Annotated in this window: 70 protein-coding genes and 1 pseudogene (2 of these 71 running past the window's edge); 50 read left to right on the top strand and 21 right to left on the bottom strand. The window is 43.6% G+C overall.

Translation table 11 applies throughout. The annotated features are described in order from the left end of the window. The 5 genes from glpQ to AB6E54_RS09845 form a co-directional block, all read left to right on the top strand. Positions 1-801, top strand: partial view of a glycerophosphodiester phosphodiesterase gene (gene glpQ, locus AB6E54_RS09865; protein ID WP_065583632.1) — the 3' portion only. It extends 255 nt beyond the left edge of the window; 801 of the gene's 1,056 nt are visible here — the last part of the coding sequence; the start codon falls outside the window, past its left edge; it ends in the stop codon at positions 799-801. Positions 802-1,063: 262 nt separating this feature from the next. Continuing rightward, positions 1,064-1,528, top strand: a complete 465-nt coding sequence (locus AB6E54_RS09860; RefSeq protein ID WP_017059207.1) for an ASCH domain-containing protein — start codon at positions 1,064-1,066, stop codon at positions 1,526-1,528. A 130-nt stretch (positions 1,529-1,658) separates the two neighbouring features. Continuing rightward, positions 1,659-2,162: an HAD family hydrolase gene (locus AB6E54_RS09855; protein WP_372106273.1), complete on the top strand. Its 504-nt coding sequence runs from the start codon at positions 1,659-1,661 to the stop codon at positions 2,160-2,162. 112 nt (positions 2,163-2,274) lie between these two features. Then, complete coding sequence (locus AB6E54_RS09850) at positions 2,275-2,655, top strand: STAS/SEC14 domain-containing protein (RefSeq protein WP_017070707.1); 381 nt, start codon at positions 2,275-2,277, stop codon at positions 2,653-2,655. A gap of 228 nt (positions 2,656-2,883) precedes the next feature. Continuing rightward, positions 2,884-3,285, top strand: coding sequence for an NUDIX domain-containing protein (locus AB6E54_RS09845; RefSeq protein WP_372102171.1), 402 nt, complete (start codon positions 2,884-2,886; stop codon positions 3,283-3,285). Positions 3,286-3,338: 53 nt separating this feature from the next. Here the strand turns inward: AB6E54_RS09845 and AB6E54_RS09840 are convergent, their stop codons facing one another. Next, a complete protein-coding gene (locus AB6E54_RS09840) occupies positions 3,339-3,740 on the bottom strand; it encodes a YkgJ family cysteine cluster protein (protein WP_171733309.1) in 402 nt (133 codons plus the stop codon). Between the two features lie 208 nt (positions 3,741-3,948). Between AB6E54_RS09840 and AB6E54_RS09835 the strand changes: the two genes are divergently transcribed. The 24 genes and pseudogenes from AB6E54_RS09835 (at position 3,949) to AB6E54_RS09720 (ending at position 16,158) form a co-directional block, all read left to right on the top strand. Beyond that, positions 3,949-4,110, top strand: coding sequence for a hypothetical protein (locus AB6E54_RS09835; RefSeq protein WP_012604036.1), 162 nt, complete (start codon positions 3,949-3,951; stop codon positions 4,108-4,110). After that, the gene (locus AB6E54_RS09830; protein ID WP_372102170.1) at positions 4,110-4,808 is read left to right on the top strand and encodes a pseudouridine synthase; all 699 of its coding nucleotides are present in this window, start codon (positions 4,110-4,112) and stop codon (positions 4,806-4,808) included. The genes AB6E54_RS09835 and AB6E54_RS09830 overlap by 1 nt, the downstream gene beginning before the upstream one ends. Positions 4,809-4,873: 65 nt before the next feature. Then, positions 4,874-5,248, top strand: a complete 375-nt coding sequence (locus AB6E54_RS09825) for a VOC family protein (RefSeq protein ID WP_372102169.1) — start codon at positions 4,874-4,876, stop codon at positions 5,246-5,248. A gap of 96 nt (positions 5,249-5,344) precedes the next feature. Beyond that, positions 5,345-5,953, top strand: a complete 609-nt coding sequence (locus AB6E54_RS09820) for a sugar O-acetyltransferase (protein ID WP_102566241.1) — start codon at positions 5,345-5,347, stop codon at positions 5,951-5,953. A gap of 160 nt (positions 5,954-6,113) precedes the next feature. After that, on the top strand, positions 6,114-6,452 hold the full coding sequence (locus AB6E54_RS09815; RefSeq protein ID WP_017090233.1) for a hypothetical protein: 339 nt from the start codon (positions 6,114-6,116) through the stop codon (positions 6,450-6,452). A gap of 210 nt (positions 6,453-6,662) precedes the next feature. Next, positions 6,663-6,797 (top strand): hypothetical protein, encoded by a 135-nt coding sequence (locus AB6E54_RS09810; protein ID WP_017091388.1) that lies wholly within the window; start codon positions 6,663-6,665, stop codon positions 6,795-6,797. A gap of 76 nt (positions 6,798-6,873) precedes the next feature. Next, positions 6,874-7,287, top strand: a complete 414-nt coding sequence (locus tag AB6E54_RS09805) for a GFA family protein (protein ID WP_017068325.1) — start codon at positions 6,874-6,876, stop codon at positions 7,285-7,287. 2 nt (positions 7,288-7,289) lie between these two features. Further along, complete coding sequence (locus AB6E54_RS09800; protein WP_372106274.1) at positions 7,290-7,907, top strand: RraA family protein; 618 nt, start codon at positions 7,290-7,292, stop codon at positions 7,905-7,907. 46 nt (positions 7,908-7,953) lie between these two features. Next, positions 7,954-8,103, top strand: a pseudogene (locus tag AB6E54_RS09795) (GNAT family N-acetyltransferase); the annotation flags it as partial. 18 nt (positions 8,104-8,121) lie between these two features. Next, positions 8,122-8,679, top strand: coding sequence for a nucleotidyltransferase family protein (locus tag AB6E54_RS09790; RefSeq protein WP_102333296.1), 558 nt, complete (start codon positions 8,122-8,124; stop codon positions 8,677-8,679). 139 nt (positions 8,680-8,818) lie between these two features. Beyond that, positions 8,819-9,235 carry an NUDIX hydrolase gene (locus tag AB6E54_RS09785; protein ID WP_102333297.1) on the top strand — a complete coding sequence of 139 codons (417 nt, stop codon included), beginning with the start codon at positions 8,819-8,821 and terminating at the stop codon, positions 9,233-9,235. A gap of 25 nt (positions 9,236-9,260) precedes the next feature. Continuing rightward, positions 9,261-9,698, top strand: coding sequence for an NUDIX pyrophosphatase (locus AB6E54_RS09780; protein WP_102333298.1), 438 nt, complete (start codon positions 9,261-9,263; stop codon positions 9,696-9,698). Between the two features lie 87 nt (positions 9,699-9,785). Next, positions 9,786-10,193, top strand: coding sequence for a VOC family protein (locus tag AB6E54_RS09775; protein ID WP_102333299.1), 408 nt, complete (start codon positions 9,786-9,788; stop codon positions 10,191-10,193). Positions 10,194-10,361: 168 nt separating this feature from the next. After that, entirely contained in the window at positions 10,362-10,832 is a 471-nt protein-coding gene (locus tag AB6E54_RS09770) for a GNAT family N-acetyltransferase (RefSeq protein WP_017070703.1), read from the top strand. Positions 10,833-10,909: 77 nt separating this feature from the next. Continuing rightward, positions 10,910-11,254: a VOC family protein gene (locus tag AB6E54_RS09765; RefSeq protein WP_017061800.1), complete on the top strand. Its 345-nt coding sequence runs from the start codon at positions 10,910-10,912 to the stop codon at positions 11,252-11,254. Between the two features lie 119 nt (positions 11,255-11,373). Further along, a complete protein-coding gene (locus AB6E54_RS09760; RefSeq protein ID WP_017061801.1) occupies positions 11,374-11,790 on the top strand; it encodes a VOC family protein in 417 nt (138 codons plus the stop codon). 52 nt (positions 11,791-11,842) lie between these two features. Continuing rightward, positions 11,843-12,259, top strand: a complete 417-nt coding sequence (locus AB6E54_RS09755; RefSeq protein ID WP_102333300.1) for a GNAT family N-acetyltransferase — start codon at positions 11,843-11,845, stop codon at positions 12,257-12,259. Between the two features lie 150 nt (positions 12,260-12,409). Then, entirely contained in the window at positions 12,410-12,769 is a 360-nt protein-coding gene (locus AB6E54_RS09750; protein ID WP_102333301.1) for a histidine kinase, read from the top strand. 75 nt (positions 12,770-12,844) lie between these two features. Next, positions 12,845-13,252 carry a GNAT family N-acetyltransferase gene (locus tag AB6E54_RS09745; RefSeq protein WP_102333302.1) on the top strand — a complete coding sequence of 136 codons (408 nt, stop codon included), beginning with the start codon at positions 12,845-12,847 and terminating at the stop codon, positions 13,250-13,252. A 67-nt stretch (positions 13,253-13,319) separates the two neighbouring features. Further along, positions 13,320-13,901 carry an HD domain-containing protein gene (locus tag AB6E54_RS09740; protein ID WP_102333303.1) on the top strand — a complete coding sequence of 194 codons (582 nt, stop codon included), beginning with the start codon at positions 13,320-13,322 and terminating at the stop codon, positions 13,899-13,901. Positions 13,902-14,104: 203 nt separating this feature from the next. Further along, on the top strand, positions 14,105-14,362 hold the full coding sequence (locus AB6E54_RS09735; protein ID WP_065583644.1) for a hypothetical protein: 258 nt from the start codon (positions 14,105-14,107) through the stop codon (positions 14,360-14,362). Between the two features lie 181 nt (positions 14,363-14,543). Continuing rightward, on the top strand, positions 14,544-15,008 hold the full coding sequence (locus AB6E54_RS09730) for a DUF302 domain-containing protein (RefSeq protein WP_102333304.1): 465 nt from the start codon (positions 14,544-14,546) through the stop codon (positions 15,006-15,008). A gap of 259 nt (positions 15,009-15,267) precedes the next feature. Then, entirely contained in the window at positions 15,268-15,783 is a 516-nt protein-coding gene (locus AB6E54_RS09725; protein WP_065583646.1) for an adenylate kinase, read from the top strand. Between the two features lie 132 nt (positions 15,784-15,915). Further along, positions 15,916-16,158 (top strand): hypothetical protein, encoded by a 243-nt coding sequence (locus AB6E54_RS09720; protein WP_029235167.1) that lies wholly within the window; start codon positions 15,916-15,918, stop codon positions 16,156-16,158. A 112-nt stretch (positions 16,159-16,270) separates the two neighbouring features. Here AB6E54_RS09720 and AB6E54_RS09715 read toward each other — a convergent pair whose 3' ends face one another. After that, complete coding sequence (locus AB6E54_RS09715) at positions 16,271-16,603, bottom strand: PBPRA1643 family SWIM/SEC-C metal-binding motif protein (protein ID WP_017068336.1); 333 nt, start codon at positions 16,601-16,603, stop codon at positions 16,271-16,273. A gap of 255 nt (positions 16,604-16,858) precedes the next feature. On the opposite strand from AB6E54_RS09715, the gene AB6E54_RS09710 reads away from it, so the two are divergent. The 7 genes from AB6E54_RS09710 (at position 16,859) to AB6E54_RS09680 (ending at position 20,720) form a co-directional block, all read left to right on the top strand. Next, positions 16,859-17,575, top strand: a complete 717-nt coding sequence (locus AB6E54_RS09710) for an HAD family hydrolase (RefSeq protein WP_017061811.1) — start codon at positions 16,859-16,861, stop codon at positions 17,573-17,575. Positions 17,576-17,626: 51 nt separating this feature from the next. Further along, positions 17,627-18,010, top strand: coding sequence for a nuclear transport factor 2 family protein (locus AB6E54_RS09705; RefSeq protein WP_102333305.1), 384 nt, complete (start codon positions 17,627-17,629; stop codon positions 18,008-18,010). Between the two features lie 71 nt (positions 18,011-18,081). Next, positions 18,082-18,813, top strand: a complete 732-nt coding sequence (locus AB6E54_RS09700; protein WP_102333306.1) for a glucose 1-dehydrogenase — start codon at positions 18,082-18,084, stop codon at positions 18,811-18,813. 93 nt (positions 18,814-18,906) lie between these two features. After that, on the top strand, positions 18,907-19,539 hold the full coding sequence (gene catB / locus AB6E54_RS09695; protein ID WP_017063920.1) for a type B chloramphenicol O-acetyltransferase: 633 nt from the start codon (positions 18,907-18,909) through the stop codon (positions 19,537-19,539). Between the two features lie 170 nt (positions 19,540-19,709). Continuing rightward, complete coding sequence (locus AB6E54_RS09690) at positions 19,710-19,961, top strand: Rho-binding antiterminator (RefSeq protein WP_017068339.1); 252 nt, start codon at positions 19,710-19,712, stop codon at positions 19,959-19,961. Positions 19,962-19,969: 8 nt separating this feature from the next. Continuing rightward, on the top strand, positions 19,970-20,203 hold the full coding sequence (locus AB6E54_RS09685) for a hypothetical protein (RefSeq protein WP_017068340.1): 234 nt from the start codon (positions 19,970-19,972) through the stop codon (positions 20,201-20,203). A 67-nt stretch (positions 20,204-20,270) separates the two neighbouring features. Further along, positions 20,271-20,720, top strand: a complete 450-nt coding sequence (locus tag AB6E54_RS09680; protein ID WP_102319784.1) for a GyrI-like domain-containing protein — start codon at positions 20,271-20,273, stop codon at positions 20,718-20,720. 223 nt (positions 20,721-20,943) lie between these two features. On the opposite strand, the gene AB6E54_RS09675 is transcribed toward AB6E54_RS09680, so the two are convergent. Beyond that, positions 20,944-21,534 carry a glutathione S-transferase gene (locus tag AB6E54_RS09675; protein WP_240799499.1) on the bottom strand — a complete coding sequence of 197 codons (591 nt, stop codon included), beginning with the start codon at positions 21,532-21,534 and terminating at the stop codon, positions 20,944-20,946. Between the two features lie 173 nt (positions 21,535-21,707). Here AB6E54_RS09675 and AB6E54_RS09670 point away from each other — a divergent pair, with 173 nt between their 5' ends. Further along, positions 21,708-23,963: a peptidase U32 family protein gene (locus AB6E54_RS09670; protein ID WP_102333308.1), complete on the top strand. Its 2,256-nt coding sequence runs from the start codon at positions 21,708-21,710 to the stop codon at positions 23,961-23,963. Positions 23,964-24,150: 187 nt separating this feature from the next. Here the strand turns inward: AB6E54_RS09670 and AB6E54_RS09665 are convergent, their stop codons facing one another. Both AB6E54_RS09665 and AB6E54_RS09660 read right to left on the bottom strand, forming a co-directional pair. Next, a complete protein-coding gene (locus AB6E54_RS09665; RefSeq protein WP_017061819.1) occupies positions 24,151-24,615 on the bottom strand; it encodes a thioesterase family protein in 465 nt (154 codons plus the stop codon). Between the two features lie 149 nt (positions 24,616-24,764). After that, positions 24,765-26,588, bottom strand: coding sequence for an ABC transporter ATP-binding protein/permease (locus AB6E54_RS09660; protein WP_372106275.1), 1,824 nt, complete (start codon positions 26,586-26,588; stop codon positions 24,765-24,767). A gap of 548 nt (positions 26,589-27,136) precedes the next feature. Between AB6E54_RS09660 and artP the strand changes: the two genes are divergently transcribed. The 13 genes from artP to AB6E54_RS09595 all read left to right on the top strand — a co-directional run bounded on the left by artP (position 27,137) and on the right by AB6E54_RS09595 (position 36,002). Next, positions 27,137-27,865, top strand: a complete 729-nt coding sequence (gene artP / locus AB6E54_RS09655) for an arginine ABC transporter ATP-binding protein ArtP (RefSeq protein WP_032545343.1) — start codon at positions 27,137-27,139, stop codon at positions 27,863-27,865. A 120-nt stretch (positions 27,866-27,985) separates the two neighbouring features. Then, positions 27,986-28,717, top strand: a complete 732-nt coding sequence (locus AB6E54_RS09650; protein WP_017070691.1) for a lysine/arginine/ornithine ABC transporter substrate-binding protein — start codon at positions 27,986-27,988, stop codon at positions 28,715-28,717. 3 nt (positions 28,718-28,720) lie between these two features. Then, the gene (gene artQ, locus AB6E54_RS09645; RefSeq protein ID WP_017078229.1) at positions 28,721-29,407 is read left to right on the top strand and encodes an arginine ABC transporter permease ArtQ; all 687 of its coding nucleotides are present in this window, start codon (positions 28,721-28,723) and stop codon (positions 29,405-29,407) included. Then, the gene (artM, locus tag AB6E54_RS09640; protein WP_017068344.1) at positions 29,404-30,072 is read left to right on the top strand and encodes an arginine ABC transporter permease ArtM; all 669 of its coding nucleotides are present in this window, start codon (positions 29,404-29,406) and stop codon (positions 30,070-30,072) included. Before artQ ends, artM begins: the two co-directional genes overlap by 4 nt. A 311-nt stretch (positions 30,073-30,383) precedes the next feature. Next, complete coding sequence (locus tag AB6E54_RS09635; protein WP_372106276.1) at positions 30,384-31,415, top strand: DUF5677 domain-containing protein; 1,032 nt, start codon at positions 30,384-30,386, stop codon at positions 31,413-31,415. A gap of 144 nt (positions 31,416-31,559) precedes the next feature. After that, positions 31,560-31,985 (top strand): hypothetical protein, encoded by a 426-nt coding sequence (locus AB6E54_RS09630; RefSeq protein WP_372058637.1) that lies wholly within the window; start codon positions 31,560-31,562, stop codon positions 31,983-31,985. 643 nt (positions 31,986-32,628) lie between these two features. Beyond that, on the top strand, positions 32,629-32,835 hold the full coding sequence (locus AB6E54_RS09625; RefSeq protein WP_102333313.1) for a hypothetical protein: 207 nt from the start codon (positions 32,629-32,631) through the stop codon (positions 32,833-32,835). Next, positions 32,832-33,323 (top strand): ATP-binding protein, encoded by a 492-nt coding sequence (locus tag AB6E54_RS09620; RefSeq protein ID WP_102333314.1) that lies wholly within the window; start codon positions 32,832-32,834, stop codon positions 33,321-33,323. Before AB6E54_RS09625 ends, AB6E54_RS09620 begins: the two co-directional genes overlap by 4 nt. 198 nt (positions 33,324-33,521) lie before the next feature. Continuing rightward, positions 33,522-33,944, top strand: a complete 423-nt coding sequence (locus AB6E54_RS09615; RefSeq protein ID WP_102333315.1) for a hypothetical protein — start codon at positions 33,522-33,524, stop codon at positions 33,942-33,944. 47 nt (positions 33,945-33,991) lie between these two features. Then, the gene (locus AB6E54_RS09610; protein WP_372106277.1) at positions 33,992-34,423 is read left to right on the top strand and encodes a hypothetical protein; all 432 of its coding nucleotides are present in this window, start codon (positions 33,992-33,994) and stop codon (positions 34,421-34,423) included. A gap of 104 nt (positions 34,424-34,527) precedes the next feature. Beyond that, positions 34,528-34,932 carry a DUF1801 domain-containing protein gene (locus tag AB6E54_RS09605; protein WP_102320222.1) on the top strand — a complete coding sequence of 135 codons (405 nt, stop codon included), beginning with the start codon at positions 34,528-34,530 and terminating at the stop codon, positions 34,930-34,932. Between the two features lie 194 nt (positions 34,933-35,126). Continuing rightward, entirely contained in the window at positions 35,127-35,408 is a 282-nt protein-coding gene (locus AB6E54_RS09600; protein ID WP_017059577.1) for a hypothetical protein, read from the top strand. Between the two features lie 78 nt (positions 35,409-35,486). Then, entirely contained in the window at positions 35,487-36,002 is a 516-nt protein-coding gene (locus AB6E54_RS09595; protein WP_102333317.1) for a GNAT family N-acetyltransferase, read from the top strand. A 260-nt stretch (positions 36,003-36,262) separates the two neighbouring features. On the opposite strand, the gene AB6E54_RS09590 is transcribed toward AB6E54_RS09595, so the two are convergent. The 16 genes from AB6E54_RS09590 to AB6E54_RS09515 all read right to left on the bottom strand — a co-directional run. After that, a complete protein-coding gene (locus AB6E54_RS09590; RefSeq protein ID WP_017059580.1) occupies positions 36,263-36,922 on the bottom strand; it encodes a sugar transferase in 660 nt (219 codons plus the stop codon). 9 nt (positions 36,923-36,931) lie between these two features. Further along, a complete protein-coding gene (locus tag AB6E54_RS09585; protein ID WP_102333318.1) occupies positions 36,932-38,119 on the bottom strand; it encodes a glycosyltransferase family 2 protein in 1,188 nt (395 codons plus the stop codon). Then, positions 38,116-39,216 carry a glycosyltransferase gene (locus tag AB6E54_RS09580; RefSeq protein ID WP_102333319.1) on the bottom strand — a complete coding sequence of 367 codons (1,101 nt, stop codon included), beginning with the start codon at positions 39,214-39,216 and terminating at the stop codon, positions 38,116-38,118. The genes AB6E54_RS09585 and AB6E54_RS09580 overlap by 4 nt, the downstream gene beginning before the upstream one ends. A gap of 405 nt (positions 39,217-39,621) precedes the next feature. After that, on the bottom strand, positions 39,622-41,046 hold the full coding sequence (locus tag AB6E54_RS09575) for a Wzz/FepE/Etk N-terminal domain-containing protein (protein WP_017063900.1): 1,425 nt from the start codon (positions 41,044-41,046) through the stop codon (positions 39,622-39,624). Then, the gene (locus AB6E54_RS09570) at positions 41,043-42,161 is read right to left on the bottom strand and encodes a glycosyltransferase (RefSeq protein ID WP_372106278.1); all 1,119 of its coding nucleotides are present in this window, start codon (positions 42,159-42,161) and stop codon (positions 41,043-41,045) included. The genes AB6E54_RS09575 and AB6E54_RS09570 overlap by 4 nt, the downstream gene beginning before the upstream one ends. Continuing rightward, the gene (locus AB6E54_RS09565; protein ID WP_017063898.1) at positions 42,154-42,939 is read right to left on the bottom strand and encodes a DapH/DapD/GlmU-related protein; all 786 of its coding nucleotides are present in this window, start codon (positions 42,937-42,939) and stop codon (positions 42,154-42,156) included. The genes AB6E54_RS09570 and AB6E54_RS09565 overlap by 8 nt, the downstream gene beginning before the upstream one ends. Before the next feature lie 92 nt (positions 42,940-43,031). Beyond that, entirely contained in the window at positions 43,032-44,408 is a 1,377-nt protein-coding gene (locus AB6E54_RS09560) for an O-antigen ligase family protein (protein ID WP_102333320.1), read from the bottom strand. 252 nt (positions 44,409-44,660) lie between these two features. Further along, positions 44,661-45,767 carry a glycosyltransferase family 4 protein gene (locus tag AB6E54_RS09555; protein ID WP_102333321.1) on the bottom strand — a complete coding sequence of 369 codons (1,107 nt, stop codon included), beginning with the start codon at positions 45,765-45,767 and terminating at the stop codon, positions 44,661-44,663. After that, on the bottom strand, positions 45,748-47,259 hold the full coding sequence (locus AB6E54_RS09550; RefSeq protein WP_372058643.1) for a sigma-54-dependent transcriptional regulator: 1,512 nt from the start codon (positions 47,257-47,259) through the stop codon (positions 45,748-45,750). Before AB6E54_RS09550 ends, AB6E54_RS09555 begins: the two co-directional genes overlap by 20 nt. 223 nt (positions 47,260-47,482) lie before the next feature. Then, positions 47,483-47,887, bottom strand: a complete 405-nt coding sequence (locus AB6E54_RS09545) for an Hpt domain-containing protein (protein WP_017066737.1) — start codon at positions 47,885-47,887, stop codon at positions 47,483-47,485. Between the two features lie 395 nt (positions 47,888-48,282). Then, complete coding sequence (locus tag AB6E54_RS09540; protein WP_017059590.1) at positions 48,283-49,515, bottom strand: glycine betaine/L-proline ABC transporter ATP-binding protein; 1,233 nt, start codon at positions 49,513-49,515, stop codon at positions 48,283-48,285. Then, entirely contained in the window at positions 49,508-50,407 is a 900-nt protein-coding gene (locus tag AB6E54_RS09535) for a proline/glycine betaine ABC transporter permease (protein ID WP_017059591.1), read from the bottom strand. Before AB6E54_RS09535 ends, AB6E54_RS09540 begins: the two co-directional genes overlap by 8 nt. 147 nt (positions 50,408-50,554) lie before the next feature. After that, positions 50,555-51,547, bottom strand: coding sequence for an ABC transporter substrate-binding protein (locus AB6E54_RS09530; protein ID WP_017063893.1), 993 nt, complete (start codon positions 51,545-51,547; stop codon positions 50,555-50,557). Between the two features lie 554 nt (positions 51,548-52,101). Beyond that, complete coding sequence (locus AB6E54_RS09525) at positions 52,102-52,791, bottom strand: tyrosine-protein kinase family protein (protein WP_017059593.1); 690 nt, start codon at positions 52,789-52,791, stop codon at positions 52,102-52,104. Continuing rightward, on the bottom strand, positions 52,791-54,890 hold the full coding sequence (locus AB6E54_RS09520) for an SLBB domain-containing protein (protein WP_017067079.1): 2,100 nt from the start codon (positions 54,888-54,890) through the stop codon (positions 52,791-52,793). Before AB6E54_RS09520 ends, AB6E54_RS09525 begins: the two co-directional genes overlap by 1 nt. Continuing rightward, positions 54,887-55,448 carry the 3' portion of an OmpA family protein gene (locus AB6E54_RS09515; protein ID WP_102428867.1) on the bottom strand. Its footprint extends 275 nt past the window's final position, so 562 of the gene's 837 nt are visible here — the last part of the coding sequence; its start codon lies off the right edge, out of view; the stop codon is at positions 54,887-54,889. The genes AB6E54_RS09520 and AB6E54_RS09515 overlap by 4 nt, the downstream gene beginning before the upstream one ends.

Here is a 55,448-nt window from a genome sequence, read left to right as displayed (position 1 = left end):
ACACGTGCTCGTTCAGATGGCCGTTACTACGCGATTGATTTTACGCTCGCTGAGATCAAATCATTAAAGGTGACCGAAGGCTTTAAGTTAGATGAACAAGGCAACAGAGTGGCAGGGTACCCAACGCGCTTCCCAATGTGGCAGTCTGATTTCCGTGTCGCTACCTTTGCAGAAGAAATCGAGCTGATCCAAGGCCTAAATAAGACCTTAGGTTATGACGTGGGCATCTATCCTGAAATTAAAGCACCTTGGTTCCATCGTCACGAAGGCAAAGACATCTCCAAAGCGGTACTTGCGACCTTGCATCAATATGGTTACCTATCGAAAGACGACAAAGTGTATTTGCAGTGTTTTGACGCCAATGAACTTCAACGCATTAACGATGAGCTCATGCCAGTGATGGAAATGGATCTTAAGCTCGTTCAGTTGATGGCCTATACAGATTGGAATGAAACCATGACCTACCAAGGTGACAAAGCAACGCCGTACAGTTACGACTGGATGTTTGAAGCTGGTGGCATGGAAAAAGTGGCGTCTTATGCGGAAGGAATAGGCCCTTGGAAGCCAATGTTGGTGGACGATGCATCGACCAAAGATAACATCATTATTAAACCGTTAATGAAGTCAGCAAAAGACGCGGGCTTAGATGTTCACCCGTACACGTTCCGTGCTGACCCAGGAAGAATCCCAGCTTATGCTGATAACTTTGATGGCATGTTGGATGTCTTCTACAACCAAGTCAAAGTTGATGGTGTGTTTACCGACTTCCCAGACAAAGCGGTCGACTTCTTGAACCGTTAATACCCCGTCAGTTACGAGCTATTAGTAACGAGATACTAAGAGCCAAAAGCACCGACTAAAGGTGCTTTTGGTTCTTCTTTCACTTTTTGGCTCTCCTTGTACTGGCCTCGAAATCCTACCTATATTCTTCTTTCTCCGCCCACATTTTGATATTCACTCGGTTTACAGCTATAACCTGACTTGATAGGTTACTCCCAATGCAGCCAGATGCTTAATCTATAAGTGTTTATCGGCTCAACCTGATATTGAATTTGGAAAGATCATGGAAGAAAGAAGCAAAGCTTATCTTGATAGCTACCTCAACACATTACCAGCAGACGTTGCTTCGCAATACACCTCTTTTAGTGCCGACTATTACTGTGCTGATGAATACAACGCCAACCTCTGCGCCCAGTTAATTCTCAAGGGTGAAAAACAAGCGTCTTGCAGCCTTGAATATTGGTACAGCCATGAAGGCGAGACGAGACCAGTAGTTGGTCACTTGCAAGTCGTCACTGACTGGGATGGCAAGCCAGTTTGCATTGTAGAGATCACTTCAGTCTCACAGTGCAAATATAACGAAGTGACGGCGGAGTTTGCTGCTGCCGAAGGCGAGGGTGACAAAACACTCGAATGGTGGAAAGAAGCTCACTGGAACTTCTTCTCTCGTGAATGTGAAGAGCTCAAGATCTCACCAAGTGAAGACATGTTACTTATGTTGGAGCGTTTCAAAGTGGTTTATCAATAAAGGGTATTTTGTGTTTAGAAGATCGTGCTCCATAAACAGTAACAAGGTTGTCCATAATGAGCCTAACCGTCCGAGAAGTTTTTATAGGCTCGCTTAAACATTAGATAATTCATCGTATGCAGGAGGCAAGATGACAAAGCTAATCGAATTAACAGAAATAGTCTTATTCGACTGGGGCAATACGCTGATGGTCGATTTCTCAGACGCACAAGGGAAGATGTGTGACTGGGAAACCGTACAAGAAGTGAGTGGTGCTCGTGCATTACTGGCGGAGTTGTCGAAAACTCATCAAGTTTATGTTGCCACCAATGCTGGTGATTCCAGTAAAGACGACATCATTCGAGCCTTTGAGCGCGTTGGCCTATCTCAATATATCTTGGGTTACTTTTGTAAGGCGAGCATTGGCTTTTCTAAGTTCGAGCCGGGGTTCTATCCTGCCATTATTTCTAAGCTCGGTGTTGCACCACAAGACATCACCATGGTTGGCGACACCTTAGAAAAAGACATTTACCCAGCACTTGAAGCGGGTTTGCAAGCGGTGTGGTTGAACACGGAAGGAGTTGAGCTTAAGTCACAGCATCCGAATGTCATGCAAGTTCAATCCCTAAGCGAACTGTTGGAAAAGCGCGATTAACTCTCTGATATTAAGTTCAGATAAAGCGCTTGTCTGTTTTGACGCAAGCCTCTCATCTCTTTGCTGTTTAATCTTCTAAGCTAACTTTAGTTTCCACTATGAGGGCTAGGTTATGAGTATCGAACGTCATGGAATATCGGTTGGAATTGAACGTGTTAGCGGTGAAACCATCGTTGTGTTCAAAGCGAAAGGCAAACTCACACACGATGACTATCAAGCAATGATGCCAATTCTAAATACCACGCTAGAAGAACTCGATTCATCTGAACTCAAGATGCTGGTCGACATCTCCACCTTAACGGGTTGGGAGTTACGTGCTGCTTGGGACGATTTTAAACTTGGATTAGAGCTCAATTCGAAGATAGACAAAATCGCGATATATGGTGATAAAAGCTGGCAAGAAATGGCATCAAAAGTCGGCAGTTGGTTTGTGTCCGGTGAGATTAAGTCATTCGAAGACCATGACTCTGCGCTTAAGTGGCTAGTCGATTGATACTATTCGCGGGCAGCTAGAGAGCAGTTCGTAAACATCGCCGATGACAGTTGACGAGAATTGTCTCGAACGCTGTCATTTTTCGTTTTGGCGATGATATTTCCTATTCGATTCAATAGAGTATATTCCTTCCAGCGTGTAACATACCCAGGCTTTGTTTGGTCGCGACTAATGGTGTGGCTTGATTCAGTAAGAACGAGAACTAAAACAGAAATAAGGTCTAACGACATGCATAAGGTAATTGATAAGCTGGCTTGGATATTCATCAAAGACGGCGAGTTGTTGATGGTCAGATCAAAAGGCAAAGAACTGTTCTATCTACCGGGTGGTAAGCGTGAAGCTGGCGAAAGTGATGAGCAAGCACTGGTTCGCGAAATCAAAGAAGAGATCTCAGTTGATTTAGTGCCTGACTCCATCAAATACGTCGAGACGTTTACAGGCCAAGCTGATGGCAAAGCGGAAGGCGTATCGGTGCAATTGACTTGCTATCTTGCTGATTATACTGGCGAACTGTCTCCGGATGCCGAAATTGAAGAGCTTAAGTTTGTGGATGGCAACGACAGAGCGGTATGCTCATTGGCGGCACTGGTTGCGCTTGATTGGTTAGAAGCGAACCAGTATTTGGCTTAAGGTTTTAGCGGCTACTAGCTAATACTGAAGATTGATCTTCAAAAGATCATCGCTTACGAATAGCTTGAAGGGCGGCTGTCTTTCATCAACAGGTCGAGTTTCCTTTGAGCTTTCTTCGTGTCTTGTAAATCCACCACCTCAATCATTTCACACTCATCTCGTACCATCTCATTAATTAGGCTTGGGTAGTGTCGGCAATCTTCTGGTCGGTCTAAGTAAATGCTACATGTGTACTTGGCTTGAGCCTTGGTGTCTTTCGTCGGAACCAGCTCCAGAAAAGGGCAGCGAGTTAAACGTTCGCCAGATACAGGGTCGAACCAGATCTCGCTTCCTCGAACATATTCAAAGATGTCTGGGTTGAACAACTCCCACAAATCGATCTCTTCTTGAGTCGCGGCAAGGTCGCCATCTCCGTATTTGATACAGCATTTTCCGCATTGATTACAATCTTTCATTATCGACTTCATAAGTTGGTGAGCTTTTATCATTTTACCACTGATAGCCGTGGCACGTTGACTTTGTTGTTCATGGTTAAGCCGTTACGGGGAGGGATCTTGGAATGGCGGTGCTTAAAATCAATTTATCTATGCACCACCACTCCAAACAAGGCTGTAAACAGTGATACAATTTGCGCCTAGCAAGTTATTAAAACAAGGCATAAAAATGAGAACCGTATACACCACCGAAGGCGACATCAACGCAAAGAAACAGAAAGACGCTTACCCAAAATTGGCGCTATGTGATAACTGCGTTCGAGACTATGTGGTGATTGCTCAAGGCGAACGTACTTATAAGCCATGCGCAAAATGTGGTGCTGACGATTAATGCGCCTTGATAAATACCTATGTAAAAGCACTGAACTAACCAAGCCTGAAGCAATTGAACGCATCCATAATGGCGAGGTGAACGTAAACAGTGAGACGGTCACCGATGAATCGACTCAGGTTCATGAAAGCAACACCATCTTGTTAAATGGCACTCCGCTTAAGTTGCGAGAATTTCGATACCTCCTAATGCACAAGCCTGCGGATACTATCTGCTCTAATATCGATGAAGTTTATCCTTCACTGTTCAACTACATCGAGATAGACAAAGCATCAGAACTGCACATCGCAGGACGCTTAGATGTAGACACCACAGGCTTAGTCTTGATTACCGATGATGGGCGATGGTCATTCAACATCACTCTGCCAACCAAGTCATGTAAGAAGGTGTATCGCGTGACATTGTCACGAGATATCAAAGATGATGTCGCTGACAAGTTCAAAGCGGGCGTTAAATTGCAGGGCGAACAAAATCTGACGCGTCCGGCAGAACTCGAAGTGATTACCAGTAAAGAAGTGCTGTTGACCATTACAGAAGGTAAGTTTCATCAAGTAAAACGAATGTTTGCTGCGGTAGGAAACCGAGTTGTTGGCCTTCACCGTGAACAGATTGGTGATGTTCGTTTAGATGTTGAAGCAGGCCAGTGGCGTTATCTAACTAAAGCCGAAGTCGACTCATTTCAGCAAGACTCTGAATAAACGCTGTAACCACTTAAAGCGTTAAGCGTGTCAGGACCAGAATATCAGCACTATAAGGATGTAGGATGGAAAACCTCAAAGTCTCAGAAATTAAGTCTTTCGTGCCCGCGAAAGACTTCGATTTATCTAAGCGTTTTTACCAGTCAATCGGCTTCGAAGTGATGTCTGAATTTCACGATATCGCCTACCTACGACACGGCAGTTGTGCGTTCCTTCTGCAAAACTTTTATGAACCTGCGCACTGTCAAAATTACATGATGCACTTGCTGGTTGAAGACGTAAAAAGTTGGTATCAAAACATCCAAAACTCTAATGTAGTGTCGGATTTTGAAGTTACCGTTTCCGAGGTTGTTGAACAGCCTTGGGGAATGCTTGAGTTTTGTATCACTGACCCAAGTGGTGTGCTGTGGCGTGTGGCTGAAAACATCAGGCCGCGTTAATGCATCCAACTTGCATTGAGGCCAGTGAAAACTTCAAATTATCCGTCTGTTTCTTTATTTCTGCCGACATAAGGCAATGATCAAATAGGTTCAAACATGGATATAAAGGCTAAAATGCACAGCCAAGACGTTTACTACTGTGACGACGTTGATTTGGTTGCTGAGCAAACTCAATGCTTAGAAGTGCTATACGATTTCAACCACACTCGCCCGAGCGAAGGTAATAAACGACAACAGATCATGAAGCAGTTGTTCGCCGAAGTCGGTGAGGGCTGCTACATTGAACCACCACTACATGCGAACTGGGGGCGTCACACGCACCTAGGCAACAACGTATACGTGAACTTCAATTTAACTCTGGTCGACGACACAGACGTATTCATCGGCGACAACGTGATGATTGCGCCTAACGTGACCATCGCCACTGGCACACATCCCATCAGCCCAGAACTCAGGCTAAAAGCAGCGCAGTTCAATATCCCCGTTCGTATTGGCAACAACGTATGGCTTGGCGCACACACCGTCGTACTTCCCGGTGTCACTATTGGTGAAAACTCAGTAATAGGGGCAGGGAGCATCGTCACCAAAGACATCCCAGCCAATGTCGTCGCAGTCGGCAACCCATGCAAAGTGGTACGCGAAATCAACGAACGCGACCGAGAGTATTACCACAAAGATCGTCGCATTCCCGATGAATTAAAGTAAGCGACTTTTCACACGCCTGAAATTAGCTGTGACATAAGTCATTGTTATGCAATGGCTTAGTTGTATATTACTTATCTATCTTAGAAACTAGACAAAATTATTCTGGAGTTAAGTGCAGAATTTTTCTGTTTGATAGCTGTTATATGTACAGGGAGTTTCAATGAAGGGTTTTCTCAAAGGGATTTTAGCTTATCTTGTTGTGATCTCGGTAGCTCTGCTAATTTCTCGCAATTTTTTTGATTACCTATCCACAATAGACTTGGTTGACTACATTGCATATGCCGGGGTTTTACTTGTTGTATTGGCTGGCATTACATTTGATGGTAACAATCCAGCTAATCAAGACTTTTTATCGTTAATGATTCATCGTGAACTTGTGTCCCGAACCAATGACTTTCAAGACGAAACGAATAAAGTAAGTTTTGCAGTTAATGTCGGATTGATTGGTATATTTTTACTTATTGCTAGTGGTGTAATGGCTTGGCATATTAGTAAGTAAAACATATAACAAGGCGCCTAAATCTGATTCGTAAACGCGTGCCGAACTCGCTTCGCTCAGACATGGCATACATCCACTTACAGCGTAGCTAAGCGTTATGCCTCGTCATTCTTCCTGAGTTAAAGTAACTATCCATATCTAGTTTAGGTTCACGGTGCCTTTCTTAACTATTTGGTAGAGTGGCATTTCAATGAGCATGGGGGTTTTGTAATGGGAACTGTAATCGGTTTGGTGATTCTAGTTGCGATAGATTGGTATCTTGTTCGTAAAACAGGGCTTCATATTCATAAATGGATCTCTAAAAAGTATGCCGCGTATCTGTCGGAGAAGGGGAACACAAAATAGCCTTTCTAATTAAGTCATCGGTATAAAAAGCGTGATCTGCTATTCATTTACACACATTGCAAAGATTGGAGGATTCATGAAAGGTAAAGGAAAGTGCCTATGTGGCTCGGTTGAGTTGGAAGTAGAGTACGCCAGTAATGAATTGGGGGCTTGTCATTGTAGTATGTGTAGAAATTGGTCTGGCGGTCCGATGTTAGTCATTGATTGCTCTGATTCCGTCAAAATATCAGGTGAATCAAATGTAGTGAGATATAAGTCATCCGATTGGGCTGAGAGAGGGTTCTGCGGTAAATGTGGTACTCATTTGTTTTACTTTTTAGTGCCAAATAATCAGTATCACCTTCCTGTCGGTTTATTGATGTCTGGGGATGACTACAAGTTAACTCATCAGATATTCATCGATGAAAAGCCCGAATACTACGAATTTAAAAATGAAACACATAATATGACTGGTGCAGAGGTATTTGCCCACTTTGAAAGTGGAGAGTAAATATGAAGCGAGATTTTTCTAAATTAGCGACAACCGATTACGGAAACATACTAAGTAACGAGCACTTTATTGACTTTAGTATTGGTCCTCTTTGGCAGGGAATGCCGCCAATTTTTGGAGAAGCGTTTACTGTCCAGTTAACGTCTGGTGATAATTTAATGCTTCATTCAGCCATATACGAAGCACCAAAAGGTTCCATCATTGTAGTGGATGGAGTTGATAGCGAATATGCAGTAGCCGGCGGTAATGTATGCGCAGTCGCTAAGAGTCGAGGTATCAAAGGTTTTATTATTGATGGTGTCATTCGAGATTTGAATGAAATTTCAGATATGAATTTTCCAGTTTTTGCGAAAGGTGTTCATCCAGTACCGAGAAAGAAAGAGGTCTATTCTGAATTGGGTGCTCCAATCACTTGCGGGGGAGCAAAGGTGTATACGGGAGATATCATTGTTGCTGATGTAGAGGGTATTGTCGTTATTCCTAAATCAAGAAAAGATGAAGTGTTTCTAATGGCTTCAAAGAAAGCAAGTGACGAAGCTTCATTAACACTCGCTGAGTGGGAAACGAGTCATAGGGCTAAAATAGCCCAAGCAATAACGTCTGCGAAACAAAAAACTTAATTGGTGCAGCAAGTTGATTTGTAATGGTGGCATTCTTGTCTGTTAACAAGCGAAGTCATCATCCGCCTCTCACATCTCATGGACGGCAAGTCCGCACAATAAGAAAGCGCATGATTTCTACAAAAGGTTGGGTGCAAAGGTTGAGCGAATGGATGGTCAAAGACCTTATTTCCGTTGGGCAATGTACGATTCGTGATTAGATAAAAAGGGAATGATGAATAAACAAAAACTAAAGAACCTCATTCAACAAGTTCCTGAGCTAATCGAAACAGCCAACGTATGTCGTGAGGTGGGTTTGCCAAACTTCTATATTGCAGGCGGCGCCATCACTCAAATAATCTGGAATGATATCGAAAACAAACCGCTTCTAGACCAAGTTAAAGACTTAGATATTGTCTATTTCAATAATGCATCAGCCCTCACTGAGGACGAATTCAAAAACCGCATTCGTTCGCGGTTAAGTCATCGTGTCGACGTGGATGTAAAGAACCAAGCGACCATCCATGAGCGTTACGCTAAGAAGTTCGGTTGCTTGATTCAACCATACGATCGTGTTGAACAAGGTATCAAGTCTTGGCTTTCTGCGCTTGCTATCGGGTTTACTCTGGATGATTCAGGCGATATCAAGTTGTTTGCACCATACGGTGTAGAGGACGCGTTTGATATGCTGATTAAACCGAATAAGCGAGCAATGACAGAAGCGAACTACAACAAAATGACCGCTGGTTATAAGGCTAGATGGCAGCAAGTAAAAGTGTTTCCTTGGGTGTGATCGACAGAGCTTTACGAGATCATTCTCAACATTTGGTATTTAACTCGGCTTAGCGCTAGTGGTAAGTTTGAGCGTAATCTCGGCATTGTTAGTCACTTAGCTGTTCGTTTGTCTTTTGGTAAGAATTAAGGAGTTTTAAGTGAGTCAGGAAGTAAGAGTAGGTATCGCTGCGGTTATTCTACGTGAAGGGCGAGTGTTACTTGGAGAGCGAATTGGTTCTCACGGAGCTCATACGTGGGCAACGCCGGGCGGACACCTTGAATGGGGTGAGAGCATTGAAGAGTGTGCCAAACGCGAAACACTCGAAGAGACTGGCCTCGTTGTTAGTGGATTTGAAAAGCTCTCTTTTACCAATGATATTTTTGAGAAAGAGAACAAGCACTATATAACGCTGTTTGTTGTGGCTTCTGATGCTAGCGGCAAACCACAGGTGACAGAGCCTGATAAATGTAAGCAATGGAAATGGTTTAAGCTAGATGAGTTACCTGAGCCATTGTTTCTTCCTCTGACGAATCTGTTGAGCGACCCGGTCATCCTTGGGAAGTTAGCGCCGTAAACGTGAACGATTGGAGGGCATATCAATGAGAGCACCTTTTCAAGTTTTAGTCTTTCCCTATCAAATAGTCGACACCAAACCTCGGTTTTTAATCGTACGCAGAAGTGACAATAGTGTATGGCAGGCAATATCCGGTGGTGGCGAAAATGATGAATCAATTCTTGAAGCAGCAAAACGAGAGCTTTCTGAAGAAACTCAGTTAGTCGGTGATAACTGGCAGCAGCTTGATTCAATGTGCATGCTTCCAAAAGTCTTTTATGCAGGGAATTACAATTGGACTGAGCATCCATTCGTCATTCCTGAGCATTCCTTCTCAGTTAAAGTCACAGAAGATCCTGAACTATCAAGTGAACACACAGATTACCGTTGGTGCGACTACCAAGAAGCTATTGAACTTCTAACATATGACTCAAACAGAAACGCGCTTTGGGAGATTAACGAAAGGCTTTATAAAGCTAGCTAAAGTACACAGATTAATTAACTCTATATTAGAGTGGAAATCCTGATTAGATTCTTACTAATCTCTCGCTATTTAGTGAATAGGTAAATCATGACATTACGAGTAGTTCCAGAGCTTTATTGTTTCGATATTAATGTGAGCAAATCCTTTTTTGTCGATGTGTTGGGGTTTGAAGTGAAATACGAGCGCTCAGATGAAGAGTTTGTTTATCTAACGCTTGACGGTGTTGATGTGATGCTTGAAGGGATTGCGGGCAAAAGTCGAAAATGGCTTTCAGGTGATCTGGAGTTTCCGTTAGGGCGTGGTGTTAACTTCCAATGGGATGTTATCGATATCGAACCACTTTATCAGAGAGTTAACGAAAGCGCCGCTGATTCTATTTACTTAGCGTTAGAGTCAAAGTCTTATCAATGTGGGGATTCGATCGCGACTCAGAAGCAGTTCATCGTTCAAACTCCTGACGGTTATCTCTTTAGGCTCTGCCAAGATATTCATTAAGTCATGACCTTTTGGTTGGATACCAAATGCTGGTCTTTGCTCTAAATTATTGGATGGACTAAACGTATTAACTGAGTACTAAGGTTGCATTTCCCAAACTACGGTTCTCGAGACACTAGCGATGAGCTCTAGTCGGTTTTTCGTGCGTGTTATACAGAAGGAACAACAATGATAACTATCGAAAGGCTTGAAGATTCACATGTGGCGTTAGTTCAGGCCATCCAACTCGCCGATGAACAGGTTAAGTTCGCTGGTACAGCTGCAGAGTTTTTATTAGACGGCAGTGAAACGACGCACTTGCACGTGATTAAGTCTGATAACGAAGTTGTGGGTTTCTTTAAGCTGGATATCGCTTACGCAGAGCACTACGAATTCTGCCCTGAAGGAAGCATTGGCTTGAGAGCTTTTGTGCTTGATAAAAACCAGCAAGGTAAAGGTTTAGGAACAGGCACGGTGAAGGCTTTGTTTCCGTATTTAAAAGCGAATTACTCAGCGTATGAGTCGATTTACTTAACTGTGAATTGCAAAAATCCGGCAGCATTCAACTGTTATAAGAAAGGCGGCTTCGAAGATATCAATCAACAGTATTTAGGTGGCGCAGCAGGCCCGCAATTTATCATGCGCGGTCGAATTGCTTAGTAATAAATTATTGATGAGAAACACCTGCACAGCTGTATGCAGGTTGAGAGTCTTAAAGAACACGAGAAGGAAATTTGATGAAGGTTCAATATCTTGAAGTGGTTACCCCAGAGGTCGATGTCGTTTGTGCAACATACGCTCAGCTCTACAACGTGAAATTCAGTGGTGCAGATGTGAACCTTGGTGGGGCGCGCACTGCAAAGCTATCTAATGGCGGGGTAATTGGCATTCGAGCACCGCTTCGTGAAACTGAAGAACCAACTGTTCGTCATTACACGTTGGTTGAGGATATTCAGTCTGCAGTAACTGCAGCCGAGAAACTAGGCGCCGAAGTTGCGGTGCCGCCAATGGAGTTACCACGTCACGGGATGTGTGCCATTGTCATTCAAGGTGGCGTCGAGCTCGGATTCTGGCAGTTATAAATGATGTATACCTTTTAGATTGTGACGGACGAGATACTACGATTTATGATGCGACACCTAGTGTCTTTACCTGCTTCATGGCATCATTCCCTGCAGCTAAAACCCCAACAAGGTATGTTATGAAACAGAATATTGTTCACATTGCACTCGTGGTAAAAGACTACGATGAAGCGCTTGATTTCTATGTAAACAAGCTTAAGTTTGATCTCATCGAAGACACGTATCTGCCAGAAGAAGATAAGCGCTGGGTTGTTGTTGCTCCACCAAATTCAACCGGTGTGAGCCTGTTACTTGCTAGAGCTTCCAAGCCAGAGCAACTCGATTTCATCGGCAACCAAGCTGGTGGACGCGTATTCCTATTCTTAAACACCGATGATTTCTGGCGTGATTACGAACGCATGACGTCTTTGGGCATTAACTTTGTCCGAGAGCCTAAAGAGCAAGGCTACGGCACCGTTGCTGTGTTTGAAGATCTTTACGGTAACTTGTGGGATCTGCTTCAGTTAAACCCTGAACACCCTATGGCTAACAGGTAGAAAAGCTTAGTCAACAACCTTAATTCTGGTCATACGGATAGGCAGGAGCGACATGGAAGTCACAAGGTATCAACCCAAGTATTTAACCGCTTTACAGGCGCTCTATCTAGAATCAAGACAGGACACCTTTCATTGGGCTGATGCCGACGCTTTTGAGTTATCCGATTTCGAATTAGATACAGAAGGTGAGCAGATATGGGTGGCTGTTTCTGGCGACAAGGTTTTAGGTTTTGCCTCTGTTTGGGAACCTGAGAGTTTCATCCATCACCTCTATGTGTGCCCGCGAACGCTACGTTCTGGAGTAGGCTCTGCTTTACTCAATACCTGCAAACAACATTACACTGATCTGACTTTGAAGTGTTTGACTGCCAATGAACATGCTATTGGCTTTTACCAGTCGCAAGGTTTTGTTATCTCATTCACAAAAGGAGAGGGATTAGAGCGTTATCATTTAATGGAATACAGATAGCTGATATCTAAAGTTAGGATGTGAGCTACAACTTAGCTCTAAGTATTGAAAAATCAAATTTGAGTTCTTTGTTTACGGTGCAATAGATAATTTCAAATGGTAGCGTCATCCAATTCTGTTTCAATGTTTAGTCGTTACTAGAGGTCCCGAATGAATCAAGTTGAAGTTCTTTATGCCCTAATGAATAGAATAGTGTCTGATTTAAATAAACGTTTGCCAGTTTCTTTGGTTCTACATCAGCAACAAATAACAACAAAGAATATTAGTTTGAGTGGGGCTAATGGGAGGGTATGGGTATCTCCATGTCAGGGCGGTTACGATATTTCGATTAGCGGAATTTCGCTCGAAAATGATATGACGGCAAGGTTAACATCTTATTTTGGTCGCAATCCGGATGGCTACAAACAAAGAAATGCAACTCGAGGTTTTGAACGCCAGCCTTTTTGGCGCACAAGTAATTTTCTAAACGTCGAAGTCGTTTGTGAAATGTATGCCAAGACTACTCAATAGTAAATTAATGTTGAAAAGGATTTGCTTCATTTCAAGCTTGCATACTTACGTAGGCTTCTGAACATTGGAGATAATATGGAAATAAAACAGCTTTCAGCGACGGAGGTACTTCCGGTTAGGCATCAAGTGCTTTGGCCTGATAAACCGATGTCATTTTGTATGGTGCCAGATGACGAACAAGCAACGCATTACGGCGCGTTTGTTGGTGAGCAGTTGGTTTGTGTCGCGTCTATCTATATCCAAGGCAATGAAGCGAGGCTGAGAAAGTTTGCCACGCTGCCTGAATTCCAAGGGCAGGGAATCGGTTCAAACGTGATTGATCATGCCATCTCTAACCTCAAAGAATCAAACATCCAATATTTTTGGTGCGATGCGCGCACAACGGCTTTAGGTTTTTATCAAAAGTTTGGGATGGCTGTAGAAGGCTCTGAATTTGAAAAATCGGGTGTTGCGTATTACAAAATGTCGGTTCATTGGGAGTAACGCTTCTTTGTCGCTAAGTTAACTCTCAGCTCCGATAAATCATCAACTTAAGTTAAGGAAGCTCATCGTGGAAGAAATCAAAGGCATTCTGCAATTCATGGTCGAGATTGAACAATTAAAGGATGTTCATCGACAGACAAAACCGGTTGGATTGGATCGATATGAAAACTCCGCTGAGCACAGTTGGCACGTCTGTTTGAGCGCACTCATGTTGAAAGACTATGCCAATGAAGAAATCGATATTACGCGAGTAATGAAGATGCTGCTGATTCATGATCTTGGGGAAATCGATGCCGGAGACACCATCATTTATGCCAGTGAAACCGCAGAAAACAAGCTCAAAGAGAGAAACTGCGTTGAGCGCTTGCTGAAATCATTACCGAGCCATTCAAGAATCGAGTATTTGGATTTATGGCTTGAGTTCGAAGCAGGTGAGTCACCAGAAGCCAGATTTGGTAAGGCGATCGATAGAGTGCCGCCTTTGCTTCATAACATCCATGGTGGTGGTCACAGCTGGAAGAAGCACAACGTATCTAAAGACAAAGTACTGACCTTCAATGGCGAGCGTATTTCTAAAGGCAGTCGTGCTCTATGGAAAGAACTAGAAGTACAACTTGAAGGCGCTGCAGACAAAGGGTTATTAAAGTAAAAGCTAATTTCATACCTTAGCGTAAGTATAGCTTTAGCGGCTCAATGAGGGAGATCTCGATGGTAACTGATTCAAGATGCATGGCACTTACCTTGTGTCTCATTTCTTTCTAATAAAACTCTAGTGGACAACAATAAGTTCGAGAACCGAGTGATAAGTTGTTAGTATGTATCAAATTTATAAATATCAGTTGGCTTATATAAATGCTTGATAATAAGTATATTAAACACCCTTATCACTGTGAGCAGTGCGACGCACTTACCCCGCACCTTGCTGTTAGCGCTTCCGATGCTGAATCTAAAGCGGACGCTGAATCTGAAAAGAAACAATGGAAGTTAGGCGTGTTGATGGAATACCTGATGACGTTATTGTTTAAAGGTGACCATAATGTTCCCGGTTTTTATGTAGACAGTGATTACGAATACCAATGTGAGAAATGTGGGACTAAGTCGTGGCACTGATCGTGTGTTTAACTTTTGAAAAAATCTCCACCTAAACTGATGATAATAAGACGCATTAGAAAAGTGATCCTCTCTGCAAACTGAGAATGGAATCGCGTCTATACTGACATGGGTTACGTCGCTGAATTTGGAAGTGGCGCTATGAATGTAAGTTTGATTAGGTTAAATCTCAGAGGTGACGATGAAAAAATTACTACCACTATGCGCCATTTTACTCTCGGCATCATTTTCAGCTGCGGCTTCTGATGGTTTGATTAAATACCAAAGTAATTATTCAGTGAAAGAGACCGCTGACCGCTTTGAAGAAATCGCCAAGAGCAAAGGTTTGACCTTGTTTGCGAGAATCGACCATCAGAAAAACGCGAGTAAGGTCGATCTTGAATTGAGACCAACGGAAGTCATCATCTTTGGTAACCCGAAAGTAGGGACACCATTAATGCAATGTGCTCAAGAAGTCGCGATAGATTTACCGCAGAAGGTGTTAGTCACTGAGGATTCTAATAAGAAAGTATGGTTGTCTTACAACGATCCTAATTACTTGGTAGAGCGTCACGCGATCAATGGCTGTGACGAGGTCGTTAAGAAAGTATCGGGTGTACTAAGCAAGCTATCAGAAGCGACAGTGACGAAAAAGAAAGCAAAATAACCAAGACGAATAAGCACTCATTAAGACTATTAATGGGTGCGATATGACGATGATATCGCCCATTAGTCATTGTGTTGACAACTAAGCAACAGTATATAAAAGTAGTTTTATGAAACTGAATTTAGCGCCATCTAACCAACGAATTATCATCATTCCATAGGAATGGTGGGATTGTTGATGCGCTTTGTTTATCGAACCCACCCGTAAGGTGGGTTTTTTGTCGCTGTCTTATGGGTTTTATCTGAATAGAGGAAGTCATATGAAAAAGATCGCGGTTTTTGGCAAGCCTGGGAGTGGAAAATCCACAATCAGCAAGGCGTTAGCACTAGCTACAGGGATAGAGCTTCACCAGTTAGATTCTATTGTTTATAAGGCCAACGGAGAGTTTGTTGAACGTGAAGTATTCGAGCAGGCTCATGAGAGCATACTTAAGTCAGAAAGCTGGATCATCGATGGTTTTGGCCCTCTAGGATCGTTCAACACACGTTTAGATGCAGCTGATACCTTGGTTTATATCGACCTTCCTTATTCAATTAGCTACTGGTTTGTAACCAAGCGAATGCTCAAAGGTCTATTCGTTAAACCTGAAGGCTGGCCTGATGGAAGTTCAGTTATAAAAGGCACGATACAAAGTTATAAGACACTAAAACTGTGTCCTAAATTTTGGAATGACGACTTTAAAGCGCAGTTAGAATTGCGTGCTAAAGAGAAAGAGGTTTACATCATCAGAAGCGTGACTGAATTGAATAACTTTGTTCATCAACACGTCACTTAACAGTCGAGAGCTTACCTTTCTTTGAAACGCTTTAATTTGCTCATAACTTCATGAAAATATATAGATTTAACTCAACATGTGGCATATTTGCCATGTGTTGAATTTGTGCTTTGAGTTAAGGCGATAGATATTATGTATGGAAGTGAGAAGACGAGAGCGTTCTGCTGTAACTGTAAGGAACTTACACTGCATAGGTACACGATGTTCAGTAGCCAAGTGCAAAAGGCACCACAAGCTGAAGATAAAGAACCGAGCTTACTCCAACGAATTTTATCGGAGTTTCTATCTTTTGGTGTTACAGGTTCGGGCGCGACAGGTGATTACAAATGTACCCAATGTGGAACATATCTGAATACACCAGACAACCTCGACTGAGTTTGTGAGTTTGTGAGTTTGGCTTAGGCAAATAAAAACGGGAAGACCTCAATGATCTTCCCGTTAGATATTACTTAACTCATCGTGCTATTGGCAGTTTGAGTGAGAAGCCTTATGCACAACACTTCTTGTATTTTTTACCGCTGCCGCAAGAACACGGATCGTTACGGTTAGGGGTCTTTTCAAACGTCATCGTTTTTGGCTTGTTCAGTAGAGTATCAAGCTCGATGGTGTTCTCTTCTTTGTCTGCGTCGACTGTAACAGTAACGAAGATAGTATTTTCAGCGGCTAGTGCTTCAACTTCTGCTTTGCGCGCTTCAGTTTGAACCATTACTGCGATTGGAGATTCTTCAGTACCCGCTTTCACATCGCGGTTTACGTTGTAGCCAGCAAGAACGTGGTTCTGTCTTGTTTCGATACGGCCTTTGAAAAATAGTTTCGACATTGGGTACTCATTAAAAATGTTGAATGGCGCTATTTTTAACGGCGATAGCGCAATGGAGCGGGGATTATACGCATATATTGCAATTGATAAAGCAGTGATGTGAGCAAACACTGTTTGGTTTTTGTTTGCTAGTAACGGTTTGTTCTCTAGCTTTGCTTCTATTCGACAAATTTCGAAATTCAAGACAATAAAATTGCCCTAAATAGGCTTATGAATGATAAATTCAAATTACTAATCGAAACAAAGAGATAGTGTATGAAGTTAGATGCCATCCTGTGGGATTACGATGGAACCATAGTCAATTCCGTTCCAAAGAATATCGCAATCACAAAAGATATTATCTCTTTAGTCGCGCCACACTTGTCAGGTGATAACTTACCTAAATATTTGCTCAGCGAAGCGCTTTATCATGAAGCCAACCACGGGGCTAAAAACTGGCAAGCCTTATATGTCGATTATTACGGTTTATCACACGATGAAATGTTGATCGCTGGTGGAATGTGGGCAGAGCATCAAGAGAAAAACCAAACAGCCGTTGCCTTGTTTGAAGGAATGGAAACCGTGGTTAATCAGTTTGCTCATCTTCCACATGGGATCTGCTCTCAAAACTCTCAATTGAATATTCGTGGTGTGCTCGACAGTTATGGCATTGGTGATTTGTTTAAATCGGTCGTGGGCTATGACGATGTCTCGAACGGTAACCAAAAACCCCATCCATTTGGTGGTGTGAAATGTGTCGAGAACATATTTGGCGCCGATCCGACTAACGAGCTTTGTTTGATGTACATCGGTGACCATGAAGCGGACACACAGTTTGCTCGCAATATTGAAGCCGCGCTGGGTAAAAACGCAAAAGTGATTGCCGTTGCAGCAGGTTATAGCCGATCGAAACCTGAAAATTGGCAAACCAAGCCCGATTACATTGCTAACAGTGTCGATGATCTTTTAACGATCATTAGCAAGTACGCATAACGAAGCCGACATTTAAAAATCACCACACGTAAATAACTTTAAGGAAGAATAATGACACCAAAACAAGTGGTATTGGGATTTTGGGATTCAATGCGCAGTAATGATTTTGCAAAGGCAGGTGAATGGCTAACCGCAGATTTTGAAGGCTATTGGCCGCAGTCGTCTGAATTGACGTTAGGGCGCGACAACTTCACTGCAATCAATACTGAATACCCAGCCAATGGTGTTTGGGAATTCACGCTCAATTCGATTGTCTGTGAAGGTGATACGGTAGTCACGGACGTTTCGGTCACTGACAGTGTGTTGAAAGACCGAGTGATCACCTTTCACACGGTGGTTGACGGTTTAATTCAAAAGCAAACTGAGTTTTGGCCAGACCCATTCGAAGCGCCGGCGTGGCGATCGCAGTGGGTTCAGATCGTATCGAACAATTAGTTTGTATCGATACGATCAGTTTGTCACGAACAATCAGGTTGCACAGAATAAGTAAACATTAGGAGGTTTCATTGAGCAAGGTAGTGGTTGTAACCGGCGGAAGCCGAGGCATTGGCGCAGCAACGTCTAAATTGTTGGCCAGTAAAGGCTATGCTGTATGCGTTAACTTCATACACAATGAGTCGCGAGCTGAAGATCTAGTAGACGAGATTCGTGAACAAGGCGGAACCGCGATAAGCGTGCGTGCGGATGTGTCTGTTGAATCGGATGTGAAATCTTTATTTGAGATTGCTCGTAATAAGCTAGGTCCAGTGACGCACTTGGTCAATAATGCCGGGATCTTGTTTACCCAGTCACCATTGGTTGATATTGAATTGGATCGCTTTGAAAAGGTGATGAAATCCAACGTATCAAGCTGCTTTCTGTGCAGTAAAGCCTTTATCAAACAAGCCGATGGCGCGGGTTCGATTGTGAATGTATCGTCTGCCGCTTCTCGTACTGGCGCACCGTTTGAGTATGTGGATTACGCAGCATCGAAAGGTGCGATGGATTCACTCACCAAAGGCTTATCGCTTGAATTAGCTTCACGCAATATCCGAGTGAATGGCGTAAGGCCAGGTTGTATTTATACTGAGATGCATGCAGACGGCGGAGAGCCAGATCGCGTAGACAGACTAGCTTCGCAGTTACCGTTACAACGAGGTGGCACACCAGAAGAAGTCGCGAACTCTATCGCGTGGTTATTATCAGACGAAGCTTCGTATGTCACCGGCTCGTTTATTGATATTGCAGGCGGTCAATAGGGCACGTTTGCCTTTACACTAATATAAACAAGTTAAAACCATCAACACGCAACAAAAGTACCTAACTAAAAGAACGAAACTAAGAGTACAACCATGAAAAACTATTTTGAAAGCCCGTTTGTTGGAAAGTCACTCAAAGAACAAGTGACCAACCCAAACATCATCGTGGGCGAGCACAGCTATTACTCGGGTTACTACCATAACCACAGCTTTGATGACTGTGCGCGTTACCTATTACCGGATAGAACCGACATCGATAAGCTGATCATTGGCAGCTACTGCTCGATTGGTTCTGGCGCCGTGTTTATGATGGCGGGCAACCAAGGCCACCAAAACCAGTGGGTGAGTACCTTCCCGTTTTTCTATCAAGACGATGAGAAGTTTGAAGGTGCGATAGACGGCTTTGAACGCTCTGGTGATACCGTGATTGGTAACGATGTGTGGATTGGTACAGAAGCCATGATCATGAGTGGTGTTAAGGTTGGTGACGGAGCCATCATCGCAAGTCGAGCGGTTGTGACTAAAGATGTCGCGCCATACTCGATTGTCGGTTCAAACCCAGCACGCCATATCCGTTATCGTTTCAATGAGACTGAAATCGCTCAGTTGCTAGAAATGAAATGGTGGGAATGGAGCGAAGAACAAATCAAAGGCGCAATGTCGCTAATGTGTTCTTCAGACATTGGTGGTTTGTACCATTATTGGAAAGGATTCTTGAAGCCTTAAATTGTCGTTCACAGATGAAATGTGAATGGTGAGAACGAGATTAAATTTAACAAATTACTCAATAATCTGATTATGGCAATGCGATTGTGATACGAGTAACTTATTGATTGTAAAGATATTGAATAGTATGGCATGTCGCATTAGCGTGGTGGATGAATTGGAAGGGTATTATGATTAGTTGCAACGATTACGATTATATTGAGATTGTGTGTATGCACCGATACCCAATCAAATTAACGCTGAAATCTGGCGAGCAGATTGAATGTGTCGGATTAGATACTCAACGCAATGATAGCCGTGAAGAGTGCATTAAAGTCAGTACTCAAGGCGAGCAACAACTTGTCGTATTAACTCAAATAGCGACATTGGATGTCTGTGTCGACAACCCTCACTTTCAGCATGTTTCATTCAAAACGTCATAGGCTTTCAAATGAATAGAACCATAGAACAATGCTATTGCACCGCGTGCAGAGAAGAGACACAACATGTTGTTGTGTTGGTCAGAAAGACGAGTGCGTTTGCAGACAAACCTAACCAAAAGCGAAGTGAGTTTTGGGCAGGCATGATAAAAGGTTGGTTCCTTGGCCCGTTTGTCGCGTCAATGGATGAGTTTTCTCGTCACCTTGTCTGTGAAAAATGTGGCCATAAAGAGATACAAGATTAGCATCGTTATCTTATAAAACATTGGATTCAATACAGTTAGATCGTCAATTGGCTTAGGAATAGAACGAATGAAAGTTGAAACGATAGAAGCCGTAAAGGCGTATGGTTTTTCAGTAAGAACCACCAATACCGATGAGATGGACCCAGCAAGAGCCAAGATAGGGCAATTGTGGCAGGGCTTTTTTGACCAAGCATTTCCGAAATTAACACCGGATTCAAAAGTGTATGGCGTTTACACTAACTACGAGTCTGACTTTACGGGCGAATTTGATGTTATCGCGTGTACTAATGCACTTACGGATCAGAATGTTGATACGCTTGTAGAAACCGAAATACAAGCAGGTAAATACTTAACGTTTTCTGCTGAAGGTGAATTACCACAAGCTGTGATCGACCTATGGGGTGAAGTGTGGGCGTATTTCAGCGCTGCTGACTGCCCACATGTGAGAACTTACACGACAGATTTTGAACTATACAAAGGTGAAACTGAAGTCGAGATTTCGATAGCGATTCAGTGATCAGGTTAAAATGAACAAAAGGCTTAGCTTAGACTGTGTTTGCCAGTTAAGAGACAGTCGTTACCGGTAAAGAGACAACGGAATCCCAGTTAAGCCTTTGAATATCTGTTCTTTACAAAGAAGATAAAGTGTCACGTAACTACTTTAATACCTAGGAATTATCTATTCCAGAATTCCCCTAGATCACCCTAGATACCCTTAAGTCACCCAAAATTTTCTTAAGTTATCCAAAAAGACAATCTTGCTTGGTTTCATTCCACAAAGGGTATTGCTTCATGACTTGGGTGTAGAGCTTACTTTCCAAGTGCGCTCTTAACCAACGTCCTACGTTTTGGTATTCAGATTGCACAAACCACTTCTTTTCGACCCGCACAAACTGGCTGACAAAAGGCATCACCGCAAAATCGGCCAAGCTTGGGCTTTCTCCAAAAAAGTAGGGCTGATCGGTAAGTCGCACTTCTAACTGCTTAATGAAGGTTTCGCAGGCTTGTCGGCGTTGTTCAACATCGATGTTTCGGTAACGAACCGATGCACGATACCTTTCTAAGTGACCAATAAATTCTTCATCGTTGGTTTTAATGAGCTGCTGAACTTGTTCGCTAAGCGTTGGATTGCTTGAACGCAGAAGATCTTGAGGATCGTTTTGTTGAAGTGACCAGTTCATCACATCCAAGCTCTGTTCAATGACTTGTCCATTGGGTAACACCAATACAGGCACTGTTCCTTTTGGCGAACTGGCCAATAGTTCGCTAGGCTTGTCTTTGGTAACAATTTCTCGAAGTAACACTTTTTGCTGTGATAGTGCGATGCCCATTCGTCCGCGCATTGCATAAGGGCAACGGCGTAAAGAATAAAGGATAGGTAGATCGGATTCGTTCGGCATTATTGAGGTCATTTAGTTTGAAAAGTGTTGTACGGTGGTAAAGAGATCGTGATGTGGGTAGAATACGCGGCTTAAAAATTATAAGTAAGTGAGCGACTTCAAAAATGAGCAGAAAAATTGAGTTATTAGCCCCAGGTGGCGATGTAGAAGCGATAAAAGCCGCCATCGTAGCGGGTGCTAATGCAGTTTATTGTGGTTTAGACACATTCAACGCTCGTAACAGAGCCTCTAACCTGTCGTTAGACGAATTGAATGGTGTGATTCGCCTTGCTCATGAATACGGCTGTGAAGTGTTCCTGACTCTTAACGTTGTGCTACTGGAGCACGAGACTAAGAGCATCACCAAACTGCTGAACCAGCTTGTGAACACCAAAGTGGACGGCATCATTGTTCAAGACTTGGGTTTATTCAACCTGGTTAAGAAGCATTTCCCATCGTTAGACGTTCACGCGTCGACTCAGTTAACTACGCACAACGAAGGTCAGATTAAGTTCTTGTCTAAGATTGGCGCGACGCGCGTTAACTTGTCTCGTGAGTTGAACCTGCCTGAAATCAAGATGCTGACGGAAGTGGCACACGATCACGACGTATTAACCGAAGTGTTCGTACACGGCGCTCTGTGTATCGCATTCTCTGGTCAATGTTACTCAAGCTCAGTAAGTGTGGGTAACTCAGGTAACCGTGGTCGTTGTAGCCAAGCGTGTCGTGATGAGTACGAAATCACCAACGCGGGCAACAAGTTCCCACTTAACCTGAAAGATAACTCAGCTTACTACGACCTACCTGAATTGGTTGATGCGAAAGTCGACTCATTGAAAGTAGAAGGCCGTATTAAAGGCGCACACTACGTTTACACTGTGGTAGACACATGGCGTAAACAGATTGATAGCTTTGTAGAAAGTGGTTTGTTGATCGAAGACGATTCGAACCTACACAAAGTATTCAACCGTGATTTCACCAACTCTTTCCTAAAGGGCAACCTAACGAAAGACATGTTCATCGATAACCCGCGCGACAACAGCATGAACTACGCTGTTGAAAAAGCGACGGAGCAGAACAACGAAATCTCAGTTGTACAGATTCAAGAAGTGACCAACGAACTTCACCAAGCGAAAGACGTTCTTGGTAACGAAATGCGTGACAAGATCGAGTTCCTTGATATTCGCAAGACACCAGTAGCACTGTCGTTCAGCGCAAAAGTGGGTCAACCATTTACGGTGACTGTGAACACGCCAAAAGAGAACTTTACTCTTCAATCTAAATCGCTATTGAAAGCGGTTGAAGAGAAGGCGATTACTCAAGAGCTACTTGAGAAGCGCTTCAAAAACGTGAAGAGTGCAGTTCACACGCTAGAAAGCCACGACTTCAGTGAAGTGGATGCAGGCTTGTTGATTCCTCTAAAAGAAGTTTCAGACCTAAAAGACGAGATCGACTTCATTCTGAACGGCTCTGTGGAAGTGATTAAGCACGTTGAAGTGCCAGCACTGCCTCAGCACCCTAAAGTGAACGAGAAGCCGACTATGTCGATGCTTATCGCCGATGTAGAAGACTTACACCTGTATGACGTGACTGACGCGGATGTTTACTTCAAACTTCCAGAAAGCTTCAAGAAGCGTTGTAACAAGTACATCGACATCTTGGCAGCAAACCCACGTTTGATTCCTTGGTTCCCAGCGGTATTGATCGGTAAAGATTACGACGAAGCGGTTCGTATTCTTGAAGAGATCAAGCCAGCTCGCATCGTAACCAACAACACGGGTATTGCTTACAAAGCTTACGAGATGGGTATTGAGTGGGTTGCAGGCCCGTTCATGAACACGACCAACTCTCACGCACTGGTTACTCTGAAAGAAGAGCTGAACTGTGCAGGCGCATTCATTTCGAACGAGATCAACAAAGGTCAGATTCGTCATATTCGTCGCCCAGAGAACTTCAAACTGTTCTACAGCATTTACCACCCAATCTTGATGATGACCAGCCGTCAGTGTTTCTTCCAAAGAACCGTGGGTTGTAACAAGCCAAGCATCGAAGCAGGTTGTATGTTGAAGTGTGAGAAAGCGACCACGATTACCAACGTGAAAGGCATCTCTTTTGCGGTTGATAAACAGAAGGGTGGCTACCCAAGCATTTACAACCACGAGCAGTTCTTGAACCACGACGCAGTAACTGACTTCTCTGGTCTGTTCGACGAGTTCTTCATTGACCTAACCAACATCGGTGCAGGTTCTAAAGAAGTGAAAGACAAAGTTGAGCTTATCAAGCATTTCGAAGCGCTACTGAACGGCGTTGAAGGTTCACAACAGAACCTAGAGCAGATGGTTGAAGTTCGAACTAATGCTCAGTACGTGCAAGGTCTATAGCGTACAAGGTTTATAGGGTTCAATGTCTATGGGCTGTAAGGCTTATAGCTTCTAACGCAAAGAGCGTTCAAGGTTTATAACGCTCAACCGCTTATAAGCACTCTGAACCAATAAACAAAAGGCCACTCAATCGAGTGGCCTTTTTAATGTCTGAAACTTTCTGAATCTTTCTCAACCAACGAATACGTTATTCTGTCACGGCTTCTTGTTTGAAGCATGGGCTTTTCAACGTGTTCATCTTTTCGATTTCATTGGTTAAGCGCAGCGAGAGCAGGGCTTTCTGGTTCGAAGCAAAATCAAACATCACGATAGTCGCAGTGCCAACGGTCGTCAGTTTCTGTTGAGCCTTACTGACAATCGCGTATTCCATTGTGAACCGATCATCTTGAATATCGGTAACACGTGAGCCAACCATCAAGGTATCTGGATACGTGACTGGGCGGAAATACTTACAGTAAGTGTCACCAAGAACAGGGCCAACTTTGGTAATCGCCATCTCTTCCATCAACTCAACGTGCTTGAAAAAATCTAAGCGAGCGGTTTCGAAATAGCGAAAATATACAGCGTTGTTAACGTGATTGAGTGCGTCCATTTCTCCCCAAGCGACAGGGATTTCTGTTACTACCGGGTAGTCAGATAATAGTGCTTCCATGCGAACTCTCTTATTGTTATGTAGGGATAAGTTGTTATTGGAATAAAAACCCTACCGCTAAATTAACAAAACTGCAACACGCGTGATTTAAGTTTTTGAAGCTTGAAACCACACAATGTCAGTGACTTAGTTGCACATCCACTCAATAGTTAGGCACTAAGGTGTTTGAATTGCAGCTCAACTAAGCGTTGGTACAATTCGCAGCTATTGATGAGAGACTGGTGGTCGCCGATGTCTACTAGCTGTCCTTTATCGAGCACTGCAATCTGGTCGGCGTGTTTAATTGTTGATAATCGATGGGCGATAATAATCGTTGTTCTGCCACGCATTAACTCTTCTAACGCTTGTTGTACGTGGTGCTCACTTTCGCTGTCTAGTGCGCTGGTTGCTTCGTCCAACAATAGAATATTCGGATCTTTTAGGATGGCACGAGCAATCGCAATACGTTGTCTCTGCCCACCAGAAAGCCTTACACCACGCTCACCAAGAAAGCTGTTGTAGCCATCAGGTAGGTTTTGAATAAACTCGTGTGCGTGCGCTTTCTTGGCTGCTTCGATCACTTGCTCGTCTGTTGCCTGCGGGTTGCCGTAGCGAATGTTATGGAACACATCGTTACTGAACAGAGCAGGTTGCTGCGGCACCAATGCCATCTGCTTTCTCAGCTCGTTCGGATCAAACTGATTGAGTTCAACGCCGCCTAACGTCACTTTACCCACTTGTGGGTCGTAGAAACGTTGCAGCAGTTCGAACAGGGTGGTTTTACCTGCGCCAGACGGGCCAACCAATGCTAACACTTTGCCTTCATGGGCAGTGAGCGTGAGGTTGCTTGTTGCGGGTTGGTCCGGTCTTGATGGGTAACAGAAGGTCACATCATCAAATGCTACTTCTGGCGTTACGTTAGCAAGCGAGGTTGGGTTCGCAACTGGCGCAACAATATGGCTTTCAACTTGTAGGATCTCGATTAAGCGCTCGGTCGCACCTGCCGCGCGTTGCAGTTCGCCCATAACTTCTGAAATCGTACCTAATGACGAAGCAACCATGATTGCGTAGAACACAAACGCGGCTAAGTCACCTGCCGACATAGTGCCGTTGATAACATCACTGCCGCCAACCCAAAGCATGCCTGCAATAGCACTAAATACAATCACGATAACGCCAGAGATAAGAATCGCGCGCTGTTTTACACGTTGGCGACCAATCTCATATGCCTTTTCAACTTCAACCGCGAATGACGCTTTCTCTTGCTCTTCTCGGCTGTAGCTTTGCACCGTTTTAATGTGTTCAATCGCTTCACCTGCGTAAGAACCCACATCAGACATCGAATCCTGACTTTGACGAGATAGGGCTCTGACACGACGCCCGTAGACAAGGATCGGGATCAAGATAAATGGCACCGAGGCCAATACAATCAACGTCAGCTTAATGTTGGTGGCAAACAGCATGATGATTGCACCAATACACATCAACGCGCTGCGCATCGCCATAGAGAACGATGAACCTATGATGCTTTGAAGCAGAGTAGTATCCGTTGTAATGCGCGACATGATGTCGCCACTGCCATTGGTTTCGAAGTAACTCGGATGCAGCGTCACGACATGATTGAAAACCGATAAGCGAATGTCTGCACTCACGCGTTCCCCAACAGAAGAAACCAAGTAGAAGCGGAAGAAAGTACCAATCGAAATCAACACGACCACGACCATGATGAACTGAATCGCGCTGCCTAAATCTGAAAGTGATTGTTGGCTAAAACCTTGGTCGATGAGAAGACGAATACCATGTCCGACTGAGAGGGTTAAGCTCGCTGTGAAGATCAACGCGATCAACGCAGCAATAACACGACCTTGATAAGGCTGAATGAATTTACTCAGCTCAAACAAAATACTGAGGCTTTTTTTCTCAGGTTTGGCATCGGGATTCTTTTGAGTCTGTCGCTGGTTTGAGTCGAGCGTAGAAGAGACATCGTTTTGCATATGACTGCCTTAATGTGTTGTCGCTTTAAAAATAGATGGCTTGTTGCTAATTGCTTATGACTTATTGCCGGTACTGCGCGTTGTTCGCTGGGAAGTAATTGTTGTTGAGAATAGAACCCATTAAAGCATTTATTGCGCTGTGACGCTCCCCAGGAAACTCAATTTCCAATATTTCATCAACACTAAGTGAATAATTCGAAGCGACCTTAAAGGAAAACTAAGCATTTTGATCCAGTCAGTTGGATAGGGAACCAAGCTATTTAACCTTAATTTTTATGCAAGTAAATTAGCGTTGATAGGAGAGTGCACATATAAACAAGCAACCATGCGATGATTTATAAATTGATAGCAAAACGTTTGCTTTTTATCTCGATATTAGCTTTATCAATGGCTTGCGAGTTTTGGTTGTAAGACCAGTTATAGCGACTGTTTTTTGTGCAATATTTGTTACAAAAATTCAACAAAGTAGTTTTTTATACATTTTTCTTGCATAAAACCTCGGATTGAATAGAATAACCAATAAATGACAATTAATGCAGTATTGTGGCATGAGTATTCAAGTAAAGAGCATCAACAAATCATACGGTGATACCCAAGTTCTTCACGACATCAGTTTCGACTGTGAGAGCGGCGAAACCTTGGTATTGCTTGGCCCAAGCGGCGCGGGCAAGAGTTCATTACTGCGTGTATTGAACCTGCTTGAAATCGCGGACAACGGCGAATTAGACATTGCGAATGAGCAATTCGATTTTTCAAGCCAAATCCAAGAGAAGCAGGGGCTTAAACTTCGTCGTAAAGTCGGCATGGTGTTCCAGCAATACAACTTATGGCCACACATGACGGTGATGGAAAACTTGATTGAAGCACCAACCAAAGTGGCGGGTTTGGATAAGCAAGAAGCGATTAAGCAAGCGCAAGAAGTCCTAAAGACACTTCAACTTGCCGACAAAGCAGACGCTTGGCCACTTCAACTGTCTGGCGGTCAACAACAGCGTGTTGCGATTGCACGTGCGCTGATGATGAAACCGGATGTGTTGTTGTTTGATGAACCAACAGCGGCGCTTGATCCTGAGATCACCAACCAAGTCGTGAGCATTATTAAAGAATTGAGCGGAACGGGCATTACCCAAGTGGTCGTGACGCATGAAGTCGATTTCGCGAAGAAGATTGCTAGCCACGTTCTGTACCTAGAGAAAGGGTACATCGTTGAACACGGCACCAGCGATTCATTCGTTAATCCGCAGACACCTGAGTTTGCCGAGTATCTGACTCATTAAGTAAGTCACTTATTAAAAGAAAGTTGACTCACTAGATCTAGCTAAACACAACATCAATTAAAACAATCAAATTATAAGAATGGCCACAGGCCGCTATTACACAGTATTCGGAGTAACAAAATGAAAAAGATTCTACTAGCTTCACTTATCGGCCTTGCTTCTTTTAACGCAGCGGCTAAAGAAGAAATCAAATTCGCGATGGAAGCAACGTACGCACCATTCGAATACATGGATGAGAACAACCAAATTCAGGGTTTTGACGTAGACTTAGCAAACGCACTTTGTGAAGAGCTGAAAGCAACGTGTACTTTCCACAACCAAGCATTCGATAGCTTGATCCCTGCACTTAAATTCAAACGTTACGATGCGGCTATCTCGGCAATGGACATCACAGAAGCGCGTCTTAAACAAGTGAACTTCTCTAACGCATACTACGATAACTCTGCAGCATTCATTTCTTTCGAAGGCAAAGTCGCAGACCAAGCAGCACTAGAAGGTAAGCGTGTTGGCGTTCAAAACGGTTCTACTCACCAGAGCTTCCTACTTGAGCAAATGACTGGCGTAACAGCGGTACCTTACTCAAGCTACCAAGATGCATTCATCGACATGAAAAACGGTCGTATCGATTCTGTATTCGGTGACACAGCCGTTGTAGCAGAATGGTTCAAGAAAGAAGACAACCTAACGTACGTTGGCGATCAAGTAACAAACCAAGAGTACTTCGGTAACGGCTTTGGTATCGCAGTAAACAAGAGCAACCAAGAACTTGTAGACCAGCTTAACGTTGCACTTGCAGCAGTGAAAGCGAACGGCGAATACGACAAGATCTTCAACAAGTACTTCGGTAAGTAATTTATGGAATTAACGGGTTACTCTTTAGGGCTCGTCGAAGCAAGCTGGATGACTGTTCAGCTTGCGTTCGTAAGCCTATTGGTTGGATTGGTTCTAGCAGTTTTGTTTGCAAGTGGTGAGATGTCTCGTCGTATTGCAATCAAATGGCCAACGACTGCATTTGTGACGATTGTTCGTGGTTTACCAGAAATTCTGGTCGTACTGTTTATCTACTTTGGTTCGACACAAGTTCTGTTCATGATCACTGGCGACTTCATAGAAGTGAGCCCGTTCTTATCTGGTGTTGTTGCACTGTCACTTATCTTTGCTTCTTACGCTTCGCAAACCTTGCGTGGTGCATTAAAAGCAGTAAGCAAAGGGCAGAGAGAAGCAGCAAGCGCGCTTGGTATCTCTCAATCACGTTCATTCTTTCGTATCGTGTTACCTCAAGCGGTAAGACACGCACTACCAGGGTTAACCAACCAATGGTTAGTGTTACTGAAAGACACTGCATTAGTTTCGCTAATTGGCGTAACAGATTTGTTGAAACAAGCACAACTAACATCCGCTGCAACGCACGAAGCATTTACTTGGTACGCGACAGCAGCAGCAATCTACTTGGTCATCACTTTAATCACACAAAGATTGGTAAAAGTGATTGATGGTAAGTTCTCTATTCAAGGTTTGGGTAACAAAGGGGCAATGGCATGAATCAACAATACCTCTCTCAAATGCTTGAAGGCTTAGTGACCAGTCTTCAACTCACAGGCGCTTCATTGCTTGTTGGTTGTATCTTGTCACTGCTGATGACGGTAACGCTAATTCTAAGAATACCGGCGATTCACTGGTTCACTCGTGGCATCATCACGCTGTTCACTGGCACACCATTGTTGGTTCAAATCTTCTTGGTGTATTACGGCCCGGGTCAGTTCGATTGGATTCGTGAAAGCTTCATGTGGACTTGGTTAAGCCAACCTTGGTTCTGCGCAATGTTAGCATTAGCTTTGAACACCGCGGCATACAGCACGCTACTGTTCAGAGGCGCATTCAACGCCATTCCAGCAGGGCAGTGGGAAGCATGTCGCGCACTTGGTATGGACAAAATCGCAACGCTGAAAGTGTTACTGCCATATGCACTACGCCGCGCCGTTCCAGCTTACTCGAACGAAGTGATTCTAGTTTTCAAAGGTACGTCACTGGCAAGCACCATCACCATCATGGATTTGATGGGTTACGCTCAGCGTATCAACGGCCAAACCTACGACACACTTACTGTGTTTGGTATCGCCGGCGCATTCTACTTAGCAGTAAACGGCATACTAACGCTGATCTTCCGCCAAGTAGAGAAGAAAGCCCTCGCATTCGAAGCCGCGTAAGCTAGCCACAAACAAATTTAATTAACGTATAAAGCCTGCCATTTATGTTCGCATAAATGGCAGGCTTTTTTGTTTTTGGGGTATGCGCAGAGGTACTGTTTTTATATCTAGTAGAGCGGGGTTTTTGCGAAATTCATACTATATAGAAATATTCTGCATTTTGTCATTCAATGAGTCTATCTATGTTTTAAGTCACTGAATTGCTGTGATTAATCGTGGTAAATTAATATGCATATGAAACTAGATAGAATGATTCTGTATTTGAATGCAGAATTTTTCAGTCTAATAGCTGTTATGAATCAGGGAGACTTATGAGCACTATTCAAGAACAATTCGAGAAGTTCATTGAAGATTTGATTGCCGAAAATCCAGATAAAGCTAAAGATTTGGATATAGAAATGCTAATAGCAGATATAACACCTGATTTCGTAGATGCAATAGGTGCATCATTGGCCAGTTCGATGCCAGAAATGCTTTCAAATCGCAGGTATGACTACAATTCATTTGCTGATAGGAACGTTGACAGGTGGAAGTCAGGCTTTGATCTTCTAGAAACTCATATCGTGATTTGTACTGAAGCAGGTGAAACCTTAAACTCTGAACATCGCCCTCAAGCAGCGGAACAAGGAGATTTGGTATTTGATCTTTTAGTTCGTCATCATGCGAGAGCCTGCCACATCGCAAATGAAATTTTATGCTTAATGAAAAATGGTTTCCCTGATGCAGCGCATTCACGCTGGAGGGCGTTGCATGAAGTGAGTGCTACTGCATTGTTTATCGCTAAACATGGTCAAGAGTGTGCAGAAAGATTTTACTTTCATGATGTTGTGGATTCCTACGATGCCATGAAAGAGCACCGGAAATATGAAAGCAGACTTCAAGCAAAAGCACCAACAGACACAGAAATACAAGAAGTAAAAAAGGTCTACGATGACCTAATTAAAAAATACGGAAAAGGTTACTCAGGACACTACGGATGGGCCGCTTATTTGTTTCCTGCGCATAATCGTGTTGGCTTTGGTGCAATTGAAAAAGACGTTGGTCTTGAGCACTTACGTCCTTACTATAAATGGGCAAGCCAAAATATTCACGCTGGCTCAAAAGGATTAAGAAATCGTTTAGCTCTCGAAGAATGTGAAGAAGATATATTAGTTGTGGGGCAGAGTAATTCGGGGATGACTGACCCTGCTCATGCGACTGCAATTAGTCTACTTCAAGTGACGAGTGCGTTACTTATGTTAAGACCGTCAATGGATGCAATTGTAATGATGCAAATTGCAACATGCTATTCAGATGATATTGGTAGTGAGTTTCTCAAGTTGTCGAGAAATTCTGATTCATAACAAGCAATTTAAGAGGGATTCCCAACGCTTGGCATTTTTGCTTTTACTCCAGTTTTAGTGTTTATGGCACAATGCTGAATCTTTGTATTGCTAAGCAAGTTAATTGGGAGTCATGCGCTACTCCAACTTGAGAAGGTAGTACAAGTGGAAACTAGAGTTAAAAAGTCGGTTCGGTATCTTACCTTGGGTATTCTTATCTACCCGTTTCTTTACATGATACTCAATTTTATTATCCCGATTCTAATGGCGATTTTGGGCGAAGTTGGTCGCTCGTTAGTTGAAATTCTTGAATATTTCACTTGGTTTATAATGCCTTTTTTTTCGGTGCTCTATTTGTTAGCTTTCTATCATTTTTCACCCATGTTAGGTAAGTGGCATCAATGGGTTGGGTATGCTTTGGTTTTTGCCGCTGTGCTAATGGAAATAGCGATGCCCTGGATGGAATCTGGTCTGGTGTTTAAGACAGCATCTTTTCTATGTCAGCTTTTCGAGATAGGCATTTTGGTTAGTTGCCTGTTCGTTTTTAGCAATAAGTTGAGGCCAAATTCTGAGCTTGGAAGTAACGTATAGCAAGTCTGAGCCTCATCTTACTAGATTGGAGTGCTTATTATCCATCCGAGCTGTTCAAGAGTGATTCACAACACACGGCATTTTAACTATGCCTTTGTATTAGCCATTTAAGAAGTATAAGGCTGCTTCGGCATTGCGTTACTCCGCCTTGAACAGGGCGCACCACTCATCGTGTTGAAATTCATATTGCATCCCCGTTTCAGGGTAAATCGAGACCTATTTCCTTGCCTGAGAAATGAGCAAAAGTAGTATGTGCTTTAGAACTCTACTTCTTTAGTCAATTTTTCAGGTAATACGTGAATATACTTCTGATCATACCTACAGTTTTTTTAACTAAATTTATTGGTTTGCAAATGGGATTCACCTATAACCTGTTTTCAGACCCGTTCAGTCTTAAACTTGCTCTGATTGACCTTGGTTTATTTGTCTTTGTCGGTGCACTTCTTAGTTTTATTTACGACAAGGTCAAACATGCACTCAAGAACGTCAGGAAAAATTAGCCTGACATAGCACTGAAAACGGATGCTCAACGGCGTTATTTTCGGCTTACTTCAATTTCAGTGTTTACGTCGCAATGATTTAAGATCTGTTCGTAACGTCACTCACACCTATACATTGTTTTGCTTTCTACGAGGGAATGAACATGAAAAAAGGAATTTTCAAGAACTTGAAGCTGGCATTAGGGATTGGCTTTGGTGTCGCAATTCATCAGTACTTTTTTATGACGGATGGTACGTTTGATTTCTATCGGCCAATTGTGGCGTTTGCTTTTACGTTTGTAGTGAGCAGCATTGGTACACTTCTAATAGAAAGAATCATGCGTAACAGGGAGGCTAAAGGGGAATCATGACTAAAATCTATTTCGTATGTGGCTTTATCGGTTCGGGTAAGACGACTTACTCGAAAGCGCTTGCAGAAAAGCATGGCGCCTTTCGTTTCTCAATCGATGAGTGGATGATTCCTTTGTATGGCGAGCATATGGAGCGTGAGGTTTTTGATAGCCGGCTGGCTACGTTACAAGGTTTATTCAAGGACTCTGCAATGCAGCTCTTTTCTTTGGGTGTCCCTGTGATTTTTGACTTTGGTTTTTGGCGTGAGTCTGATCGGGATTCTTTTACAAGCTGGGCATCAAACCTAGGTGTGGACAGCGAAGTTCACTATCTTGATGTTCCGTTTGAGACTTGCAAGGAGAGAGCATTCAGCCGTAACTCGGAACTGAATGGTAGGTCTTATGAAATGACACCTGAAATGTTAGATCTGTTTTGGTCTTGGTTTGAGGTTCCAACTTCAAACGAAAATGTTGTTTGGGTTCAACAGGAAGCTCAAAAAGGTATGTAGTTAGGCGCGCAGGTGAGAGGTGTTTTTGTTATCTAGCTTGTGTTCTAAGTCTTCCGTTACATTGGGTTTATGAAAGTCTGAGTCGTCCATCGAATAGTAGAGTAACAAGGGCATTTCTCATGCCGTATTTTTGGTAATTAGTTCTTCCTGTCGATTATCGAATTTGTCCTAAACCCACTATTAAGGCAGGGAACCCCAATGAATAGAACGCTATGGTTCGCACTCATTTCGCTTTTGTTTTCAATGACAATGGTATTTTGTACATACAGTTATGGCATAGAGAGCCACGTTGAAGTAATTACACTCACTTTAGTACTGTCTGGCCCTCTGATTTTTACATTTGCGCTTGTTGTCATTTTTTGTGGCGCACCAGTTATTAACAAGTACAAGTTACTTGGAACCATCGCAATTTGTGTGCATGGATTTACAGCCTCACTGCATGTGCTGTGGAACGGTTTTATGTTTGTCGATGTGATTAATAAACAAGGCTTAGGTCCGGGACAAGGTTATTCTGGTTTGATACTTTGGGTTGGTAGTATCAAGGCGATGCTACTTGGTTTGGTTGTGGGAGTATGCCTGCATTACTTGCTACGATTTTTTAGAAAGGCTGCAGTAAGATAACTGTTGGCTAGTTAGTTGATTGTTCGTTGTCTATAGGAGTTGCCACTGTGTTTTATAGTAAGGAATCCAACAAGGGATTGCTGCTCATCCTTGTTGCGATAAGTGCTTTCATTGTCGTTACCTCGGATAATAACCCTGGGACATTAATCGCTCACGCCATCAATGGTTTAATTGCTTTGCTCTTTTTCTCCATGACAATTGAGGTTAAAGACAATGTACTAAGCTGGTATTTCGGCTTTGGTTTTTGGCGTAAGAATGTAGAAGTGTCAGACATTACAGAGACATCGTTTTATCAAAGCAAGTGGTATCAAGGTATTGGTATCCGAATGCTGAGCGATGGTTGGTTGTATAATGCATCGATAGGTTCAGCGCTTAAGTTAAGCCTAAGCAATGGAAAGCATGTTTACATTGGTTGTAAGGATACGGACGGTTTAAAGCTGGCGTTGAAAAACGCTAACGAACAGATAACGCAAAAGTGATTTACGAGGCTTGGCACTTTTCGTTTTGAGTTGGACTAATTTTTAAGGCTGTATGCTTTAAGTGAGCTGCATTTTAATATCTCAACAAGTGGATCGGAGGTTCAATGGACCAAGCAATCAAAACACATTTCGACGAGTATCCCGATGATGTTCGAGCTCGGCTTGAAGAGTTGCGTTCATTAATCTTTGAGCTTTGCTCTGATTTGGAACTAGCTGAAGTCGAAGAGTCTCTGAAATGGGGCGAGCCGAGTTACAGCGTTAAGACGGGCAGCCCAATTCGAATCGACTGGAAATTGAAGTCACCAAACAACTATTACTTGTTCTTTAACTGTCAAACGAAGCTAGTCGACACATTCAGAGAATTGCACGATGGCACATTGGTATTTCAAGGTAATCGGGCAATCGTCTTGAACCTAACTGAACCACTTCCCAAAGCACCAATCAAGCAGTGCTTAGAGTTAGCCTTAACTTATCAACAACGAAAACATCTACCGCTTCTTGGCGCGTAATTCTTATGTGTTGTCATTATATTTCTTAAACAGGTTTTCTGTGTTCTAGCTATCACTCTTTAAAGTGCTAAGACTGTACCATCTTGATTAGTATCAAGAGGCTAGGGAATCTCTATAACCAACGCTGATTGTATTGCTTACCGTTTAAAAAGGTGTTCTAGTCACCTTGTATTTCAAACTTAAAAGGAAGTTGTATGAATTTAGATAAAGCCAAAAAACGTATCGCAAAGCAGGTTAAAAAAGGCGACCACGGATACCCAAAAATCACGTTAGCGTATTACGGGACGACCAAAGATCTCGCAACGGAAGTCGCGGTTCAATTTATGCTGGGTGAGGGCGATGGTGTTCAAGAAGAGCGTTTTTCTTGTGAAACCGAAATCCGAGATAATGAGTTAGTTCAAACGACGTTACTCAAGATAATCGAGCGAGCAAATGTTAACTCAGTGATTGAAGTTGAAGGCGTGGCTGTTCTTTAGTTTGCTTTAGCCTGGAAACGAAGCCAACACGAGAACTCAGGTGTATAATCCACATTTTTATCAAATTGGGCAGGACACATGGCGATCTCGTTTGAAACTCAAAGACTAAAAGTAGAAGAAGTCGCAGGTGAACTTACTGTTCCTGAACGTTCGGCTCTGCTTGAGCGAGTACCTGGCATTCTAATCCCGTCAGTCGTTGAAAACCTTCCACCATACTTTCATGGTATTGTGTCAGGTGAGCTGGCTGAAATTTGGCTCGACCGAATGTTGTCGGAGAGCCGCTTACTTCAAGTGAAATCCAACGATAATCAATTAATTGGTTTTCTGTTCGCTTATGTAGAAGACGAAAGTGATGCTCATATTGGCTACTTGCTTGCAGAAGAATGCTGGGGCAAGGGTTTCGCGAGTGAGTTATTGCAGAGTTTCATCACAGAAGTCGCAAAAACCGAGTCATGGTCCACACTGATTGGCGGTGTCGACCGTTCAAACATAGCCTCTACACACTTACTTAATAAGCTAGGTTTTGTTGAGCAAGCCTCTGACGAAAGTGCCGTGGTTTTCTATGAATATAAGCTTTCTCGTCTTAATTCTTAATTCATAATTCTTAATTCTGAGCTCTCAGCTCTTAATTTCTAATCCCTAACTCAAGCCACATCTGCGTTATACATTCATTGCCAATGTTTACGTCAATTGATAGGGAAGAAACCTTATTACACCATTCAACTGAGAACCGAGAGCAGCGAGTCTAGTTAACGTGGGCTAATTCGGCACTCTGTGTTTCATTAGCGACTCTCCAATCGCCCCCTAAGGCTTTATAGAAAACAGGCTTTGTATCCACATTAGACCATACTGGTTTAGCGACCTCGACCATCTACCATTACGATGATTGTTTTAGAGATGATGCTGAGATCAGCGGCAATCCAAGACTTAACCGAACATAGGCTTAGTGCATAACTGTGGTCAAAACCTACTTTACGACGTACATCATCAATACAGGTGTCGTAACCTTGATTTACTTGTGCAAGCCCTGTAATACCAGGCATTACACCGTATGTGCGGTCGGCAAAGTAAGGAATTTCGTTCTCTAGTTTGGTGTAAAAAGTAGGGCGTTCAGGGCGCGGGCCAATTAGAGACATTTCACCTTTCAGTACATTGATCAGTTGTGGCAGTTCATCAAGACGTGTCTTTCTCAAAAAGCGGCCAACAGGCGTGATTCGTGGGTCATTCGCGGTAGCCCAAACTGCACCAGAGCGAGTTTCTGCATCCTCGTACATGCTACGGAATTTCATGATCTCAAAGATTTCCATTTTCTCCGGTGTCGATTTACCAACGCGCAATTGACGGTAGAAAATAGGGCCACGAGAAGTGAGTGCAATCGCCATCGCAATCAACGGAAATACGGGCGCTAGCAAAATCAAAGCAATCAGTGAGCTTACAAAATCGAAAGTACGTTTAGCACGTGAGATTTTGTATTGGTATAGGTTTTGGGTAGATAGCTGTTCAATGTTAATCATAATAAGTCCTTAATGATTTGCTCGTGTCCAAGGTGAGTTTTCTAGTCCGATTAGGTAACGAATGCCACCAATGAAGTTGGCGTAGTGTCCAACTATCAAATAAGAGATTAATGAAATAGGTTTGTTTACTAGACGCTTTGGCAAGATGCAACCAAGGACGCCAATGGTATAAACGGCAACTTGAGCCCATAACAGCGCTTCAAATACCAAGTAGTTGCTAAGTAAGATTGAGCACACTAAGCACACAATCATTAAATAGGGAGTGAGTAGGCGAAGTCCTTTTCCTGAAAAGAACGCAAACGCGATGCCTTTAAACTTCGGGCTGAACAAGGCAAATAATCGAATCGCTTGTTGCATGTTGCCCGCTGAAATACGAAGTCTTCTTTTGAAGTCTGTTTCTAGGTTCGATTCTTCTAGCTCTAATGCAACCATTTGGGTTTCGTATTCGGCGATGTAACCTTGTTTAACGATTTGCATCGGTAAGATGAAATCATCATTAATAGTGTTGAGTGGAAGCAGTTCAAACAGGTGTGTTCTAAACAAGTAGAAAGCGCCATGAGAACCCAAGCTAGAACCTAATGAAGCCTCAGACTCTTTAACCGCGGTTTGGTACTGCCAATACGTGTTTTCGCCTTCATTGCCTGTTGGACAAAGTTGATACGTTGCGTTTACCACTCCAACCTTGTCACTTTCAAAATGAGCGGCAGCTATAAGCAAAGCATCCAATGAAATAAGGGCAGAAACATCACTCATCGCCGTGATATCACTGGTTATACGTGTCACTTCATCATTAACAACCGCGACTTTACCTCGGTTTACTTGATGGTCATGTATCTCAAAATAAACATCACTGCACATCGCTTCTTGTATGGTCATTTGTGCAATGGCGACTGTGTTATCAGTGCAACCATCGCAAGCGATAATGACTTCCAACTTCTTTTTTGGGTAATCGAGTGAAGCAAGGTTACGAATCTTGTCTGCGATCCACTGTTCTTCGTTAAATGCAGGAACAAGAACGGTGATGGTCGGCAACGTGCAATCTTGCTGTTCCTCTTTGTAGCAACGATGACTCTCTTCAACATTGCGTGCGGGGTGGCTTTTCGCATACCAACGCAGTAACAAAGGGTAGGCTGCGTGATGATAGACAATCAACGCACCTGAAAACAAACAAAGTCCCGCAAGCAACCAATCAATCATGCGTAAGCTCCTTCTGATATATCGTTGTAAGACGAAACCATTTTGATGATGTCGAAGTTTTCGAGTACGTAACGACGAGGTGACAAAAAGCGTTCATTTTGCTTTTCTAATAGCGCACTAGCTAACCCCACAATGCTGCCGCTTTTGACGAGGGCGCCGCTGACTGGACATAAGGTTTCATCGACGGCACCAACGTCCATTGCGACGGTTGGAATATTGCATGCTTGAGCTTCAAGTGTAGAAAGCGGCAGCCCTTCGTGGCGTGAAGGTAGGCAGAACGTATCCAACGCTCCGTAAAACGTGGTCATGTCTTCAACTAAGCCAAGAAAGATGACTCGGTCACTCAGATTCAAGCGGCTAGTCAGTTGCTCTAGTTGATTGCGTTTAGTACCGCCGCCAGCCAATGCGACAACCATGTTTGCAGGTAAAAGAGTCAGTGCTTTAATAAGTTGGTCTTGGCCTTTGACATGTTCTAGTCGACCTGCACAACCGATGATGTGTTTGTCTGTCGGCAGGTTTAGTTTTGCTCTCGCGTGTTCTTTCGACATCGGCTTAAACTTCTCACAATCAACGCCATTTTTGATGGTAATGATGTTCTCATAAGAAAAAGCAGTGCGTAGTTGGTTATAAACACGTGTCGCGTCGGCAACTAACGTTGGTTGAGCAGCTTTTAATGCAAGCGCTTGTAATCGACGACGTTTGTTGTTGTTCAGATGCCAAGCGTCATGTTCGGTATGGATTCGAGTTGGAACCCCGGTTACGCGAGCGGCATAACCAGCGTATAACAGTGGGCCAATATGATGGGTATGAACCACATCAGGGCGAATCGCATTGAAGGCTTTAATTAGCTTAATAATGATATTGAATTGTACGCCTGGTGCTTTATCCAAAAAGACGATTTGCTTTTTGTATGGCTCTAGCTTCGGCCAGTTGTTTATAGACTCTTGTTTAGTACCCTCTAAACTGACAATCAACACTTGGTCTGTTGGTTTAGCAAGGCGCAGCAAATCCAGAGTTAGGGTTTCTAATCCACCCGGTGCAAGGTGCTGAACAACGTGTATGATCATTTTGCCATGCTTCGTTAAATGCGTATTCATAGTTTGGACCCTGCCTTTGTGATTCTTATTTCGCCTTTCTGACGTTTCTATTGAAGTAACTTCTTTAAAACGTTTAACTACACAAGGAGATTGCAGGAGTTGTGCCAATTAAATAACCGTTATTTTTCAGTTGTTTAGATTATTTAATTCTAGGGCAGTTTTCATTTCTCAAAATGGGAATCAAAACAAAATACAATTGAATGGCAGTTTGAATCATAGGGCTTGGGTAAATCGAAAGTAGCATTAGAACTGGGGCTCTAAATAAACAAAACGCCAACCGAGTGTTGGCGTTTTGCTCTAGGATGCACGAAGCTTGGAAACTAGAAAGCTAGAAAGCTAGGAAGCACGAAGCTAGGAAATTTGAAAGCTGTGAATCTAGCAAGTCAAAAATGGCTTTGAGGCTGACTAGCTCATTTTAGGGATCACCGTTATCACAGGGACACCCAAGATATCTTCGATTTCGTCTTTGCGTTTGATTGAAGAATCAAACAGTTCAAACAATACCGCTAAACCAATACCCAGTCCGATACCTGCAACGAATCCAGCCAGAATAAAAACAAAAGTCGGCATGTTAGATTTGACACTCGGTGTGAAAGGCAAATCGATAATCTTCACACGTTTGTTTTGCTCAAATACACCAAGCGAACCCGTTAGTTGAGCCATTTCATAACGCTCTGTCAGTTCATCATATAGTTGACGTTTGATTTCAACTTGACGTTTAAGGCGGTACATCTCTTTTGCATTTTCGCCGAAGTTATTGGCCTTGTGTTCTAATTCGAAAATCATAGTTCGAAGGCTTTTGGTCTCTTCAGTTAAAGACTCAAAGCGAGCACGAACCAGCTGTAGGCTGTGTAATTGAGTGACCAGAAGAGGTTGGGTATCAGAAAGTTTGTTCAGTGTCGTACTACTTGCGATGTCCCAAAGCTGGTCGCTGTTCATCGTTGGCTGGGTTACCTCGAGCAAACTCTTACGTTCATTCTCTAGTCTGTCTAGCTCACGCACTTTAGCTTGCACAGCACTGTGCTTGTCCGTGTATTTAGCTTGTAACAAGGTAAGGTCGCTACGAATGTCGATGATCTGGTCTTCTAATTTACCGATCACAGGGTTGGTTCTTGAAAGTTGTTGGTCGATTGACCCTAAACTTTTTTCGACACCCGATAACTCGGCCTCTTTTTCTGCCAATGTTTGTTTGAGTGAAGCTAAGCGATTCAAACTTTGGCTCTGTACCTCAGGCGTCGAATGAACATTCTCATTCATGTATGCAGCTAGCGCTTCTTCTGCTTCTGCAAGCTCTGCGCTACGTTTGTCGATATGGATTTTCAAGAAGTTACTTGAATCTTCAATCGATGAACGTTCCGGTGCAAGTAACTGTTCAATGAAATGTTCACTTACCGAGCGCAGCGTCGCTTCCATTCCATTTGGTGTGTTCGACGTTAGACTTATCTTTAGAAAATCTTTTCCAAGCTGAGTCACCGTTAGACGTTGAGACAGGTCAGTAATGATCTCTTGTTTCTCAATTTCAGGCATATCTGGCGTGGTTAATTGCAGTTCATCAGCGACCGAGTAAAGCACATGTCGACTGTGAAGCAGTGTTCTCAATGCGTTAAGTCGATCTTTGAGCATCGTCGAAACGGCAATGTCTTCCAAGAATGGATTCATCTTGGCCGTTTCTTGAATCAACATACTGGTATGCGCGTCATATTTAGTTGGAGCCAACTTGCTCACACCAAAGCCTACAAAGGGCAAAATAAGCATTGGCAGAACGATAACGTAGCGTTGGCGCCACATCGCATTGATGATGACTAATAACCGCAATTTCAGATTATTCATAATAGCTCCAACATCCAATGTACGAAGTTACCACGGTTCTGCCAGCTCTCTTGTTCGACGACAGAGATAGGTGAGTTGCTTAGCTCGCGTGCATGATCAAGCGCCCAAATCATTTGGTTGGCACTGCCAACCGTGGTTACGTGCCCTTGATATGGAACCAAAGCAGGGAACGGTGTTGTGATAATGGGTGTGCCCGCCGCAAGGTATTCCATTAGTTTGAGTGGGCTACACGCTCGGATCTGCTCGTTATCAACAAACGGCAACAAGCTCACATCCCAGTGTTGAGAATAGCTTGGTAGCGTGTGGTGTGGACGAGGGCCAAGGTAATGTACGTTACTCAACTTAGGCAGCATGAGCGTATCAAGCTCGTTTGGACCTATGAAAACAAAGTCCCATTCCGGCATCGCATTCGCAACATGATCAATCATTTCATAATCAAGCCACTTAGAAAGGCTGCCATAAAAACCAGCAATAGGGCGGTGGTTGCTTGGTAAATCTTTTGCTCTTGGTGCGGGTGTTGAAAATAGGTCTACGTCGACACCATGTGGTAGCAAGTGCGCTTTATGCTTTGGAAATTTATCCATCAATTTTTTGCTAGCCGCGAATATAAGCGTTGATTTTTCGATTAGCTCTGATTCGTGCTGTGCAACGGTGTCATGATCAACACCAGCCAGCGCGCTAAAATCATCACCGCAGTAATAGACCACAGATGACTCGCCTAAGTGTCCGCACAAATCAACAGCGGTCGGAAGAGAAGTCCATAGGATAGGCGCGTTAAGATTAAGCTCCGCAATAATCGATTTTAGTTGGTGCAACATCATTTGCTGAGCCAACTTTCTAGAAAATTTAGAAGCAGGCGCAGGGATTGTCTTTAAGTTAACGATAGTAATGTTGTCGTGTCCCTCAGAGTCGAGCATGTTTTGAGTAACGGCTTTGGTTTTACCAAACAACTTGTTGAACGCTCGGCTGGCATCTTTAGCGGACAGCTTCGGTTGTCTTAAGCCAATAGAGTTGACCCATAAGACTTTGTGTTGCTTAGCAAGGTGACGAACTAAATGTTGAGTCGATGAAGGTAGGCCACCAAAGTCTTCACCAAATACGATTAAATCACGCATGGTCACCTCCATGAGTCTCTAACGAATCGAACATATCGGATTCTGTCACTTCAACGGGTTTAATGTGACCGACAACTCGAGCTGGGTTACCGCCTGCGATTGCAAAAGCCGGGATGTTCTTTGTTACTACGCTGCCTGCGGCTATTACGGCACCTTCGCCGATGGTTACGCCACCTTTAACCGTCACATTCGTGCCTAACCAAACATCGGGTTCAAGAATGATGTCACCGATTTGCTGAGGGTCGTCACCTTCACCTAGCGCTCGGCGTTTTGCATCAAGCGGGTGTCCAGAGTATCCAAATAGAAAAGCGCCGCCTGCGATTCGTACGTTGTCAGAGATAACCACTTTACCTCCAACAGCGATAGTCGACTGCCAACCAATGTCGACGTTATTGCCAATCGACAATAGTGGGTGTTCCAAGCCTTCAAGTTGTTGAGTACAACCAGAGAATGTCGTGTGGCCAGAGATACGGCAGTTGTCGCCAATCGTAATTTGCACCGGACCGCTGACGAAAGGCAGTCCACCATACAAATACAGGCGTTTGCCACATTGAGCCACACGACCTTTGAAAGCCGGAGTCCAGTAAAAGAATCGCGTAAAGCCAGAAACCAGATTCACCACTAGCTTGTGCGCTTGATATAGGCAGCGATTAAGTACTTGAGGGGTAGGTAGCTCTGCGCTTCTGATGTCTTTCAAAATGAAAAACACATTTCTAATTCGAGAATTAGGATGAAACTTAAGCCAATGTTTGAATTGATGTATAGATACTGACGTCATAATGAAAATCCTCTGTTTTGTTATATAGAAGTACTTTCATATACTGTGCCATTTAATAAATATAATATTTTCAATGAGTTAAAATATAGCTTTTAGGTTTTCTCATTTTGACAGGCAGTTTGAGATACGTTTGAGGCGCAAACTGTGAGTGCTGCGAGGATATAAATCGGCCAGTTGAAGCCTTGAGTCAAAAATGTCCCCGACACTATTGTTCCAATCAGACCTGCATAGATCGCATAGGCGACCGCATTAAGCTCGGGGGAGATTTCTGTGGTCGAGTTTTTTAATCTCGTTAGCGTAGAGCGAGAGGTTTTGATCAAAGAAACGATAAGGCAGACAAAAATGATCAGACCAATAAAGCCAGTCTCTGCTAACACACCAAACCAAGTACTGTGAACGGCGTGATTCAGTCCGTCCCAGTGCGAACTATAAAAGAAGTAGTTCGAGAAGAAGTTGTTCAACCCTACGCCAGTCAGTGGATTTTCAACTGCCATTTTTACTGCCGCTTCCCAAGCATAGATTCGCCCCATTGCAGATTCATCGATACCTTGTTCAGCTGCACCACCAGAAGACCTGTCTGAGATACCAGCAACTAAATAGAGCATCACGGCCGCGACAGTTCCCACTGAGATTAAGAGAACTTTAGAGCGCACTAGCTTCCACGCAAAAATACCAATCACCGCAATACAACCCAGTAATCCGCCACGGCTTTGAGTGGCAATAATGGCGGCGAGCAGTAACAGACAAACTAAGGCACTGATTAAACGTTTGGATCGTGAGATGCCAGTCGTGGTGGCTTGGCTTATTGTAAAGGCGAGTGGGAACATCAGTACCAGTGCTAGGTCGTTCGGGTCACCTAACATAGAGCCAAAATCGCGGCCAATAGTCACGCGTGAGCCCTCGACAAGCCCAATACCATTTACTGAGTTGTACACGGCAATAGAGCTGACTAAAGCGCCAGCGTAGATAATCGTCATCGCGGTTTTTGCGAGATTTTCCGTGGTGTTTACTAGCCAAGTAATCGCAAGCGTCATCACTATAATTTTCCAATAAACGCCCTTGAATTCTGCTAGTGCTATTGGCCTGTTGGACGCGAAGATAATACCAATGAAAACCAATACCCAAAATATGGCGAGCCAATTTAAACAAGGGTGCCAGAAGATTTTAAGTTCTTTACTGATTAATGCATGCCATAGAAGAGCCGACAGAGCGCCTAATGAAAGCATCAGCGGTATTTTTAGCGAATAGAGCTGAGGTATAGCTTCGTGAATTCGGAAAAATGAAAAGACAACGAACAATAGAACTAACCAGAATGTTTTGTTTAACACGAATAACCCGGCCAATGGCACAAGAGCGAGCGCCACAATGACAGCAGGGTGAGGCACAAAGTACCAAACAACACCAAGCCCAACACACAAGGTGCTGATCGTGATGATGACTGGCAATCTATTGGCTTCAGGGTTGACCATTGTGACCTCTATTGGCAAATAAACTCTTTAGGACTCGGCTCGTAATCTTTTTAAGACGTAGTTACGCCTGATGTTAAAGATTGCAAAGTGAGTGCCAGTTATGCATTTTGTTTAACTTACTGATTTAATGTTGGATTATTAAGTGAGGGCGTAGCCTTGAGGTGAGTTTTGTCATTTTGAGAATCAGTATAAAACTGACTAAAGTACTTAAATCATCAAGCCCAAATAACCAGTTATCGACTAAGGCTAGAATTAACGGTCGAGTTGATAGATTTCCAACAACTGCGGGACAACGGCTTGTGGAGAGTATTGGTTTTTCACGGTTTCTATCGCGTGACTCTTGAGAGAGTCACGTTGCTCGTTCGTCAATGACATCCACAAAGATAAAAACTGTTCTAGCTCAGCTTCTGAATTTGCAAGGTAGCCGTTAACTTGATGCTCGATGAGTTGAGGCAAGTTACCAACTGAGGTGGCGAGAACGGGAATGCCACGAATCATGGCTTCTAATGCCGCCATAGGTAAGCCTTCAAAGCGAGAAGGGATGATTAACAGATCGATTTGGCTCCAGACGTCGTCCATATTGGTCTGATGCCCATGAAAGGTCACATTATCAGGCTGCGATTTAACTAAGATGTCCATTTCTGGCCCGTCACCAAAAAGCTCAAACCGAACATCAGGAAACTGTTTGGCTAATGCAACAAATCGATCAGGCGCTTTTTCATGGCTCAATCGCCCCACAAAACCAACATGGAATGGGCTTGATGAAGGGGAGCTTGTTAACCCGGTTGGCATTTTAACAAAGTTATTCAATTGATGGGTTTGACTCGGCACTTTCGCTTTAATCTTTTCACTGACCACGAGCGACTGATCAGAAAGAAAACTGCTGTAACGGTCGAGCCAATCATAAAGCCATACTTTGCCTTTTGGGGTTTCACCTGCGTGATAAGTGGTGATTTGCTTTGTGTTGTTGAAACGAGGCGGAAGCTTGATTAACTTGCTGACCAAACTGGCTTTGTAACCATGAGCATGGATAAGCCTTGGTTGATAATGTTGAATTGCACGTTTCAGCTGTGTCGCGCTATTGCCATTTGAATCTACAGAACATGAGGCTAAATCGGAGAGGTAACTAAAAGGGATGTTCAGCGCATTCAACTTTTCAACGATGATCGCTTCAGGATTAAACTTAGTCAAAAGAACGATACGAACAGCCTCTGAATACTGAGCGCTTTCCGATATCAGGCCTTGTGCTAATTCTAAAACATGCGTTTCTATGCCTCCAAAAGTTTGGCTGTCGATCAACAGCCAAATCTCATGAAGGTTTATGTCGAGTACACCTTGGTTAGGCTTGATTGTACTCATCTTCCGATTCCCAAGCCTGTTTCTTACGATAAACAGTAGAAGGGCTAAGTTCTAGCAGCACAGCAGCGTTTAACACATTCCCATCGCAATGATTGATGGCATGTTGAATGGCTTCACGTTCTATTTGCCACATTGGACGAATAGCACCTTCGCTTGTGGTAAATGCAGGCGTCATCGGCTCATTGTGAGCTTGAGCAACTGACGATTGTTCCAACTCTTCCGGAGTAATCGGTGGCAACTTAGCTTCTGGTGCTTCAACAACTGCAGGTTGAGGCGCAGTTACTCGAATTGGTGTCACTGATTTAGATGATGGAGCGGCATCTACTTTATTAATCGGAGGCGGTAACATGTCTTTAGTCACGCTCGTTTCATTGTTCAACACCACGATGTTACGGATGATGTTTTGCAACTGACGCACATTGCCTGGCCACGCATAACGTTTAAGTAGATTCTGCGTTTCTTTGTCTATTGATTTGAACTTCTTCTTGTCTTGCTTCGCGTACAGCTTCAAGAAATGATTGCAAAGAGTGACAATGTCACTCCCTCGCTCGCGAAGCGGTGGCATCTCGATAGGCACAACGTGAACACGATAGTAAAGGTCTTCTCTAAAACGTCCTTCTTCTACTTCAACCAGTGGATCGCGGTTGGTCGCACAGATAATTCTGACATCCACTTTAATCTCGCGGTTGCCACCGAGTGGAGTAAACGTACCAGTTTGCAAAAATCTGAGGAGCTTCTTCTGCATCTCCAGTTCCATTTCACAAAGCTCATCGAGAAATAGGGTACCGCCATGCGCTTGCATTGCTGCACCTTTACGGTCGGTTGTCGCACCGGTAAACGCACCTTTAACGTGACCGAAGATTTCACTCTCCATTAGGTCTCGAGGGATAGCGCCGCAGTTAATGGCCACGAAGGGTTTACCATTACGCTGACTCTCTTGGTGAATCGCTTCCGCACACACTTCTTTACCTGTACCACTTTCGCCGTTAATAAACACGCTGGCAGTGGTTGGTGCTACCGAATCAATGATCTTGTAAACCGCCTGCATGGGTAGGCAAGAGCCAATGAAATTATGAAAACGATCACGATCGAATTTGCTTTGCATGTTATCGACGAGGTTTTCGAGTTTCGCTCTTTTTAGATGCAAGCTAACAGAGGTCTTGAGTCGATCGGCTTGAATGGGTTTCTCTAAGAAGTCTTCTGCACCGCGTTGGATAAGGTCTACCGCGATGTTTACTGAACCATGCGCTGTCGCGATGATGACAGCGGCCGGTATTTCGTTAGCAGTAATCCAATCTAAGACTTCTTCGCCTGGCATGTCAGGAAGCTTAAGGTCGAGAATCACAAGCTGTGGAGAGTGCCTTTCAATGAAGGTCTTAGCTTCCGCGCCGGTTTCGACGTGGAAAATATCATAGGGCTCGTCTTTTACGTACTGCTTGTAGAGTACGGCGAGTGAGGTGGAGTCTTCAACTAACAATACCTTAGGGCGCATTGTGTATTCCTTTTGAAACTTTATCCTAACCAATCAATAACATAGTGATATGCAACCATCAATACGAGTCTTGTGTATTTGTTATCTACCACATGCAATCTTTTAAGAAGCGGCCTGTATAACTTCTCGCATTGCTGTTCATGATGGAGCCCATCTTATGGCGACTATATTAATAACGACTGTTTTGAGTTTTTAATCTGATACCGATAATGAACATGCAAAGCTAGCTGAAGCCTGCCTCTTTCCTTTCAAGCAAGGCTTTTATTGAACGCTCTGCGAGCTCTAGTAATTCATCAACTTGTCGAAATGCCGCATCATGACTCTGTTCTAAACATAGCTTTTCTAAAGCTCGAGCTAATTCACCCAAAGGGCGATTACCTAACGAAAGCGCTGTGCTGCCGAGAGTGTGGACCTCGAACTCAAGTGTTTGAGCGTCTTTCTGCGTGACTGCCTCTTTTATAGCGACCAAGCGTGTTTGTGATTCTTCGACATAATGGTCGATCAAGATAGGGATAATGTCCGCACTTGTATCGCGAATCATTTGCTCCAGAACGCTTTCATCGACAAGCTTGCTCACTTGTTGTGAGTTTAGATTTGTAGCTGCGTCTGACGCTAAAGTAGAATTCATCAAACTAAGTCCTTTTATTGAGCTTAATATCTGTTAATACTATTAAGTTTTAGTCATTTTCTAGAATAATTTCAACTGGTTGCCGTACAAATAGCGCATTTATTTGGCATCTCGTTCATCTTGCTACTGGCTTTGTGACAAACCTAACGGACTGATTTAATTTTGTTTTCTCTTATGAAATATAAACTTAGGTGCCTATCAAGCCTAAGGTGCGGGTAGATCTCAGGATAAAACGAGGCCAATACAAATAAAAAAAGACCACTGCAGTGAATTAACAGCAGTGGTCTTGGAGCGGTTTATGAAGTTTAGGCTAATCTAAATAGCAATAACTCAAATAACGATAACTCAAACGATGATAATCTAAACAGCCGTACTTTAAATTACGAAAAGTAGAACTACGAAGCTTTATCAATCTTTGGCTTTGGGTCGGCTTCTACTTCTTCCTCGCTACTTTCTGAGAAGATATCAGCAACAGCGCTTCTCTCGAGTTCACCTTTTAGATTACCGTCTTCATCAACAACTGGAAGAGAGTAGTCACAAGACATAGTGTCCGGTAGCACTTCTTCAATCACCGCATCTGGTAAGATGGCAGGGACTTCTTCGTATATCTCATCACTAAAATCATGTACCGATGAATCTTCAACGGCGTCTTGTAGACTTTCTTGTGTGACTAGGCCTTGATAGCCGTCATCTGTTACGTGATAAGCGTAATCGTTTTTAAGCATCTTCATTTGTGCCAAAGCACCTTCAATTGTTTCTGATGTGATTCGATACAGAGGAGGCTGCATAACGGTTTCAACGGTCAGTGCACGAGCACGGTTTACGTCTTTCACGAACGCTTCCACGTAATCATCGGCTGGATTTAGCAGAATCTCATGTGGTGTGCCTTGTTGTACTAACTCGCCGTCTTTCAAAATTGCGATTCTATCGCCTAGGCGGAGTGCTTCGTCCAGATCATGAGTGATGAAAACAATCGTCTTATGAAGCTTCTCTTGAAGTTCGATAAGCTGATCTTGCATTTCACTTCGAATCAAAGGGTCGAGTGCCGAAAAGGCTTCATCCATTAACAAGATTTCAGCGTTAGTACACAGAGCGCGAGAAAGGCCAACACGTTGTTGCTGACCACCTGAAAGTTGCGCAGGGTATTGCTTGCCGTAACCTTTCAAGCCCACGGTTTCTAACCATTCGTTGGCTTTTGCTAAACGGTCTTCTTTTTTGATGCCTTGTACTTCCAACCCGTACGCAACGTTTTCAACCACAGTGCGATGAGGCATTAAGCCAAAGCGTTGGAATACCATCGACATTTTATGACGACGGAACTCTTCTAGCTGTTTAGTGTTGAGGCTCATCACATCAATGCCTTCAACCATGATTTTACCTTGAGTCGGGTCAATCAAACGGTTGAAGTGGCGAATCAGCGTCGATTTACCCGAGCCAGAAAGCCCCATGATAACGAAGATTTCACCACGGTTAATCTCAAGGTTGATCTCTTTTAAACCAACGGTATGACCCGTATCCGCAAGAATCTGATCTTTGTGTTCGCCGTTTTGAACTCGGTTCATAACAGACATTGGTTTCGGTCCAAACACCTTGTACAGACCACTAATTTCAATCAATGGTTTAGTCATGCTTGAATCCTCCTAAATGCGCATTAGTTCTTCTTGCGTACGCCTGAGAAGCGCGGTCAAAAAGGATTGCGAGGGCAACGATGGCGAAACCATTCATCAAGCCTAATGTGAAGTACTGGTTAGTAATCGATTTGAGAACCGGTTGTCCTAGGCCTTTCACACCAATCATGGATGCGATAACAACCATAGACAGTGCCATCATGATGGTTTGGTTAATACCCGCCATGATCGTTGGCATTGCTAGAGGAAGTTGAACACCCCATAAGCGTTGCTTTTTGCTCGCACCGAAAGCGGTAGCGGCTTCAAGGACTTCTTTATCAACTAAGCGTATGCCTAGGTTAGTTAGACGAATTACAGGTGGGATCGCGTAGATAACCACGGCGATTAGCCCTGGAATCTTACCGATGCCCAGTAGCATTACCACTGGAATCAAATAAACGAACGCAGGCATGGTTTGCATGATATCGAGCATCGGCGTAACAATTGACTGAGCTCGATTTGAACGAGCCATCGCAATACCAATCGGAATGCCCAAGAATATTGAAACCAAGGTACATACAGTGATGATACTGAGCGTCCGCATGGTGTCTTCCCACATTCCAAAGTAACCAATGAGAAGTAGAGAAGCAACACAGCCTAGAGCCAGTTTCCAAGAACGGCTTGCTGCGTAGACAAGGCTGGTACACACAGCCAGGACTATAATCCAAGGTGTTGAGATAAGGAGTTTTTCAAACCAAACGAGGAATGAAAGAAGAGGGTCAAAGAGAGATTCAATCATTTCGCCGTATTCACGGGAAAATTCACGGTATGCGCCATCTAGCGTCTTTTTTATGGTTCGTAAATCACCGCGTTCCATCTCTGGAAAGCTTGATAACCAATTGCTGTCAGCCATTTTATATCCTTATAGTTCGGAGCCACTTGTCCATGCGATAAGAAAATCGCTAATGAAAAGGGCTCCGAATCATGAATAACATCAAGTATAGCGACGTTATTTCTGTTTTATTGTTGAAGCGTAATTACTTGTTATTAAATCAAGCTCTTACAGCTCTGCTTCAACTTTCTTAGCCACTTCTTCAGAAACCCATGGGTGCCATACTTCTGGGAATTCACTTAAGAAATGCAGACTCGCTTCTTCGCCATCAGCTTGGTTGTCTTCCATCCAAGCAAGTAGCGAGTTCATTTTGTCGTTCGTGAAACCACGTTTAGTAAAGTAGTCGTATGCTTCAGGAGCACGTGACGCAAAACTTTCAGTGGTAATCGTGTGAACAGGTGAAGGCGGGTACATGGTCGCTTTTGGCGATTCACAATCTTCTTTAGTGGTACAGTTAAGGAACTCTTCCTCATTAACGCCACTGCCAAAGTCGACTTTAACCATGTCGTATTTACCTAGCACAGCCGTCGGTGCCCAGTAGTAACCAAACCAAGCTTCTTCACGTTCATAAGCTTTTGCGATAGAGCCAGATAAGCCGGCACTCGAGCCTGGATCAACAATCGTGAAACCGCTGTTTTCTAGCTCAAGAGCATTAAACAGGTTTCCGGCGCTGATCTGACAGTTCCAGCCTGCAGGGCAGCTGTAGAATGCAGATGTATCTGGGTCTTCAGGGTGTTTGAATAAGCTTGCGTTTTTGCGTACGCCTTCGATGGTTGCCATTTCAGGGTACTGTTTTACTAGGTAAGCTGGAACCCAAAAGCCTTCTTCGCCGCCGTTCACAAGTGCTTTACCTGCGTAGCGAAGACGTTTTTCTTCAACACCTTTATCTAATGCGTCTTTTAAGCTGTTGCTCCAAAGTTCAGGTGCAACATCAGGCTGGCCTTTTTCGATCATAGACGTGCCTGTTGGCATAGTGTCGCCAGGGATAAGTTCAGCATCACACCCATAACCATGTTCAAGGATGAATTGGTCGATATTGGCGATCAGTGTTGCAGAGTTCCAGTTCATATCTGCGATTGTTACGCTGCCACATTCTCCAGCGTTAGCATTACCGCTGGCTGCTGCTACTAACAAAAATACGGAGCTTAACTTGTATTTCATATTGAGTTTCCTTTCTCTTTAATAATACAACTAAGGTAACCAAGGTAAATTGATTATCTAAATTGCTCGATGGTGATCCTTTCCGTGTATTTGAACCATTTGAGCAGAAGGAGGGATGGGTGAAGTTTGAATAGATAAACGTGCAAAGTCAGTGAAGTGTGATTTGCCAATTCATCCACTGTGTTTCAACAGCCATCGGATAACTTTGTCAAACTATTACAAATTCGTCAAAAACCACCTCTATTTATAATCTTAGGGAATAATCGTACGAATTCCATCTTTGATGCGATTTACATGGCACTTTAACCGTCTGTGTCACATTACCGCTAAAGTTAGGCGTGGGGCTGTTGATTTTTGAAGGAATTTAAAGGGGGTAAGACCATGATTGATGTGTGTGAAATGCGTTGAATGGTTTTTAAAATCTTATTTTTAAGAATAACTTCGCCAAAAATACCCAATTTGGTTTTGAGTTATTCAGAGCTTTTGGAGCTTGAAGTCTAATAGGATAGGTGGCTGTCATGGTTTAATGACAGCCAGAAAGTAGCAAAAGAAAGTTACATCGGAAGGTTCAAAAACTCATTTTGATACAGCTTGTTTGCCAAGCTATCGCGAAGCTTAGCGGGGATGAATTTCATTCGATTGATTTGTCTGACCATCTCTTGTGCAAAGCTAGGCTTTTGTTTCATGTTCATCACGCAGCCCATTAGGTTGATACTTTGTGCATCAAGCAGCTTTTTCGCTTGTTCTAGGTGGTGACTCGACGTTTCACCATAGGCGACAACCATCAATGTGCTGTCACAAGCACTCGCCACAGACTGAGCCGGAATGTTGCCTTTGTTTATGTTGAGAAGCGGTGAGGTATCAATGATGACTCTGTCGTATTTCTCTAACCATTTGTTGACCACGTTTTGTAACGTTGTCGGATCTTTATAAGCCAATTGCGTTGAAGCAACTTGTGGAGCAGGTACACCGATAAACGTACGCTGAGATTCAACATGTTCAATCAATTGACCTTGCTGATTATCTTCTAGCATATTCAAATCTTTGAAAGCAGGGTTGAATAAGTTGAGATCAACATAAAGTGTTGAATGACCCGCAAGAAGAAAACGCTCGGCTAATGCGGTTGCAATAGATGTTACGCCGTCACCTGAATGGCAGGCGGTGACGCATATTGATTTTTGGCCGTTAAGTTCAGAAGCTAAATACAGTTGCTCGACTTCGGCATGGGTCGCTGAAATTGTCATTATAAAGCTCCTATTAATACGATGGTGGTGGTGATACGCAGTATGTCATCAAGTCCGACGCGTGCTTTTTCAATAAAGCTTTCGCGACGGTCTGGGATGTAAATCGTGTCACCAGCGCGTAGCACCGGCAAGTTGTAAATGTTCGCCGTTTTGCTGAATTCAACAAGGTCAAAAGTACGAGCCTGACCTTGGCAGCAAGACATATTGACGATGGTAATTTTTTCTACATAAGCATTGTCGGTAGGTCCTGCTGCTTCTGCCAGAATATCTAGAATGGTCATGTTGTCGTTGAACACATAACGCCCCGGATTGTTAATCGCACCAAGCACACGAACGGTTTCTTCTTTCGGTGTATCTAACCAGTTTTTGCCTTTCTCTGGGATGTAAATCGTGTCGCCAGTGGTTACGTTTGGCAGTAACGATTCGTCACCGGTTTCGAAGTACAGTGATAAGTTAAGTTTGCTTACTTGCGAATAGGTTTTGTCACGATGCGTTACTCGAACGTTGTGGATGTCGGCATCCTTTGTTGGACCGTCAGCCGCAGACAAGATATCAAGGAAGTGCATGTCTTTGGTGAAGCGGTAACGACCAGGCGCATTCACTTGTCCAAAAATGTAGATCGAAGCATCAGAGCTTTGACGAACCCATTGTGATTTATTGTCTGAAGGGTCTTGTGGCAAGTCGTGAACACGCACGATAGAGCCCGCTCGAATTTGTGGCATTTGGTCACGTGGCGCACCATTTCGAATAAAATCATCAAGGTTAAACACAACTAGCTTTCTACCAGTAACAACTTCGATTTTCGATGTGTCAGCGCGTAGCGTAGGGCCACCGACGTGTGCCAATAATCCCATGAAATTCATTTCATCTGACCATTCAATACGACCAGGTCGATTCACCTCACCAATCACGTTAACTGCTCTGTCTGGCGTGATTTTCAACCAAGACTTCTCGTTCATGTCGGTTTTCTCGGGAACGAAAATCGCGTCACCAGCTTTGATGCTAGGAGGGTTAGAGTTAGGTAAGCCTTCAGTGTAAGCCGCTAAATCGAATTTAAGCACTCTGCCATCTGCTTTGATAACACGGATTTGTCGTGACTCTGCAAATCGAGTTGGGCCGCCCGCATTCGCCAAGATATCCATAAAGGTCGCGTCTCTTTTGCCTTCAAAAGCACCAGGGGCTGCGACTTCGCCCATTACGTAAACCATGTTGGCGCCGGATTTGATCTCTTCTTCTTGCTTGGGAACGAAAATGGTCGCACCCGGGCGTAAAATTGGAAGCAGACTTTCGTCACCAGAATCTAAGTAACGTTTTAGGTTGAATAGCGTTGGGGTGTTGTTCGAAATCACTCGGATTTGCTCAACACTGGCATAACGAGTTACGCCGCCCGAACGCATAAGTACGTCGACAAGGTCGGTGTTCTCTTTGTAAGTGAACGAACCCGGCGCGTTCACCTCACCAAACACTTTGATGGAGTTACGAGAATCAGCACTGTCACCTGAGTTAGCAAGCTTTGCTGCGTCAAACTCTTGCTCGATGTTACCGACTAATGGAGAAGCTGGAACGAATAGTGAATCCAGTGATTGAAGAGTAGGTAATGCTGACTCGTCTCCTGAATCAAGGAATCGTTTGTAGTTAAACTCTTTCTTATCTGCGCCTCGCTTAAGAATCAGCTTATCCAGTTGCGCGCCCGGGCGTAAACCACCCGCAGCGTAAAGTGCCATTTGGATGCTAGAACCTAATGAGAGCGTGTATTCGCCAGGCTGTTCTACATAACCTTGCACGTAGATGATGATTTGCTGCTCTTTTACATACACTGAAGCGTTCGAAAGATCTTTGTAAGCGGTTGCCAGCGACTCTAGAACGACTTTGTTAAGCTGTTCGCTGTCGTAACCCGCAACAAACACAGCGCCTACTTCTGGAAGAGTAATACGGCCACGCTTATCCACTTGGAACCCCGTGTTTAAGGTACTTTCACCGGGTACGTTAACTTGGATTAGATCACCGACTTGAACTGCATCTGAAAACTCGTCGTTAGCATTGACGACATTCGCAAAGCATAACGATAGGGTGATGATAAAAGCGATCAAGGATTTCATAATCCACCTCCCATTTTCTCGGCATTCTTAGGCGAGACAATTTCAATACTTACTCGGCGGTTCGTTAAACGCGTGCCGTCGGATTCACCTTCAAAAAGAGGGACGGTTTCGCCAACAGAGACGGCTTTGATTCGTTGAGCGCCTAGTCCAAAAATAGTCAGGTAGCGTTCGACTTGTTTCGCTCGTCCAAGTGCTAACTTGTCGTTGTATTCTTCGGCACCCGTTGCATCAGCATGGCCGGTAACAACAAGGTCTAGGGATTTGTGTTCTTTAAGTAAAGTGGTCGCCTCGGCCAGTCTTCCCATATATTTAGGATTTACTTCAGTCGAGTTTTCCGCAAATTGGTTGTCAACATTAAGCAGGTCATACAACTGTTCAATAACCGACAGTTGCATTCTAAATTGATTTTCATTTTTTGGTGGCTCACAGCGGGCTTGTGAAGTTACGTAATCCAGTTGGACCTCAAGTTCATTTAGGCGTTTTCTTTGGATCACTAAGTCGTTGGCTGCATCCAGTAGTAGACCGCCTTGAAGTTCACGAGCAATACGATTTTGCTTT

This window comes from Vibrio sp. 10N.247.311.49, from assembly GCF_041467655.1.
GTDB classification, from domain to species: Bacteria; Pseudomonadota; Gammaproteobacteria; order Enterobacterales; family Vibrionaceae; genus Vibrio; species Vibrio crassostreae_C.
This window is presented reverse-complemented; position numbering and strand designations above follow the sequence as displayed.

Coding starts and splice junctions, on each gene's coding strand:
- AB6E54_RS09855 (WP_372106273.1), top strand. CDS start 1,659: ATGACAAAGCTAATCGAATTAACAGAAATAGTCTTATTCGACTGGGGC.
- AB6E54_RS09545 (WP_017066737.1), bottom strand. CDS start 47,887: ATGAATTCTACTTTAGCGTCAGACGCAGCTACAAATCTAAACTCACAA.
- AB6E54_RS09605 (WP_102320222.1), top strand. CDS start 34,528: ATGGACCAAGCAATCAAAACACATTTCGACGAGTATCCCGATGATGTT.
- AB6E54_RS09805 (WP_017068325.1), top strand. CDS start 6,874: ATGAAAGGTAAAGGAAAGTGCCTATGTGGCTCGGTTGAGTTGGAAGTA.
- AB6E54_RS09845 (WP_372102171.1), top strand. CDS start 2,884: ATGCATAAGGTAATTGATAAGCTGGCTTGGATATTCATCAAAGACGGC.
- AB6E54_RS09590 (WP_017059580.1), bottom strand. CDS start 36,922: ATGATTAACATTGAACAGCTATCTACCCAAAACCTATACCAATACAAA.
- AB6E54_RS09540 (WP_017059590.1), bottom strand. CDS start 49,515: ATGACTAAACCATTGATTGAAATTAGTGGTCTGTACAAGGTGTTTGGA.
- AB6E54_RS09570 (WP_372106278.1), bottom strand. CDS start 42,161: ATGCGTGATTTAATCGTATTTGGTGAAGACTTTGGTGGCCTACCTTCA.
- AB6E54_RS09600 (WP_017059577.1), top strand. CDS start 35,127: ATGAATTTAGATAAAGCCAAAAAACGTATCGCAAAGCAGGTTAAAAAA.
- AB6E54_RS09825 (WP_372102169.1), top strand. CDS start 4,874: ATGGAAAACCTCAAAGTCTCAGAAATTAAGTCTTTCGTGCCCGCGAAA.
- AB6E54_RS09575 (WP_017063900.1), bottom strand. CDS start 41,046: ATGAATAATCTGAAATTGCGGTTATTAGTCATCATCAATGCGATGTGG.
- AB6E54_RS09820 (WP_102566241.1), top strand. CDS start 5,345: ATGGATATAAAGGCTAAAATGCACAGCCAAGACGTTTACTACTGTGAC.
- AB6E54_RS09750 (WP_102333301.1), top strand. CDS start 12,410: ATGAATCAAGTTGAAGTTCTTTATGCCCTAATGAATAGAATAGTGTCT.
- AB6E54_RS09705 (WP_102333305.1), top strand. CDS start 17,627: ATGACACCAAAACAAGTGGTATTGGGATTTTGGGATTCAATGCGCAGT.
- AB6E54_RS09835 (WP_012604036.1), top strand. CDS start 3,949: ATGAGAACCGTATACACCACCGAAGGCGACATCAACGCAAAGAAACAG.
- AB6E54_RS09725 (WP_065583646.1), top strand. CDS start 15,268: ATGAAAAAGATCGCGGTTTTTGGCAAGCCTGGGAGTGGAAAATCCACA.
- AB6E54_RS09745 (WP_102333302.1), top strand. CDS start 12,845: ATGGAAATAAAACAGCTTTCAGCGACGGAGGTACTTCCGGTTAGGCAT.
- AB6E54_RS09840 (WP_171733309.1), bottom strand. CDS start 3,740: ATGAAAGATTGTAATCAATGCGGAAAATGCTGTATCAAATACGGAGAT.
- AB6E54_RS09775 (WP_102333299.1), top strand. CDS start 9,786: ATGACATTACGAGTAGTTCCAGAGCTTTATTGTTTCGATATTAATGTG.
- AB6E54_RS09580 (WP_102333319.1), bottom strand. CDS start 39,216: ATGAATACGCATTTAACGAAGCATGGCAAAATGATCATACACGTTGTT.
- AB6E54_RS09530 (WP_017063893.1), bottom strand. CDS start 51,547: ATGAAATACAAGTTAAGCTCCGTATTTTTGTTAGTAGCAGCAGCCAGC.
- AB6E54_RS09800 (WP_372106274.1), top strand. CDS start 7,290: ATGAAGCGAGATTTTTCTAAATTAGCGACAACCGATTACGGAAACATA.
- catB (WP_017063920.1), top strand. CDS start 18,907: ATGAAAAACTATTTTGAAAGCCCGTTTGTTGGAAAGTCACTCAAAGAA.
- AB6E54_RS09790 (WP_102333296.1), top strand. CDS start 8,122: ATGAATAAACAAAAACTAAAGAACCTCATTCAACAAGTTCCTGAGCTA.
- AB6E54_RS09675 (WP_240799499.1), bottom strand. CDS start 21,534: ATGGGCATCGCACTATCACAGCAAAAAGTGTTACTTCGAGAAATTGTT.
- AB6E54_RS09680 (WP_102319784.1), top strand. CDS start 20,271: ATGAAAGTTGAAACGATAGAAGCCGTAAAGGCGTATGGTTTTTCAGTA.
- AB6E54_RS09555 (WP_102333321.1), bottom strand. CDS start 45,767: ATGAGTACAATCAAGCCTAACCAAGGTGTACTCGACATAAACCTTCAT.
- AB6E54_RS09650 (WP_017070691.1), top strand. CDS start 27,986: ATGAAAAAGATTCTACTAGCTTCACTTATCGGCCTTGCTTCTTTTAAC.
- AB6E54_RS09625 (WP_102333313.1), top strand. CDS start 32,629: ATGAAAAAAGGAATTTTCAAGAACTTGAAGCTGGCATTAGGGATTGGC.
- AB6E54_RS09735 (WP_065583644.1), top strand. CDS start 14,105: ATGCTTGATAATAAGTATATTAAACACCCTTATCACTGTGAGCAGTGC.
- AB6E54_RS09765 (WP_017061800.1), top strand. CDS start 10,910: ATGAAGGTTCAATATCTTGAAGTGGTTACCCCAGAGGTCGATGTCGTT.
- AB6E54_RS09720 (WP_029235167.1), top strand. CDS start 15,916: ATGTATGGAAGTGAGAAGACGAGAGCGTTCTGCTGTAACTGTAAGGAA.
- AB6E54_RS09760 (WP_017061801.1), top strand. CDS start 11,374: ATGAAACAGAATATTGTTCACATTGCACTCGTGGTAAAAGACTACGAT.
- AB6E54_RS09685 (WP_017068340.1), top strand. CDS start 19,970: ATGAATAGAACCATAGAACAATGCTATTGCACCGCGTGCAGAGAAGAG.
- AB6E54_RS09710 (WP_017061811.1), top strand. CDS start 16,859: ATGAAGTTAGATGCCATCCTGTGGGATTACGATGGAACCATAGTCAAT.
- AB6E54_RS09615 (WP_102333315.1), top strand. CDS start 33,522: ATGAATAGAACGCTATGGTTCGCACTCATTTCGCTTTTGTTTTCAATG.
- AB6E54_RS09560 (WP_102333320.1), bottom strand. CDS start 44,408: ATGGTCAACCCTGAAGCCAATAGATTGCCAGTCATCATCACGATCAGC.
- AB6E54_RS09525 (WP_017059593.1), bottom strand. CDS start 52,791: ATGACAATTTCAGCGACCCATGCCGAAGTCGAGCAACTGTATTTAGCT.
- artM (WP_017068344.1), top strand. CDS start 29,404: ATGAATCAACAATACCTCTCTCAAATGCTTGAAGGCTTAGTGACCAGT.
- AB6E54_RS09815 (WP_017090233.1), top strand. CDS start 6,114: ATGAAGGGTTTTCTCAAAGGGATTTTAGCTTATCTTGTTGTGATCTCG.
- AB6E54_RS09670 (WP_102333308.1), top strand. CDS start 21,708: ATGAGCAGAAAAATTGAGTTATTAGCCCCAGGTGGCGATGTAGAAGCG.
- AB6E54_RS09780 (WP_102333298.1), top strand. CDS start 9,261: ATGAGAGCACCTTTTCAAGTTTTAGTCTTTCCCTATCAAATAGTCGAC.
- AB6E54_RS09550 (WP_372058643.1), bottom strand. CDS start 47,259: ATGCGCCCTAAGGTATTGTTAGTTGAAGACTCCACCTCACTCGCCGTA.
- AB6E54_RS09565 (WP_017063898.1), bottom strand. CDS start 42,939: ATGACGTCAGTATCTATACATCAATTCAAACATTGGCTTAAGTTTCAT.
- AB6E54_RS09715 (WP_017068336.1), bottom strand. CDS start 16,603: ATGTCGAAACTATTTTTCAAAGGCCGTATCGAAACAAGACAGAACCAC.
- AB6E54_RS09660 (WP_372106275.1), bottom strand. CDS start 26,588: ATGCAAAACGATGTCTCTTCTACGCTCGACTCAAACCAGCGACAGACT.
- AB6E54_RS09635 (WP_372106276.1), top strand. CDS start 30,384: ATGAGCACTATTCAAGAACAATTCGAGAAGTTCATTGAAGATTTGATT.
- AB6E54_RS09535 (WP_017059591.1), bottom strand. CDS start 50,407: ATGGCTGACAGCAATTGGTTATCAAGCTTTCCAGAGATGGAACGCGGT.
- AB6E54_RS09850 (WP_017070707.1), top strand. CDS start 2,275: ATGAGTATCGAACGTCATGGAATATCGGTTGGAATTGAACGTGTTAGC.
- AB6E54_RS09830 (WP_372102170.1), top strand. CDS start 4,110: ATGCGCCTTGATAAATACCTATGTAAAAGCACTGAACTAACCAAGCCT.
- artP (WP_032545343.1), top strand. CDS start 27,137: ATGAGTATTCAAGTAAAGAGCATCAACAAATCATACGGTGATACCCAA.
- AB6E54_RS09730 (WP_102333304.1), top strand. CDS start 14,544: ATGAAAAAATTACTACCACTATGCGCCATTTTACTCTCGGCATCATTT.
- AB6E54_RS09755 (WP_102333300.1), top strand. CDS start 11,843: ATGGAAGTCACAAGGTATCAACCCAAGTATTTAACCGCTTTACAGGCG.
- AB6E54_RS09520 (WP_017067079.1), bottom strand. CDS start 54,890: ATGAAATCCTTGATCGCTTTTATCATCACCCTATCGTTATGCTTTGCG.
- AB6E54_RS09665 (WP_017061819.1), bottom strand. CDS start 24,615: ATGGAAGCACTATTATCTGACTACCCGGTAGTAACAGAAATCCCTGTC.
- AB6E54_RS09620 (WP_102333314.1), top strand. CDS start 32,832: ATGACTAAAATCTATTTCGTATGTGGCTTTATCGGTTCGGGTAAGACG.
- AB6E54_RS09810 (WP_017091388.1), top strand. CDS start 6,663: ATGGGAACTGTAATCGGTTTGGTGATTCTAGTTGCGATAGATTGGTAT.
- AB6E54_RS09690 (WP_017068339.1), top strand. CDS start 19,710: ATGATTAGTTGCAACGATTACGATTATATTGAGATTGTGTGTATGCAC.
- AB6E54_RS09595 (WP_102333317.1), top strand. CDS start 35,487: ATGGCGATCTCGTTTGAAACTCAAAGACTAAAAGTAGAAGAAGTCGCA.
- AB6E54_RS09860 (WP_017059207.1), top strand. CDS start 1,064: ATGGAAGAAAGAAGCAAAGCTTATCTTGATAGCTACCTCAACACATTA.
- artQ (WP_017078229.1), top strand. CDS start 28,721: ATGGAATTAACGGGTTACTCTTTAGGGCTCGTCGAAGCAAGCTGGATG.
- AB6E54_RS09585 (WP_102333318.1), bottom strand. CDS start 38,119: ATGATTGATTGGTTGCTTGCGGGACTTTGTTTGTTTTCAGGTGCGTTG.
- AB6E54_RS09770 (WP_017070703.1), top strand. CDS start 10,362: ATGATAACTATCGAAAGGCTTGAAGATTCACATGTGGCGTTAGTTCAG.